Raw genomic sequence first — 57,671 nt, forward strand, 5'->3', positions numbered from 1 at the left:
CCGAGTTCCTCACCCAGAAGGTCAAGCCCGGCGGGAAGGTGCTCGCGCTGCGCATCCTGCCCGGCGTGGACGCCCTGGAGACCCGCTGGTCCGCGGCGAAGATCGCCTTCGACAAGAGCCAACTGAACGTGGTGGGCGTGGAGTTCACCGACGGCGACGCCGCCAGGACCAAGAGCATCGTCTCCAACTACATCCAGCGCCACGGCAAGCTCGACGGGGTCTGGATGGACGCCGGCGCCACCGCCGTCGCCGCCGTCGAGGCGTTCGAGGACGCCGGGCAGCCCGTCCCGCCGATCAACGGCGAGGACCAGCAGGACTTCCTCCAGAAGTGGAAGGACGCGAAGCTGACGGCGGTGGCCCCGACCTACCCGACCTACCAGTGGCGCACCCCGGTGATCGCGGCGCTGAAGATCCTCAACGGCGAGAGCGTGCCCAAGGTCTGGAACCTTCCCCAGCCGACCATCACCCAGGACAGCCTCCCCACCTACCTCAAGCCCGGCATGCCCCCGCTGCACTACGCGCTGTGCGGGTGCGAGACCCTGCCCGGCTACCCGCAGGCATGGGGTGGCAAGTAGATGTACGAGATCGGCGTCAACACCTGGGTCTGGACCTCCCCGCTGACCACCGTGACCCTGGAACGGCTCGTCCCGCACGTCGCCACCCTGGGGTTCGACGTGATCGAACTCCCCGTGGAGCAGCCCGGCGAGTGGGACCCGCGCTACTGCGCCGAGCTGTTGGACACCCACGCACTGGCCGCCTCGGTGGTGCTCGTCATGCCGCCCGGCCGGGAGCTGGTCGCCGCCCCGCCCGGGACCGTCCGTGACACCCAGGACTACCTGCGGCACTGCGTGGACGTGGCCGTCGCCGTCGGAGCCCCGGCGATCAGCGGCCCGGCCTACGCCTCGGTCGGCCGCACCTGGCACCTGGACACCGACGAACGCCACCGCGTGTACGCCGAGTTGAAGGAGAACCTGAAGCCCGTCGTGGACTACGCGGCCCAGCGGTCGGTGCGGATCGGCGTCGAACCGCTCAACCGCTACGAGACCAGCCTGATCAACACCGTCGATCAGGCCCTGGAGGCCCTTCCCGAAGGATGCGGCCTCGCGCTCGACGCCTACCACCTCAACATCGAAGAGAGGAGCCCGGCCCAGGCCGTCCGGACGGCCGCCGAACGGCTCGTCCACCTCCAGGTCTGCGGCACCGACCGCGGCGCCCCGGGCGCCGACCACTTCGACTGGCCCGCGTTCACCGAGGCCGTCGGCCTCGCCGGCTACGCCGGCCCGCTGGTCATCGAGTCCTTCACCCCCGACAACACGACGATCGCCACCGCGGCATCCATCTGGCGTCCTCTGGCCCCCAGCCCGGACGCTCTGGCCGCGGACGGCCTGGCGTTCCTGCGCACCCTCTGAGCACTGACCAACCCCCACGTTCCTCCACTCACCACTGGAGAAGCACAGTGCAACGATCGAGACTGAAGCGCGGCCTCGCCGCGCTCGGCGCCTCCGTCCTCGGAGCCGCGCTCCTGCAGATACCCGCCGCCCACGCGGCGGAGCCGGCGTTCAAGGTGCTGCTGTTTACCAAGACCGCCGCCGGCTCCTACCGGCACGACTCCATCGACGCCGGTGTGCAGATGTTCAAGCAGCTCGGCGCCGACAACAACTTCCAGGTCGACCGGAGCGAGGACGCCAACGTCTTCAACTCGGCGAGCCTGAACACCTACAGCGCCGTCGTCATGTTCCAGACCTCCGGGATGGTCTGGGACACCGACGCCCAGCGCCAGGCCGTCCAGGACTACGTGCACAGCGGTCACGGCATCGTCGCGGTGCACAACGCCACGGACATGAGGATCAAGGATCAGTTCCCGTGGTGGGACCAGGTCCTGATGGGCGGCGCCCACATGACCGAGCACTCCGACGGCGTGTTGAACGGCACCGCCAAGGTCGCGGACAAGGTCCACCCGTCCACCCAGGGATTGCCGGACCGCTGGAACCGCGCCGAGGAGTGGTACAACTTCGACAAGGACCAGCGCGGCGACGTGCACGTCCTGGTCACCGCGGACGAGACGACCTACGACGCCGGGCCGAAGAAGATGGGCCCCGACCACCCGATCTCCTGGTGCCGCAGCACCGAGGGCGGCAAGGTCTGGGCCACCGCCATGGGCCACGAGTCCTCCGCCTACTCCGAGCCGCTGTTCAAGCAGCACCTGCTGGGCGGCATCAAGTGGGCCGCGGGCAGCGCGGCCGGCGACTGCGGCGGCACCGTCACCAAGAGCTTCCAGAAGGTCACCCTCGACGGGCGCCCCACCCAGCCGATGGCGCTGGACGTCGCCCCGGACGGCAAGGTCTTCTACGTCTCCCGCTCCGGTGAGCTCAACGTCATCCACACGCACGACGGCGTGCCGGAGACCCACCGCGCGGGCAAGCTGGACGTCTACGACGGCGGCGAGGCCGGCCTGGTCGGCGTGGCGCTCGACCCGGACTTCGCCAACAACCGGTGGATCTACCTCTACTACGCGCCGAAGAGCCCCCAGGTGAACCGGCTCTCCCGCTTCACCGTCAACGCGGACGACACCCTCGACACGGCCAGCGAGAAGCAGCTGCTGAACGTCCCGGTCGGCCGTGACAACGAGCCCGGCCACACCGGCGGCTACCTCGCGTTCGGCCCCGGCGGCAACCTCTACATCGGGACCGGTGACGACACCAACCCGTTCGAGTCCGACCTCTACACCCCCATCGACGAGCGGCCCGGCCGGCAGAGGTTCGACGCGCAGGGCTCCGCCGCCAACACCAACGACCTGCGCGGCAAGATCCTGCGCATCCACCCCGAGGCCGACGGAAGCTACTCGATCCCCGCGGGCAACCTGTTCGCGCCCGGCACCGCGAAGACCCGGCCCGAGGTCTACGTGATGGGTATGCGCAACTCCTTCCGGTTCTCCGTGGACAAGGACACGGGGTGGATCTCGGCCGCCGACTACGGGCCCGACGCCTCGGTGCCGAACGCGAACCGCGGCCCCGAGGGGCACGTCACCTGGGACCTGATCAAGGAACCCGGCAACTACGGCTGGCCGTACTGCGTGGCGAACAAGATCCCGTACAACAAGTACGACTTCGCGACCCGCACCTCGGGCGCGAAGTTCGACTGCGACAAGCCGGTCAACAACTCGCCCAACAACACCGGGCTGACCGACCTGCCGCCGACCAAGGCAGCGACGGTCTGGTACACCTACGATCCCTCCAAGCAGTTCCCCGAGATCGACCACGGGCAGGGCGCGGCCCCGATGGGCGGCCCGTTCTACCACTACGACCCGGCGAACCCCTCGGACCGCAAGTTCCCCGAGTACTACGACAAGACGCCGTTCTTCTACGAGTGGAGCCGCAACTTCGTCAAGGAGTTCAAGCTCGACTCCTCCGGTGAGCTCCTCAAGATCAACCCGTTCCCCGCGGACCTGAAGCCGCGCGGGCCGATCGACATGAAGTTCGGCCCGGACGGCGCGATGTACATGGCCGAGTGGGGCAACGGCTTCGGCCACGACAACAAGGACGCCGGGATCTTTCGGATCGACTACGTCTCCGGCAAGCAGGCCCCACTCGCGAAGGCGAGCGCCACGCCCGACTCCGGACAGCCGCCGCTGGCCGTCGCGTTCTCCTCGGCGGGCACCGTCGACCCCGGTGGTGAAGCGCTCACCTACCTGTGGGACTTCGGGGACGGCTCGACGTCCACCGACGCGAACCCCACCCACACGTACACCGACAAGGGAACGTTCAAGGCCCGGCTGACGGTCACCAACGCCAGCGGGAAGTCGGCCGCCGTCACCGTGCCGGTCGCCGTCGGCGTGGTCCGCCCGACGGTCCGCTTCACCAACCCGCCGGACGGAGGCTTCTTCGGCTGGGGCGACAGCGTCAGCTACACGGTCGAGGTGACCGATCCCGACGGCGGCCCCGTCGACTGCTCCAAGGTGAAGGTGTCCCCGGCGCTCGGCCACGACCACACCCACACCCACGAGACCGGTCAGATCAACGGCTGCTCCGGGACGTTCACGACCAATGCGTCCGGGCACGGCGAGTTCGCCGACATCTACATGGTCCTCACCGCCGACTACACCAGCTCGAACGGACTCGCCGGCACGACCAGCATCACCCTGCAGCCCAAGCGCAAGCAGGCCCCGCACTACACCGGCCACTCCGGCACCGAGATCCTGCCGTCGGCCGGAGCCGAGGGCGGCCGGGTCGTCGGCACGATCGGCGACGGCGACTGGATCTCGTTCGACCCGACGAACCTGTCCGGGATCGACAGCGTCTTCGCGCGGGTGTCCTCGCCCTCCGACGGCGGCGGCACGATCGAGCTGCGCGCCGACTCGCCGACCGGAACGCTCGTCTCCACCATCGCCGTCCCGGCCACCGGCGGATGGGAGACCTTCGCCGCCACGGCGCCCGTCCCGGTCGCCGACCCCGGCGGCAGCCACACCCTGTACGCGGTGTTCCGGGCCACGGGGGCGTCCTCGTTCAACGTGAACTCCTTCACCTTCGGCGGCAAGGGCGTCTCCGTGACGACCGGCCCGCAGGCCGGTGGCAGGTACGTGGTGACGAACGCGGGCAACGGCAAGGCCGTCGACGTGCGGGCGGCGTCCACGGACGAGGGCGCCGCGGTCGTCCAGACCCCGAACACCGGTGGGACCTCCCAGCAGTGGACGCTGAACGACGCCGGGAACGGGGCGTTCACGCTGAAGCCGCTGAACAGCGGCAAGTGCCTGGACCTGCCGGGCGACAAGGTCTCCACGGAGGGCGCCTTGGTCCAGCAGTGGACCTGCTGGGGCGGTGACAACCAGAAGTGGAAGGTGGAGCCCGTAGGCGCCGACGCCTTCCGGATCGTGTCGGCGGCCAGCGGCAAGTGCCTGGACGTGCCGGGCGCCACCGGCGCCGACGGGGTCCAGCTGGAGCAGTACACCTGCAACGGCACCCCCGCCCAGCAGTGGAAGTTGAGCAAGGTCAACTGACCGGTGACCCGGCGCCCACCCGCGGTGGGCGCCGGGTCCTTCCCCCAGCCCTCTCCCGGCCCCTCCTGCTCCCCTCCCTAGGAGTTCGCATGCTCCCCCTCGGAAGGCTCCTGCCCGCGCTGGGCCTCGGCCTCGCACTCACCCTCACCGTCCCCGCAGCCTCCTCCGCGGCCGATGCCGCCCCGCCCACCTTCAAGGTGCTCGTCTTCTCCAAGACCAGCGGTTGGCGGCACGACTCGATCCCCACCGCCGTCCAGACCCTCAAGGACCTCGGCGCCGCGAACGGCTTCACGGTCGACGCCACCGAGGACGACACCGTGTTCACCCCCGCCAACCTCGCCAACTACCAGGCGGTCGTCTTCGCCCTCACCACGGGCGACGTCCTCAACACCACCGAGAAAGCCGCCTTCGAGGGCTACATCCGCGCCGGCGGCGGCTACGCGGGCATCCACTCCGCCTCCGACACCGAGTACCAGTGGCCCTTCTACGGCCAGGTCGTCGGCGCGTACTTCAAGAGCCACCCCGAGGAGCAGCAGGCCACGGTGGTCGTCGAGGACCGGACCAACCCCAGCACCGCCCACCTGCCCGCCACCTGGAGCCGATGGGACGAGTGGTACAACTTCCGCACGAACCCCCGGGGCTCCGTCCACGTCCTCGCCTCCGTCGACGAGTCCACCTACGACCCGGGGGACCGGATGGGCGACCACCCCATCACCTGGTGCCAGAACGTCCAGGGCGGCCGGTCCTGGTACACCGGGATGGGCCACACGGTGGAGTCCTACAAGGACCCCGCCTTCCGGGCCATGCTCCTCGGCGGCATCCGCCTGGCGGCGGGTGCGGTCCAGGCCGACTGCAGTCCGCCGGGACCGGTGGGCCCGGTGGGCGCCGGTACGTTCACCGTGACGAACGCGGCCAGCGGCAAGGCCGTTGACGCGCTGTCCGCACCGGTGGAGGATGGCGCTGCGGTCGTCCAGAACCCGTCCAACGGCAGCGCCTCCCAGCGGTGGCGCCTGAGCGACGCCGGGAACGGCGCGTTCACGCTGACGGCGGCCGGCGGCCGGTGCCTCGACGTGCCCGGCGACAGCACCACGGCGGACGGCGCCCTTCTCCAGCAGTGGACCTGCTGGGGCGGTCCCAACCAGAGCTGGCGGGTGGAGCCCTCCGGCTCGGGCGTGTACCGCCTCGTGTCGGTGGCCGGCGGCAAGTGCCTGGACGTGCCCGGCGCCACCACCGCCGACGGCATCCAGCTGAACCAGTACACCTGCAACGGCACCCCCGCCCAGCAGTGGAAGCTCACCCGGGTCGACTGACCCGCCCGATCCCCCGGCGTCCGACCTCCCCCCGGCGGGCGCCGGGCCCCCACCACCAGCACAGCGGAAAGGGATGAGATGAGGTACGTGCCAGGGCAGGGCGCCGGGCCGGTCGGCGTCTGGTTCATCGGGGCGCGGGGGTCCGTCGCCACCACGGCCGTCGTGGGGGCGGCCGCGATCGGTCTGGGCCTGGTGCCGCCGACCGGCATGGTCGGCGAACTCCCCGAGTTCGCCGACGCGGGCCTGACGCCCGTCGGCCGACTGGTCTTCGGAGGCCACGACGTGGTCACCACCCCCCTGCCCAAGCGGGCCGAGCAGCTCGCCGACGGCGGCGTGTTCTCCCCGGCGCTTCTGGGCCCCGTCGCCCACGCGCTCCGCTGCGCCGACCAGGAGATCCGGGCGGGAGCCCCCGGAACACCGGGTGACGAGCCCCAGGCGACCGTGGCGGCCGCGCTGACCGAGGACATGGTGTCCTTCCGGGAACGGAACCGGCTGGGTCAGGTCGTGGTCGTCAACGTCTCCTCGACGGAACCACCGATGCCCATCCTGTCCGTGCACCACAGCGCCGCCGAGCTGGAACGGGCCCTGGCCGGTGCCCCCGACGTCCTGCCGCCGAGTTCGCTGTACGCCTACGCGGCGCTGAAGTCCGGCTGCGGCTACGTGGACTTCACCCCGTCGCCGGGCATCCGGGTCCCGGCGCTGCGCCGGCTCGCCCACGAGCTGCGGCTGCCGTACGCGGGCAGCGACGGCAAGACGGGGGAGACGCTGGTGCGGGCCGCGCTGGGCCCGATGTTCGCCCACCGGGCGCTGCGGGTGCGGTCCTGGTCCGGGACGAACCTGCTGGGCGGGGGAGACGGTGCGACGCTGGCGGAGCCGGAAGCGGCCGCCAGCAAGAACGCCTCCAAGAGCAGCGGCCTGACCGCCATGCTGGGAGCCCGGGTCGAGGGCCGGACCCACATCGACTACGTGCCCAGCATGGGCGAGCGCAAGACGGCCTGGGACCACATCGCCTTCCAAGGGTTCCTCGGCACCCCGATGACGATGCAGTTCACCTGGCAGGGCGTCGACTCCGCGCTGGCCGCACCACTCGTCCTGGACCTGGCCCGGTTCCTCGCCCGCGCCCGGGAACTGGGCGCCACCGGGCCGCAGGAACAGCTCGCCTTCTTCTTCAAGGACCCCGTACGGGCCGAGAGGACGGACGGCGAGCACCGGCTCGTCACCCAGTTCGAGACGCTGCGCGCCTGGTACCGGGACGCACGGTCGTGACCGGCCTGCGCGTGCTCGCGGAGCTTGTCCGGGCCCCGGCGGCGCTCACCGTCCTGGGCGACACCCTCACCGGCGCCGCCGCCGCGGGCCGCGGCCACGGCCTGCGCGCGGTGCGCCTCGCGGCGGCCTCCACCTGCCTCTACTGGGCGGGAATGGCACTGAACGACTACGCCGACCGCCACGTCGACGCCGAGGAGCGGCCCGAGCGCCCCATCCCCTCCGGCCGGACCAGCCCCGGCACGGCCCTCGCCACCGCCTCCGCCCTCACCGGAGCGGGCCTGGCCCTGGCCACCGGCAGCACCACCCTGCCGATCGCCCTGCCGCTCGCGGCGACCGTCTGGGCCTACGACCTGAAGCTGAAGAACACCCCCTACGGACCGGCGGCCATGGCCGCCGCCCGGGCACTCGACGTGCTCCTGGGGGCGGGAACGGCCCGGTGGCGCGACGCGGCCCCCGCCGCCACCGTGATCGCCGGCCACACGTACGCGATCACCATGGTGAGCCGCCGCGAGGTGCACGGTGCGACCGCCTCCCTCCCCGCCGCAGCGCTGGCCGCCACCGCGACCCTGAGCCTGGGAGCCGCCGGCCTGTGCCCGCCCGGCGCGGCCCCCGCGCACCGCGCGACGTCCACGGCCCTGCTCGGCGGCTACCTACTGGCGGCCGGGTCCGCGCAGCTGGCCGCCACCGTCCGCCCCGACGCCGCGCACCTGAGACGGGCCGTCGGCGCCGGGATCCACGCCATGATCCCGCTGCAGGCGGCCCTGATCGCGCGCACCGGCCGCCTGCGCGCCGCGCTCCCGCTGCTGGCCGCCTACCCGCTGGCCAGGGGCCTGGCCCGAAGGGTCTCCCCGACCTGAGCGCGCCGTGACCGCCGTCGACCCCCACCCCCACGGGAGAACCCCTTGCGCATCTTCGACCCCCACATCCACATGACCTCCCGCACCACCGACGACTACCGGGCGATGCACGCCGCCGGCGTCCGCGCCCTCGTCGAACCCGCCTTCTGGCTCGGCCAGCCGCGCACCTCGCCCGCGAGCTTCCGCGACTACTTCGACGCCCTGATCGGATGGGAGCCCTACCGGGCCGCCCAGTACGGGATCCAGCACTTCTGCACCATCGCGCTCAACCCCAAGGAGGCCAACGACCCCCGCTGCACACCGGTCCTCGACGACCTGCCCCGCTACCTGGCCAAGGACCGCGTCGTCGCCGTCGGCGAGATCGGCTTCGACTCGATGACCGGCGCCGAGGAAAGCGCCTTCACCGCGCAGCTCGCCCTCGCCCGCGAGCACGCCCTTCCCGCCCTGGTCCACACCCCGCACCGGGACAAGGCCGTCGGCACCGTCCGCACCCTCGAACTCGTGCACGCCGACGGCATCGACCCCGCCATGGTGGCCGTCGACCACCTCAACGAGGTCACCGCGCCCCTGGTCGCCGACTCCGGCTGCTGGATGGGATTCTCCATCTACCCCGACACCAAGATGGACCCGGACCGCATGGTGCGCATCCTCCAGGAACACGGCACCGATCGCGTCCTCGTCAACTCCGCCGCCGACTGGGGCCACAGCGACCCGCTGCTCACCCGGGCCACCGCGGACGCGATGCTCGCCGCGGGCTTCACCGAGGACGATGTCGAGCAGGTGCTGTGGCGCAACCCGGTCGCGTTCTACGGGCAGAGCGGCCGCCTCACCCTGGAGCCCGAGCCAGACCGGTCGGCCGCCGACCTGGTGTTCGCCGGGAACTCCGTGCGCAGGGGCGGCAGCTGATGCGCCTGAAGCACCGCAGCGGCGAGACCGTGCACCTCGGCTACTGCACCAACGTGCACCCGGCCGAGGACCTGGCCGGCATCCTCGGACAGCTCGACACCTTCGCCGTCCCCGTGCGCGAGCGCCTGGGGGAGCCCACGCTCGGCGTCGGGCTCTGGCTCGCCCACCGCGTCGCCGCCGAGCTCGCCGCCGACCCGCACGCCGTGCTGCGGCTGCGCGCCGAACTCGCCGCCCGCGGGCTGGAGGTCGTCACCCTCAACGGCTTCCCCTACCAGGGGTTCCACCAGCCGGTGGTCAAGCACGCGGTGTACCGGCCCGACTGGTCCTCGCCCCAGCGACTCCACTACACCTGGGACCTGGCCCGGATCCTGGCGTGGCTCCTGCCCGACGACGTGACCGAGGGCACCATCTCCACCCTCCCGCTCGGCTGGAGCGATGGCTGGACCAGGGAGCACCAGGCCCTGGCGCACCGCCACCTCGACCTCCTCGGCGCGGAGCTCACCGGCATCCTCCTGCGGACCGGATGCACCATCCGGGTCGCCCTGGAACCGGAACCCGGCTGCCTGATCGAGACGACCGGCCAGGCCGTCCACCACCTCTCCGCCCTCGACCCGGACCACTTCGGCCTCTGCCTCGACGTCTGCCACCTGGCCGTCGCCTTCGAGGACCCCGAGGCGGCCGTGGCCGAACTGGACCGGGCCGGCATCACCGTCCTGAAAGCCCAGGTCTCCTGCGCCCTCCACGCGTCCTCCCCAGCGGACCCCGCCACCCGCAGCGCTCTGACGGCCTTCGACGAGCCCAGGTTCCTGCACCAGACCCGACAGGCCGACCGGCCGCAGGACGGGACGGACGACCTGGCGCAGGCCCTGGCCGGCCCCACGGCGCTGAGCGGCGGCAGCCCGTGGCGCACCCACTTCCACATCCCCGTGCACGCGGACCCCGCACCCCCATTGGCCACCACCCGCCCGGTGCTCCAACAGGCGCTCGCCGCCCTGCTCGGCGGCGAACGGGCCCGGACCCGCCACCTCGACGTCGAGACCTACACCTGGTCCGTGCTCCCCGAGCCGCCACGGAGCAGCGCCGACCTCGTCGACGGGATCGCCGCCGAACTCGACTGGACCCGCCGGGAACTGGCCCGGCTCGGGCTGACCGCATCCCCGTCGACGCAGAGCAGGAGGACGTGATGGCCGTCGTGGTCCTGGACGTCGTCGGCCTCACCCCGCGCGCGCTCGCCGACATGCCGCGCCTGCGGGCCGTGGCCGAGGGCGGATTCCTCGCCGAGCTGGACACCGTGCTGCCGGCGGTCACGTGCTCGGTCCAGTCCACCTTCCTGACCGGGGAACTGCCCGCCGGGCACGGCATCGTCGGCAACGGCTGGTACGACCGCGAGATGGGCGAGATCGCGTTCTGGCGCCAGCACCACCGGCTCGTCCGGGGAGAGAAGGTCTGGCAGGCGGCGCGGCGCACCCACCCCGGCCTGAAGGTCGCCAACATCTGCTGGTGGTACGCCATGGGCGCCGACGTCGACATCACCGTCACCCCGCGACCGGTCTACCACTACGACGGCCGCAAGTCCCCCGACTGCTACACCGATCCGCCCGCACTGCGCGAGGAGCTGACCGCGGAACTCGGCCGCTTCCCGCTCTTCGACTACTGGGGCCCGAAGGCGGGCATCGCCTCCTCCCGCTGGATCATCGCGGCCGCCCGGCGGGTCGTCGACCGGCACAACCCCGACCTGACCTTCGTCTACGTCCCCCACCTCGACTACGACCTCCAGCGCCACGGCCCGAACTCGCCGCAGGCCCGCACCGCCGCGCGTGAACTCGACACGCTCCTGGGCCCGTTCATCGACGAGCTGCGCGCCCGGGGAACGACGGTCGTGGCGCTGAGCGAGTACGGCATCACCGAGGTGCGGCGCCCCGTCGACGTCAACCGGGTGCTGCGCCGGGCGGGCCTGCTGAACGTCCACACCCAGCAGGGCATGGAGTACCTCGACCCGTGGACGTCCCGCGCCTTCGCCACACCTGACCACCAGGTGGCGCACGTGTACGTGGCCGATCCCGCCGATCTGGAGCGGGTACGGGAGGTGCTGCTGAAGACCGAAGGCGTGGACCAGGTCCTGGACCGCGACGGACAGGCGAAGGCCGGCGTCGACCACGACCGCGGCGGTGACCTGCTGGCGATCGCCTCCGCCGACAGCTGGTTCACCTACTACTACTGGCTGGACGACGAGCGCGCACCGGACTTCGCCCACGGCGTGGAGATCCACCGCAAACCGGGCTACGACCCGGCCGAGCTCTTCTTCGACCCGGCCGACCCGCTGGTCATGGCCCGCGCCGCGATGGCACTGGCCAAGCTGAAGCTGGGCATCCGCGGCACCATGTCGGTGGTGCCCATCGACCCGACCTGCGTCCGCGGCAGCCACGGCCGCCTCCCGGACGACCCGCAGGACGCCCCCGTCCTGCTCTGCTCCAGCCGCGAGCACGCGCGCGACCGCTTCCACGCCACCGACGTGAAGCGGTTCCTGCTCTCGTGCCTGGACGTCGAGCAGTGAGGCCCGTCGCGCGACACAACGGGGGAGGGAGAGGGGGAGAGAGGCCGGTCGGTTGGCCGGGTCATCGGTCATCGGGGCGTCGGCAGGCGGCCGAGCCCGGGGACGCGTCGGCCCGGCAGAGGCGGTCCCGGTCGGCCTCATCGGTGCTGAGGTAGCGGCCGGCGCAGTGCTCGGTCCCGTGTTCGGCGCAGAAGGCGGCGGCCTCGTGACCGCTGGCGAAGCCGCCGGGGGCGCGGACGATCCACTGTCCCGGGGTCAGCGAGGCCCAGGCGTCGCCGTCGACGAGGGTGGCACCGGGCACCTGCCGCTGGATGGCGGCGAGTTCCTCGTCCCTTTCGTCGGCGTCGGTCGTGTTCGGGATCTCGGCCAACTGGGCGATCCAGCCGCCCTTCTGACCCGCTGTGGGGGACGGTTCGGGGTCGGTGGCGCGGTTCCCGCTGCCCAACAGGGTGAACGCGGTGGTCGCGACCGCTGCGGTGCCCGTGAGGACGGCGAGCATGAGCAGCAGGCGGCGGCGCTCACCGCGAGGGGTGGCAGCGCCGTCGGAGGAGGGCGAATCGGCGGGGGGACGCCCGACCGGCCGGGCCACCAGGGTCGGCGACTCCACCAGCGTGTCCGGGGATGTGCGGGCGGGCGCCAGAGGGAGCACGACGGTGTTCGCCTCGCTCGGGCCCGCCCACCTCCCGCCTTCGGCGGCGGCGTCGAGTAGCTCGGCGAGCCTGGCCGGGGAAGGACGCTCATCGGGCTGTCGTGAGAGCAGCGCGTCGATCACCGCCGAGAGCGGGCCGGCCTTGGACGGGGGAGGAACCGGCTTCTCGCAGACCGCCAGCAGCGTCTGCCACACCGTGTCGTGCCTCAAGGGGTGCTCGCCCTCGACGCACACGTAGAGCAGCATGCCGAGCGACCACAGGTCCGACGCGGGGCCGACCTCGCCGCCACTGATGCGTTCGGGGGCCATGTACTCGGGTGAGCCCACGATGTCGCCGGGCTCGGTGAGGGTCTGCGAACCCGCGAACGACGCGATGCCGAAGTCGGTCAGCACGGCGGAGCCGTCCGGCCGGATCAGCACGTTCCCCGGCTTGACGTCCCGGTGCAGGACGCCGGCCGCGTGGGCGGCCCGCAGGGCACCGAGCACGTCCAGGCCGATGCGCGCGGCCCGGACGGGGCTGAGCGGGCCGTCCTGGAGGACCTCGTGCAGGGACCGTCCCTCCACCGCCTCCATCACCATCCAGAGGTCGGGCCACCGGTCCAGGACCTCGTGGACGGCGACGACCTTCCCGTGGTCGATCCTGGCGAGGGCCCGGGCCTCCCGCAGCACCCGCTCCCGCACGTCGGTGGACCGGTGCACGTCGTCGGTGGCCGAGCGGATCTGCTTCAGCGCGACCTCGCGTTCCAGGACGAGGTCCCGCGCCAGCCACACCGTACCCGTGCCGCCCGCGCCGAGTCGTTCCAGCAGCTCGAAGCGCTCGGCCACGAGGTCGCCGAGGGAGTACTGCGGTAGGGGGGTCATGACCTGTTTCCTTGCCGTGTGCCGTCCCCGATGGGAGATCCGGCGGCGCACGGTTCGCGCTCCTCGTGTGCCGATCCGGGGACCGGAGCATTCTGGCTGAGGGAACCTGAGGATTCGGTGAGCCTGCGCCACGCGCGGGCGGCGGCCCGGGGCCGTCAGCTCCTCTGGACCGGGACCCGCAGGAGGAACCTGGCCCCGCCCCGGTCGCTGGTGGCGACGGTGAGCGAACCCCCGTGGGCGTGGGCGACCCACGCGGCGATCGACAGCCCGAGGCCGCTGGAGCCCTTTCCGCTGCGGAACCGCTCGAAGAGGGACCCGGCCTGCTCGGGAGGGACACCGGGACCGGCGTCGTCCACCGTGACGGTGCCGTCCGACGTGACGGTGATCTCGATGTCGGCCGGTCGTCCCGGGTCGTGGCCGTGGGCGAGAGCGTTGCCCAGGAGGTTGGCGACGGCGCGGCGCAGCAGCCCCGCGTCCGCGAGGACGACCACCTCCTCGGTCCGGACGGTCACCCGGTGTCCGTCCGTCGGGGTGTCGGCGACGACGGCGTCGACGAGCTGGTCGAGCCGCAGCGGCTCCAGGCCCAGCCGTACGGCACCGGCCCGCAGCCGGGCGCGGGTGAGCAGGTCGTCGACCAGCTCGCTCATCCGGGTGGACTGGCGCAGCGTGCGGCGCATGACCTCGGTGCTGTCGGCCTCCCCGCGCAGCCCTGTCTCGGCGAGCACGCGCAGCGAGGCGACGGGGGTGCGCAGATCGTGGGCGGCGTCCGCGAAGAACGCCTCCTGCTGCTCGAGCGCCGCGAGGGCCGGCCGAACCGCCCGCCCGGCGAGCCAGTGGCCCGCCGCGGCCGAGACGGTCACCAGGACCGCGCAGGCGATGCTGAGGAGCAGGGTCAGCCGTTCGTTGTCGGCCAGGTCGGACGAGATGTCGACCGCGGCGACCGCGACGGCCCCGGAGGCGTTGGCGCCCGAACCGGCGAACGGCTGGGCGTACAGGCGAAGGCGGTGGCCGTCGGGAGTGGTCGCGGTGCTCGTGGCGATCTCCCTGTCGCGTCCGGCCTCGGCGGCGACAACCTGCAGGGCGGCGGCGGGGACGGCCAGGCAGGGCCGGTGCGGCGTGGCGACCGGGGAGAGCCGACTGCCGGAGCCTTCGAACAGGGTCACCGGCGGGCAGTCGTACGCGCCCTCCTTCGGGTCGGGGTAGTCGAGGTCGCCCTCCTCGTCGTACGTCAGATCGGCGATGACCCGGGCAGTGCGGAGCCTGAGATCGGTGTCGACCTGGGCGCGCCAGGACGAGTTGTCCCCCTGCACGGCGATGATCGCCATTCCGACCAGACCGAGCGCACTGACGAGGCCGAAGAGCAGGGCGATGCGGCGCCTCAGCCGTCGGATGCGGCCCTTGGGCGTCGGCGGGGCCCCTCGGCGGGAGCGGCGGAGCCGGTCGACCGGGGCCGGGCGTCTCACTCCTGCGACTCCAGTCGGTAGCCGACCCCGCGCACGGTGTGGATCAGCGGCGGATCCCCCAGCTTGCGGCGGAGCTGGGAGACCAGGACCTCGATCACGTTCGAGTTGGGCTCGGTCAGCTCGTCCCAGCAGCGCTCGATGAGTTCGCCGCGGCGGACCACCTCGCCGCGGCGCGCGGCGAGCGTCTCCAGGAGGGCGAACTCCTTGATCGTGAGACTCAGGCGGACACCGTCGCGGTGCACCGTGCGGCCGGCCGTGTCGATCTCCACGCCCCCGCAGCGGATCACCGGCGGGCGCGGGACGGCGGTGCGCCGGCACAGGTTGCGCACCCGTGCCACCAGCTCCGGCACCGCGAAGGGCTTGGCCAGGTAGTCGTCACCGCCGGTGGTCAGGCCCTCCACCCGGTCGGCGACGGTGTCGCGCGCGGTGAGGAAGAGCACGGGCACGGTCTGCCCCTCCGACCTCATCCGGCGCACGTAGTCCGCCGAATCCCCGGCCGGCAGCATCCGGTCGAAGACGACGCAGTCGTAGGCGGTGACGAACAACGCCTCGTCGGCCTCGGGGAGGTCGGCGGCCTCGTCCACGGCCAGGCTGCTGCCGCGCAGTGCGGCAGCCACCGCAAACCGCAGGTCATCGTCGTCCTCGACCACCAGTACTCGCATGTCGGCCAGGATAGTGACGTCCGAGGTGTTCCGCGGGACCCAGGGGGGCAGAGATCCGACCTTTTCCGAGGAGGGCCGTGCACCTCCCGCCGAGATCCGGCGGATATCCGGGAGGCGCACAGCCGACCGCCGGTTCGCGGCCGCCGCTACGGCAACGGGCCGGCGTCGTCGACGGGTGGCTTTCCTACCGTGGGACGGGAGAGGGAGGCACCGTCGACGTGGAGGATCATCGCAGCACGAACCTGAGGATTCGATGAGCCCCGGTACGACCTCTGGCCGCCGCCGGTTCGGGCATCGCCGTTCGGGCGGGGCGAGGTTCCCCGGCAGTGGTGCGCCGCGATCCGGTGGTGCGCGATGACCCCGGCCTGTCGGCACACGGGCTTCAGGGTCTCGGCGCTCGGGCTCACGATCGGCATGACCGCGGCCGAGGTCGCCAGGAGCACCGCCAGCATCACGACGAGCAGGGCGCCCCGTTGGAGAAACGATCCGGCGCGCGCCGGTATCCGTACGGACTCGTGCATGGCCCTGCTCCGTCCTGCGTCCACCGTCGGTGTCCGGTGAGAGCCTGACCGGACGTGGCTGAGGATTCGGTGAGGCCGACCGCGCTGGGCAGCCGTGGGCTCGCTCCCTCACGGGGCGTTCAGGACGAGAGGCGCGACGCGCTTGCGGCCGACACGCCCGGCGGAGAGGTGGAGTGCGTCCTCGACCAGCCTGACCTGCCCGCGGACGGCCTTCGCCCATGCCTGCTCGCGGAGGAACGCGTCGATGGTCTCGGCGTCGTCGGGGTGCCGCGGTGCGCCGATCAGGGCGATGCGCAGGGCTTTCAGCCCCGCCTGCACGGCGAGGATCTCGGCATCGAGGTGGAGCCGGACCATGAGGGCCAGGTCCAGGGGATTGCGGTGGAACACCTGCTCGTGACTCCATCGCGCCGGGGCCAGGTCGAACAGCCACTGCGCCGCGGAACGTTCGAAGTCCGCCGATCCGGGCCGACGGACCGAACCGGGCCATCGGACCGCCGGCGCACGCGTCCGTCGTGGCGCGGGATTCGCGCCGGGAGCCGGGATGGTGGTCATGATTCATCACCCTGACTTCCATGGGGGGCACGGAGACACTGGCCCGACCGGCGGACGCAAGCAGGAGGACTGCCGCTCGTTCGCAGGTCTCGGGGTACCGCGTGGCCGGAACGCTTCGGGTGCGACGAGTCTCAGGTCCGCCATCGGCCCTGTCAAGGCTTGCCTGACAGCCCCGACGGAGGGCCCCGGCGTAGGGGCGCGGGCGTGGAACGGGGTAGCGGCCCCGCTCCGGTCCATGGCTCGGCTCAGTCCAGGCCGAGTACCGACAGGGCGGTGGTCCAGTCGGTGGCGATGGCGCGCTGGGCGGGGCGCAGGTCCACCCGGTGGTTGCAGACCGCGCGGTAGAGCTTGTACTCGACCTTGTCCTTGTCGGCGGCGGTGAGGTCGTCCGGGCCGGTGCCGTAGCGCGGCTGGGGCCAGAGGTTGCGCGGGTCGGTCGGGTGGCCGCCCAGGGAGAGCGGTATGTGGTGGTCCTCCTCGTAGTCCGCGGTGTCGGTGTTCTCGTAGCCGTACTCGCCGATCTGCTTGACCTTCAGTCGGTTCGTGTAACTCGTGGGCGGGCGGATCGACTTGCTGTAGCCGGCGACGCAGATGGTGTCGTCGACGGTGTCCTCGGTGACGTCCGGGTTGGTGACGCCCGGCGTGCAGGACGGGTCGGGCAGGGGCAGGAACGCCTGCGAACACGTGGCGGCGGCGGTGCCCGCCGCCGGGGCGGCCTGAGCGGTGCCGCCGGCCGCGAGCACGGCGACGGCGAGTGCGAGCGCGGCCGCCGAGGCGGCGAGACGCTGGGGGTGAGGCATGGGCAAGGGCTCCTTGACGAGGGCTCGGTCCGGATCGCCGAGTGGTGGCCCCATGACACCACCGGTGGGATCCGGGTGATCAGAGAATCCGGAGTGAACAATGACCGAAGCGTCAACTGGCCCCGGGCGACGGATCTTTACCCGATGTTCCTCCAACGCGCGAGCCGGGATACGGCTACGGCGTGCCGAAGCCATCGAGGGTGCTGGTCTGGCCGGAGAGCTTGGTGACGGTGACGGTGTGGGACCCGGAGCCGAGGCCCGTGGCGGTGTGGACGGGGACGTTGGAGTGTCGGGTCCCGTCGGCGGGTGTGGTGTTGACGACCTGTTGGGTGCCGCCGTCGATGGTGATGCCGATGGTGCCCTGGTCGGTGTTCTGTTCGCCGTAAACCTGGATGGAGGTGCCGGTGAAGTTGTAGGTGGCAGTGGAGTCGTCGGCGGCGGCGTAGTGCACGTCGTCACCGTGGTCGCCGAAGCCACGGTTGCCGGAGACGGAGAAACCGCTGTGGCTGATCGCCGGATCGGTGTCGTTGACCCGGTTGAGCACCCAGACCTGGTCGGCGGTCGTTCCGGCGGGGAGCGTGGCGATCAGGAAATGGCTGCTGAGCAGTTGGACGCCGTCAGCACTGACTTGGGTAGCGCCCGCAAAGACCTGGGTGGTGGCGCCGAACCCCTCGCCGGCGATCAGGACCTGGTTGGTGCTCGAGGCCGGTGAGATGTAGAAGGACCCGGACGCCGCCGCGCCGGCCGGCACGGCGGTGCCGGAGGTCACACCCGCCTTGCTCAGCAGGGCGGACGGAATGTCGTTCGGCCGGGGGTTCGCGAAGATCACCGTGTTGTCGCTCGCGTGAAGATCCACCGTCCCCGGATTGCACCCCACGACGTCGATGTCGGCGTTGAAGTAGTTCCCGGTGGTCCAGATGTGCCCGGTCGGGTTACAGCCGCCGGTGGCGTGCTCGCCCGCGCTGAACGCGGCATTGCCCTTCCAGTGGATCCACTCGGAGCCGGCGTCGGAGTAGAAGGTCTGGTTGGTGTGGCCCCCGTTGTAGGCGACGTTGCCGGTCACCTGGAGACCGTGCGCGAGGGTCTGCGTCGGATCGGCCTTGTCGTAGCTGGTGGGGTTGCCGGAAGCGTCGTAGTACTGCGCCTGGTGGCCCTCCACGTAGACCGCGCCACCGTCCTCGAGCACGGACATGTAGTCGTGCAGGACGTTGTAGCTGATGGTGTTGTCCTGGTTGATGTTGATCGCGTTCTGCGAACTGTCGGCCTGGTCGACGTGGCCCTGGATGACGCCGGCGCTGATGCCGGTGTAGGGCAGATCGTAGAGGGTGTTGTGAGTGATCGTGGTGCCCTGGGAGAAGAGCAGGATGATGCCGGGGGCGGAGCGGTATTCGGTGCCGACGTGGTGGATTGTGTTGTCGGACACGGTGGTGCCGGTGAGGATCTCGTTGGTGCCGATGGTGTCCCCGCTGACGGCTGAGGCGTCAGGCGTGCAACCCTGCTTGATCGCCTCCGGGGTGTCCGGATCGGTGGCGGGATTGGGGTTGGTGGGGTTCGGGTCGGCGGTGCAGCCGAGCAGGATACCGGTGGAGGCGATGTCGGTGAATTCGTTGCCCCGGACGAGGGTGTTGTGCGAGCCGTACCTGACGCTCAGTCCGGCGCCGCCGAGTTCGGAGAAGCGGTTGCCGGTGAGGGTGATGTTGTCCGCAGCGGTGAAGGCGACGTTGGCCAGCGGCTGGGCCAGAGCTCCCCAGGGGCAGGAGCCGGCCGGGTCGGACCACAGGCACAGGCCCTGGTCGGGCGTCGTGCCGGTCATCCGCAGGTTGCTCTGCACGTCGGCGAAGCCCACCGAGGTGGACGGGTCGTTCCAGGTGGCGTAGGAGAACTGCAGGCCCTGGAACGTCAGGTCGTGCAGCGGGGCGGCCAGCGTGCCGGCCCCCTGCACCAGGGCCTCCAGACGGGGAAGCTCGATGTCCAGAGCCGTCATCCGCTGTCCGGCGAGCGGTTGGTAGTAGAGCGTGTTCGCCGAGGAGTCCAGGTACCACTGTCCGGGACGCAGCAGCGCCTGGGTGTTCGTCACGGCTGCGGGCATCGTGTTCGGCTTCATGGACGGCAGCTCGCCGCTACGCGGGTTGAAGCTCGACCGGTTGGTGACGTTGTTCCAACAGGGCTGAGCCATGGTCAGCTTGCCGTCGGCATAGGAGGCCACGCGGCAGCGGGACTCCGTCCAAGGCCCGTTGCCGCCCGGGTAGTCGAACTCGACTCCGGCGACCTGCGCCGGGGTCAGGCCGGCAAACCAGGACACGGCGGTGCTGTCGTTGCTGATGTCGTAGCCGGTGGCGGAGCCGGACCAGGAGCCGGTGAAGCCGAGGTCCTTGGGACTGGCCTGGGCGATGGGCGCCTGGTGTCCGTCGACGTACAGCTGGCGGCTCGCGCTGCCGTTCGGGACCGGGGCGGACCAGATGCCGGCGGTGCCGGTCTGCGTCCAGCCGGTGATCTGGGTGGCGCCGGAGATGACGGGGTGGGCGCCAGGGGCGGCCTTCCAGATGACGGGGTGGCCCGAGCTGCCCGAGTCGTCGGCGGTGAACTTCCAGGTGCTGGACGGGCGGTAGGTACCGTCGAGCAGGTTGACGGTGACGTCCGCACCGCTGCCGGCCGGGTTGAGCGCGCGCACGGCGCTCTGGGCGCCGTCGAGCGAGCACGGTGCACTCTGCGAGCAGGCGGAGCCGCTGCCGGTGGGGGAGGCGTACAGGGTGACGGGAGTGGCCGCCGCCGCGGTGAACGCGCTCAGGACGGCGCTCACCACCGCGGCGGCGGTCGTCGCTGCGAGTACGCGTATCTGACGGTGTCTCATGAAAGGTGCCTTTCCGCAGTCGGCCGAGGTGGGGCCGGCTGCCGCGTCGAGCCGGGGAGCTGACCCGGGTTGGCCGGTGCCTGCTGGTGGCGGGAGGGTGTGGTGACCGTGACGGGCAGAGTGACCGAGGCGCAGGTCTTGCCGGAGGCCGACGGAACGGTCAGGGTGAGGAGGCTGGCGGCTACGGCCCTCGCCGTGTTGCCGGGGGCGACGAGCGCCAGGGCGGTGGGAGCGGCGACCGCCTTCGCACTCCTGGGGAATCGGTCCGTGAAGTGGCTCCCGTGGAGTGGGGTTGGGGTAGCCGGTTGCCGAACTCGAGGACTGTGCTGACGTGCTGTCGCGGGTGTGGTGCCGCGTTCGGCCCACGGCAAAGCCTGCGCCTGCGAGCTGACAGGGCATCGAGGAGCGCCGTGCCGACGGCAGCTTCGTACGGTGGGGCCGTTGAGGACGCCAGCGGGTGGGGCCTGAGGGTGGGGCCAACTGGCTTGGGGACAATATACATCCGATGTCAAGAGTCCAACTCGCCGGCCGACTGACGACGTTGGACCAGCGAAACTCTCGCTCTGACCTGCCAGGAGTGAAAACTTGTCGGAATTGCCCCGTTTGCATCGAAGAGGCAGTGATCGGATGAATGGGAGAAAGGGCAGCCAGCGCGGTCCACCGGCGAGGGCTTGGACCGTCAGCGGGCGGCGGCCGACCGCTCCGCCCTCGCCAGTGCATCTCGGACACGAGCCAGGCGGGCCTCACCCAGGGCAGCAGATCGGCCGGTGAAGTGATCCACGGCGTGATCAAGGAGGCGTCGACCGGACGGAAGCCGCGAAGGAGGACTGCGGCAGTGGTCGCCCAGGCGTTCCAGGCTGGCATCCAGGCTTCGCCGGACCCCGTTGACGCGCCCTGAGGGCCCGGTCCTCCCGGATCCGGTGGACCGTCGCATCCCCTGAACTGGGGGTGTTGCAGCCACCACTGGCCCTAATACCGCCCGGAGGAGGGGTCACACTGCTGAATCAAGCCGTCGAATCGGGCTCCGACAGCGGCCACCTGGCCCGTCGTCGACTGCTCGACACCGCGCCGACCGAGTTTCTCCACCGCCCTTCGTGCACCGCAGACGCGCTCGCCGACCGCACGCTCGCCGCGACGGCCCTGCCCCGGGACAGCCTGGTCGCCAGCCTCGCCCTGCTGCACCTGAGTGCGTTCGCGGCGGCGGCAGGACGAGCGGTCGACTCGGCCAACCCCTCGACCGCGCATTGGCCGGGCTGCGCCGATCGGCCTCGAGTCCGGAGAACGGCGCATCGTCGATCGAGCGCAGGTCATGCGCAGGGAAACGATCCTGCACGAAACTCCGGTCAGGGCCGGATGCAGATGCCTCACTAACAGTTGAACCCAGTAGTTGACCCCGCTCCGGCGGCGAACGAAGCGCGACCCCGATTCCGCCCCTCCGTTGAGTGTCCGCGCGCTACCACGCGCCCTCCCACCGAGACGTCGATCCCTCGCCGTACGACCATGACCGCCCGGCCCGTCGGGCGACGGGGGTCCCGCCCCGCCGACTGGATGGTGTTGCGCCTACCGGTAAGTAATGCTCAAGTGTCAATCAAATGAGGTTGGTTGACGTCTTGGCAACGACATACCTTCTGACCGCCTGATGCCGGGTGCACGGGGCAGGCCAAGGCAAACCCCGTCGGCGGCAGGGGCGCCGTTCGAAACTCGGGTGGACATCGACAGAAATGAGGACCTCTTCCATGCGCTCCAGGATTCTCAAGTCCAGTGCCATTGCCATGATCTGCGCTTCCGCAGTCGGCGTCTCCGGGGTCGGTACCGCCCAGGCGGCCGCTGCCGCCCGATATCGTGTCGCGGCCGACGAGATGGTCCTGCCCGAAGGAGTCACCTCGGCAGACCTGCAGCGAGTCGAGGAGGCGATGAAGGTCCTCGAGGAGATGCCCGACGACATCGCCGAGGCCGGCGACCAGGCCGTCCGGGCATACCTCCAGCAGTGCTACCCGGAGCCCGCGGGTGACGCACAGGCCGTACCGCAGGCCGTCCAGCCCTTCGGCTGGTGGCACGCGGCAATGTGTGTCACTGCCATCGCGGGCGCCCTTGCCTCAGCCGCAGTGCCGGCCGTGAAGGTCCTCAAGCTGAAGGCGTTCATCAAGAAGGTCGGCTCGGTCAAGCAAGCCGCCTACCTGCTGATCCGGGTTGCCACGGGGGCGGAGAAGATCGAGCACCTGGGTGCCGTCCTTGGCTCGCTCGCCGCCGAGGTGATGGGCATCGCCGCGATCCGGAACAACTGCTGATCATGGCCGACGCCGCGGCGAGTGCCGCCACCCTGACGCCGATTCCCGCCCGGGCCCAGGGATTGGCCCTGGCCCTGCATGCTGCGGGGGACGACACAAAGGCCGTTCGCGCGCTGCGCGACGGTACCTTCCTGTCACTGGCCCATGGTCCGACCGCCCTGGCCGCACTGGTCCGAGAAGGCAGCCTGCCCACCACGCCCGCCGAGGCCGCCGCCCGGCTCGCCCAGGACGACGTCGCCCTGCACGCCGAACTGTGCCGCGTACTGGAAACCGGAGACCGCGACGAGGCCACCAGGCGTCTACGGAAGGCCACCGGCCTAGATCTCGCCAATGCGTACCTGCTGGTGGAGCAGCTGGCAGAACCGGAGGACTGAGTTCATGTCGGGCCGGTGCCCTCGACGCACCGAACACCGAGGGCACCCGGCCCCCGCCCGCACTTCGCGCAGTGCGGGCCGAACGATGATCGCGGCGAAGCTACGGAGCGGTGTTCAAGGATCCGCTCATCCGAATTCCGCACGACGTTCAGTGGCTGCGCGATCGGGTGGACGGGCGCATGGGTGTCAGTCCGCCCGCAGCTCCATGACGATGGCCTGCGCTGGGTCGAGCAGCGGTGCGGCCAGGCCGACGGTGGCCAGTGCCGATCCGCGCAGGTGGGCGCTCCCACGGGTGAGCCAGGGGACGGGCCGCGGGGGGAAGGCGTCGGGGAGGCCGATCTCTGGGCAGAGCGTGACGGTGTAGGCCAGGTCGGGGGCGAGGCCGGGGAAGCGGAGCCGGGGCGGGACGGACTCGGTGGTGCGGGTCAGTTGGGCGAGGGTGAAGACGGCGTGGCGGCGGTCCTGGGAGACGACGCCGTGGAGCCAGGCGGACGGGTCCGGGTGGTCGGTGTGGACGGTGGTTCCGGTGTGCAGGAGGGGGCGCAGCCGCTTGTGCAGCCTGATCCAGGCGGCCAGCCGGTCGAGTTCGTCCTCGGTGCAGGTGGTGAGGTCCCATTCGATGCCGGCGTGCCCGAACAGAGCGGTGGCCAGGCGGAACGCGAGGCCCGTGGTGCGCCCTGTGGTGTGGGCGGTGGCGGCGCCGACGTGGCAGCCGAGAAGTTCGGGCGGCAGGAGCAGGCCGGTCCAGCGCTGGATGGCCTGGCGTTCCAGCGGGTCGATGGTGTCGGAGGTCCAGACCCGGTCGGTGCGTTCGAGGATGCCGTAGTCGATCCGGGCGCCGCCGGAGGAGCAGGACTCGATCTCCAGCCCGGGGTGGCGGGAGCGGAGCTCGTCCAGCAGCCGGTAGACGGCCAGGGTCTGGGCGTGCACGCCGGCTGCGCCGTCATGGACGGCCTCCAGCAGGTCCCGGTTGTGGTCCCACTTGAGGAAGTCGAGCCGGTACTCGGTGACCAGTGCGTCGAGCCGGGCAAGGAGGTGGGCGTAGGCGTCGGGGTGGGCTAGGTCTAGCACCTGCTGGTGCCGGTGCGGGGCTGCCGCGCGGCCCGGCGCGGTCAGCAGCCACTGAGGATGGGCGCGGGCGAGGCCGGAGTCCGGGTTGACCATCTCGGGTTCGACCCAGAGTCCGGCCTGCATGCCCAGCGCGCGCACATGGTCGACCAGCGGGTGCAGACCGTCCGGCCACACCTTCTTGTCCACCGTCCAGTCGCCGAGGCCCGCGGTGGAGTCGCGGCGGCCGGTGAACCAGCCGTCGTCCAGGACGAATCGCTCGACCCCGACGCGGGCGGCGAGGTCGGCCAGTTCGGTGAGCTTGTCCGGGCGGTGGTCGAAGTAGACGGCCTCCCAGGTGTTCAGCACGACGGGCCGGGGCGTGCGGGGGTGGTTCGGGCGGCCGCGCAGGAAGCGGTGCAGCTGCTCCGAGAGCCCGTCCAGCCCGCGGGACGACGATGCGAAGTGGACCCATGGGCTGCGGTACGACTCGCCCTCGGCGAGCCGTACTTCGCCGGCCATGAGCAGTTCACCGGCGCCGAGCACGGGCCCGTGGTCCGGCAGCCGCTCGGCGTAGTGGAGGTGGTTGCCGCTCCAGCCGGCGTGGACGGCCCAGACCTCGCCATGGCGGAACCCGAAGCCGGGGGTTCCGGCGATCAGCAACCCGGTCGCGTCGTGTCCGGTGCGGCCTCGGCGCGACTCCCGCAGCGCCAGGCCGTGCTGGAGCGGACGCCGCTGAGGGGTGCGCTCACCGGACCACCGGCCGGTGAAGTCGAGCAGCTCGCCCGCCTGGTCGCCGGTCGGCAGCAGGCAGGCCACCGACTCCAGCCAGAAGATCCCGGGCCCGTCGTTGACCACCTCGTGGCGCATCCGCACCAGGCCCGAGCGCTCCATGCGCAGCTCCGTGCGGACGGTGATCCCCGCCTCGGTGTCGTCCGCCGCGACCTGGACGGTGCCACCGCCCCCCGGATCGGTCTCGATGAAGGACTGCCCGGCCGGGACCAGGCGCAGGTGAGGGGAGCTGCCGGCCCGGTGTCCGGCTATTGCGGGCCGACCGACCCAGCCGTCGGCCTGGGTCGGGATCAGGCGGCACAGCACCGGGACGTCGACCGAGGCCACCGGCGATGGAGGCGACGTGGCGAGCGCCAGGTCCTCGCGGTCGTCGATCGGTCCGGGGTCGGCGCCCCAGTGCAGGACCCGGGGTACGGCTGGGCCGGCCAGGTCCAGGATCAGGGCGGTACCGGCCGCGCGGAGCACGGCGAGGTCGGAGTCGGGTCGGGGCAGGCCGGCGATCGTCATGCGCGCACTCCGATGGCCACAGGGCCGGCGGCGCCCTCGGTGGGCGGTACAACGATCGGCGTCATCTTCTGTCCTTGTCATCGTGGGTCCTGCCTGTCGGCGATGGCGCTCGAAGGCAGGTGGTCGCCGACCCGGACGAGGGACGGTCCTGGTCGGCGACCACGGCGGAGGTGCGGTTCGGCTGTCCGGGTTCAGCCGGTCAGGCCGGCAGGGTCCACTTCTGGGCGGGGGTGTTGTTGCAGTCGTAGATCTGCAGTTGGAGTCCGTTGGCGGTGTTGGCGCCGGGGACGTCCAGGCAGCGGCCGGACTGGGGGTTGAGCAGGGCGCCGCCCGGCTGGGGCTGCCAGACCTGGGCGCCCGTGCCGTTGCACTCGTAGAGTTCGACCTTGGCGCCGTTGCCGGTCGCACCGGCGGTGACGTCCATGCACTTGCCGAGGGCGCGCAGGCTGCCGTCGCCGGCCACGGTCCAGTTCTGGGCGGCGGTGCCGTTGCAGTCGTAGAGGTCGATCGCGGTGCCGTTGATGCTGGAGCCCGCGTTGGCGTCGACGCACTTGGCTGCCGACAGGCCGGAGGTGATCGGGCCGGTGACCGGGCTGGTGGCGGAGTTGATGGTGTAGGTGCGTACGGCGTCGGCGGTCCCCGCGCCGCCCTTGCCGGTGACGGTGAAGGTGGCCGCCGCGCCGGAGGTGGGGGTGCCGGTGATCCCGCCGGTGTCCTGGTTCAGGGACAGGCCCGCGGGAAGCGCACCGGAGGTGACGCTGTACCGGATGGTCTGCGGGGTGTTGGTGGCCACCTTCGCCTCGTACAGGCTGCCCGCTGTCATCGACGGCAGCGAGGCGGTGGTGAACGCCGGCGTCGGCGCGACCACCGACTGCGCGGCGCCGACCGGGGTGCCCGAGCCGTCCAGTTGCTGCAGCGACCACGACGTGCCCTCGGTCACCACCGACAGGTGCCAGTGCGTCGACTGGTCCCGCATCTGCGCCTTCTGGGCGGGAGTGAACGCGCCGAGGTTGCGCGCGCTCTCCCACTGCTTGATGGCCGAGAGGACGGTCGGGGTGTCGGGGTTGGAGGCCAGAGCGGACACCGAGGTCCGGAAGCCGGCGCCGCCGTTGAAGCTCGCGCCGCGGGCGAGGGTGTCCTCCAGGGTCTGGAAGCTGGTCAGCGGGTTGATCCAGCCCATCACACCGGGCAGGTAGTTGTCCTGGTAGTACACGTTGTGCAGGTAGAGCTGGTTCATGCTGGTGGAGCCGACCTCGCCCCAGCTGGCCCGGGAGAGGCCGTCCCAGGTGTTCGAGGTCATCCGGCTGGTCTCGGAGATGAAACCGTCCTTGGCGTTCTGCCGGCGGAAGGTGTCGTTGACGAGCCTGGAGATGCCGTAGGAGCCCCAGCCGGACTGGGAGGCCGACTCCAGGCCGTCGAACGACATGCCGGTGATGCCGGTGGTGTTCCAGATGGAGGCGAAGCGGGTGGCGATGTTGTCGATGATGTTCAGTCCGCCCAGCGCCCCTCCGTAGCTGTTGCCCAGCACCCGGTTGGCCGTCGCGCCGGCCGTGTGGGCCGTCGCCTTCGACCAGAACCAGGCACGGTTGACGCCGGTGATCCGGCATTCGTCGCCGACCTGGCTGTAGCCGGCGTACTGGACGACCTCGTCGTCGATCTTCAGGTAGCTGTTCTGGACGCCCGCGGCTACCGGGGCGCAGCTGGACAGGTAGATCGTGTTGTCGGCCACGGCGATGCTCCGGGTCGCGGTGGCGCTCTGCCCGTAGGCCAGGTCCGGGCTGGCCACCGGGGTCCCCCACGCATCGTGCTGACTGACGAAGTCCGACAGCGTGTGGGCGCCCACCTGGATGCCGTTGGCCTTCGCCTCGTTCACCATGGTGGTCGCGGCGCTGTCGCTGCCGCCGAATCTCCAGTCGAACTGGTAGTGGCCGTCGCTCTGCCACGGCCCGTCGGTGCTGCCCAGCGCGTAGACCATGTCCATGCCGCCGGCTTTCGTGAATTCTGCGGCCTGGGCGACGTTGCCGGTGTAGAGGTCGGACAGGACCAGGATGGACTTGGAGGTCGCCTGGGCCGCTTTCTGCCACTGGCCGTTGATCGTCGGGTAGGGCAGGTTCTGGTCGACGGCGACGTTCGACAGGACGGTGGGCGCCAGGTCCGGGGTGGTGCCGAACAGGGCGATCTTCGAGCCGACGACGCTGCCCTGTCCGTTGGCCAGCGGACCGACCGGGACCGGGTAGAGCGTGCCGCCGTCCACGCCGGTCTGGCGGTCGCGCTTCGTGGTGTAGTCGAAGGTGAAGGCGCGCAGCAGGGTCCCCCACGGGGTACGGGCCCCGACGCTCCACTCCTCCAGCGGGGAGACCTGCACCTGGGAGGGGTTGGCCGCGACCTGGTTCTGCCAGCCGATGGCGGTGTTCACCTCCTCGCGCGGCCAGCCGCCCTCGGTACGGTCGGTGAGCGGCTTCATCCCGACAGCGAAGGCGCTGTCGCGTACGATGCCGACGCTCTCGCCGAGGGTCTGGGTGATGTTCGTAGCCAGCGGGCCCCACAGCAGGGTCTGCACGTCCGCGTCCGGCGGTGCGACGATGTTGGTGACCTCGAGGGTCGTGTAGGTCGCCTTCTCCTGGAGCGCCACGTCGATCTCGACGCCGGCACCGGAGTTGGTGAACACCAGCGTGTTGTCCTGGCCCAGCGTCACCGCCGAGGGCATCACCTGCTGACCACCGACCATGAGGCTGACCAGCGGCGCGGTGCCCTGCCCGGTCGCGACGTAGTTCCTTCCGGAACGCCGGTCGACGAGGGAGGTGACCTGGCCGCCGGCGTTCATGCCCAGGCGCAGGTAGCCGGCGTCGACCAGGACGCCGCCGGACCCGTCCGGGCCGACGGCCGCCGCGGCGACCTGGGCGCTCACTCCGGTGAGCGCGGCGACCACCAGGGCGGTGGCCGTGGCGAGCGCGGTGACCCGCGCTCTGGTGGGGGATGGACTCATGTGTTGCGTACCTTTCACTGGGGGTGGGGGAGAAAGGTGGAGCGGTGAGGGCCTAACCCTTGGTGGCGCCTCCGGTCAGCCCCTTCACGAAGTGGCGTTGGAAGGCGAGGAAGAGGACGAGGATCGGAAGTGAGGCGAGCGACATGAAGGCGAAGAGCTGTCCGTAGTCGGCGGAGTGCATGCCGACCGCGCGGTAGACGCCGACGGTGACGGTCGTGCCGTTCTCCGGGCCGAGGATGATCAGGGGGGTGAGGAAGTCGCTCCACAGGTAGACGCCCAGGAAGATCAACACACTGGCGGTGGCGGGGCGCAGCAGCGGGAAGACCACGGACCAGAAGATGCGGAAGCGGCCGGCGCCGTCGATCGCGGCGGCTTCCTCCAGTTCGACCGGGACGGTGCGTACGAAGCCGGCGAACAGGAAGACGCCGAAGGGAACGTAGTAGCCCATGCTGACCAGGACGAGTCCGGGCAGGGTGTTCATCAGGCCGAGGTCGCGCAGGATCTGGACCAGCGGGTTGAGGATGACGACACCGGGGACCATGAGGCCGGCCAGCAGGAAGACCAGCAGTGCGCGGGCGGCGATGTGCCGGGAGCGGGCGATGGCGTAGCCGAGCATGGCGGAGGTGACGGTGACGGCGACCATCGAGATGACGGTGATCTGGAGGCTGTTGAGCAGGCCGCTCCAGAACAGGTGGTCCGGGCCGCTGAGCACCTTTCGCAGGTTCTCGAAGGTCGGGTGTGTCGGCGGGGTCCAGGGCGTGGCGGTGATGTCGGCGCTGGGCTTGAGGACGTTGGCGACGACGAGGTACAGCGGTGTGGCGTAGACCGTCGCGCACAGGAGGGAGAGGACCGGGCGCAGCCACGGGAGCCGGTCGTCGTTCCAGCGGCGCTGCTTGCGCCGGGCGGGCGTGGGTGGGGTGCTGCTCGGCACGGGGCCGGTGGTGACGGGAGCCTTCGGTGGTGCGGTGCGGAGGTTCACAGGTTCTGCTCCCGCCGTTGCAGGAATCGCAGGGTCACGGTGGACACCACGGCGGTCAGGACGAGCATGACCACGGCGTAGGTCGAGGCGTAGCCGACGCGGTTCTCGTTGAAGCCGATGGTGACGACGTTGTAGGCCAGCGTGGTGGTGGCGTCCGTCCCCGGGCCGCCGTTGGTGATCACCTGGACCTGGTCGTAGGTCTTGAAGGCGTTGATCAGCAGCATGACGGTGTTGATGGTCACGGCCGGGGCCAGTAGCGGCCACGTGACGGCGCGGAAGCGCTGCCAGGGGGTTGCGCCGTCGATGGCGGCGGCCTCGTTGAGCTCGTGCGGCACGGTCTGCAGGCCGGCCAGGTAGACCACGACGCAGAAGCCGAGGCTCTGCCAGATGGCGACCGTCCCCACGCTGTACAGGGCAAGGCTGCGGTCGGTGAGCCAGCCGGGCGGGTTGTGCACCCCTAGCTGCCCCAGCACGGTGTCCAGGATGCCGCCCTGGGCCAGGATCGACTGCCAGATGACGCTGACCACGACCCCGCTGAGGATCACCGGCACGAAGAACACGCTGCGCAGCGCCCGGTACAGGCGGGTGGACCGGTCGATCAGCATCGCCACGGCAAGGCCGAGGACATTGGGGACGACGATGGTCAGGACCGCGAGGATGAGCGTGTTGACCAGCGCGTGCTGGAAGGCCGGATCGGCGAGGAGGTCCTGGTAGTTCTTGAGGCCGATCCAGCGGGTCGGCGGGTTGAACACGTTCTTGTTGGTGAAGCTCTGCCACAGTGCCATGACGGTGGGCACGGTGACGAAGGCGAGGTAGAGGAGGACGCCCGGGCCGGCGAAGCCGAGCCAGAACGTTCCGGTGCGCAGCCGCCTTCCTCGTGGCGCCGTCCTGGGTGCGGTTGACACTGTTCTTCCTCCTGATCGGCGGGCGGGGTGGTGTGGCGCCCCGACCGGGTACGCCGCACCAGCTCTCTGGTGTTGACCGGCCGTCAGCCGCCGTTGGTGTTCTTCTTGTAGGAGTCCTGGAGCGCTTGGGCGAACTGCTCCGCACTCTTGCCGCCGTTGATCAGGTCGACGACGGCCTTCTGCATGTCGGAGACGGTCCCGGGCGGCAGGGACCCGTCGCCCTGTTCGCCGGCGAAGGAGTTGACTGTCTGGTTGGCCGCTGATGCCTTCTGGAACAGCTGGAAGCTGGCGTTGTAGGCGGCGCCGGCGTCGGCGGGCGGGGTGTAGCCCTTGATCGCCATGAACAGGCCGTCGGCCTTCACCTGGGCGTCCAGGTTGGTCTTGCCGGTGCTGAACGCCAGCGCCCACTTCTGAGCGAGGGCGACATTGGGCGCCTTGGCGCTCACCGTCATCCCACCGCCGGTGAAGACCGGCACCACGGGCTGTCCGCTCTCGGTGGGCCAGGTGAACACCCCGGTCTGGAAGGACGGGGGCTTGGTGTCGGCGGAGGCCGGGAACCAGCTGCCCATCGGGTACATCGCGGCCTTGCCGTCGCGGAACGCCTGCTCGGTGTTGGCGTAGCTGCGGCTGAGCCCTGCCTTGTCCAGGTATCCGGCCGAGGCCAGCTTGGCGACCTTGTCGGCGGCGGCCACGAACCGCGGGTCGGTGAAGGACGCCTTGCCGGAGGCCAGGTCCGTCAGGAAGGTCGGGTCCTGCGGGTACAGGTCGGCGCTGACTGCGGCGACCAGCGGGTACTGGTCGGCCCAGGTGTCGGTGCCGCCGCCGCCGATCTCGATCGGGGTGATCCCGGCGTCCTTGAGCTTGGCGCAGTCGGCCAGGAAGTCCGACCGGGTGGTCGGCGGGCTGCTGATGCCGGCCTTGGTGAACGCGTCCTTGTTGTAGTAGACGAACGGGACGGTCTGGGTCGCCCAGGGCAGCTGGTAGGTCTTGCCGCCGATCGCGCCGGCGTTCGGGTACATGAACTGGTTCAGCTGGTCGGCGGAGAACGGCGCCAGCGCGCCGGCCTTGACGAAGTCGGTCGGCGAGACGGCGATCATGATGTCCGGCAGCTGGCCGGAGGCCAGCAGTTGCTTGGCGTAGGTTGCCCGGTCGGTGGTCGGCGAGACCAGCTTCTTGATCTTGACCCCGGGGACCTGGGCGTTGACCCGGGCGATCGCGTCGTCCCAGGACTTCGCGGTCAGGTTCGGGGTCTCGAAGGTGAGCAGGGTCAGCGTGGCCTCCCCGCCCGCGGACGAGCCGCTCGAGTCGGAGCCGCCGCCGGCCGCACAGCCGGCGGTCAGGCCGAGGGCGGTGGCGGCCGCCAGGGCGAGGAATGCTGGTCTGTGCGAGCGTCTGAACATGATGGGGATCCTTCGGGGGGCGGCCTGAGTGGGGCGGCGGGCGAGCGTCCGATAGCTTCGCCTGAGCTATGAACGCGCGTTCATTACTGAGTGTCGGCGATGTTACGTGGATCACCAGGGGGCGTCAACGGTCCGAAACATGCTGGTTGTCTGGCGAGTTGACCTTGCACACCCCGCAATCGGATACTGAACCCAAGGTCACGTACGCGCGTTCATTCAGATTGACCGCGCAGTGTCCGGCGCCGCCTTCGCGGGGCAGTCGGCGATCCGATTCGGAAGGTGGAAGATGGCAACGAGCGAGGAAGTCGCGCGGCTGGCCGGGGTATCGCGGGCCACGGTGTCGCGGGTCCTCTCGGGCACGGTACGGGTCAGCGAGGCGACCCGGCACCGTGTCGAGGAGGCCGCGGCGCAGCTGGGCTACGAGCCCGACGTGGCCGCGCAGAGCCTGTCCGGCGCCCGCTCGAAGACCATCGCCCTGGGTTTCTTCGCCAACGACGTGTGGGCCCTGTCCCAGCTGACCCGCCCGCAGTACCACTTCCACCTCGACGTGCTGCGCAGCATCGAGACCGCCGCCGCCAAGGCCGGCTTCGACCTACTGCTGCCCTCACGCCCCAACAGCACGGCCAGTGACAGCTACGTACGGCTGCTGCGCTCGCGCCGGGTGGCGGGCGCGATCATGGTCGCCTGCCCGCCCGGCGACGTCCGCACCCAGGCCCTGATCGAGTCCGAACTGCCGACCGTCTTCATCGACTCGATCGGCGTCGGCTCGCACGCGACCTACGTGACCAGCGACAACATCGAGGGCGCCCGGCGGATCACTGAACACCTGCTGGATCTGGGCCACCGCCGCATCGCCCGGATCACCGGCACCGAGACCGACCCCTCGGGCCAGGACCGGATCACCGGGATCCGCCAGGCCCTGGCCGCCCGCGGCATACCGGAGGACCCAACTCTGACCGGCCGCTCGGACTGGTCCATCGAGGGCGCCTACCACGCCACGCTCGAACTCCTGGAACGGCAGGCGGATTTCACCGCCGTGATAGCGGAGAGCGACATGATGGCCATCGGTATCCTGCGCGCGCTGCACGAGCACGGCCTGCGGGTGCCCGAGGACGTTTCGGTCACGGGGTTCGACGACATCGACCTGTGCGAGTTCACCGCCCCGCCACTGACCACCGTGCGCCAGGACGCCGACGCGATGGGCACCGGCGCCGTCCACGCGTTGCTGAGCCTGGTGGACGGCACCGGCGTGGAACCGATCGTGCTCCCCACCGAGATCGTCGTACGGCGCTCGACCGCCGCTCCACGCAATCCGGGCGCTCGGTGAGGCCGCCCACCCCACGACGTCGCAGCGGGTCCTCCGTGGGCTGGTCGGGCCCGCTGTCCGTGCCGGTGACGACCTGCACGTTCGCGGAGAACCGGTGATTGCGGACGCCCCGACACCTCGGTCACAGCCCGGGATCAGGGCGCCGTCCACGCTGTCCGACCAAAACTGCACCCGACCGGCACGGGGCCCGGAGTTCCGCCGACTGCCGCACCGTCATCCGACCCGACGGCACGGGCCGGATGGACCACCAAGGCCGTGCGACCCGTTGACATCGGATGTATCGGTCTCTAGGTTCCCATTCATCCGCGAACCCTGCCCGCGACCATCCTCGCCGCTTACCTCCGGTGGGGCACGCGTCCTGTCGCTGGTCAGCTTCTGACGGCACGTCAACTGATGCCACGCGATGGCCCACAGATTGCATGCTTCCAGGTTCGCGAACTTCCTCGTGCCCGGCCGGGGGACGGGTACCAGACGCTGGTCGCCCATGCGCTCGGATCGCGCGTGGCAGGGTGCGGAGGACACCACGAACGGTCTCCCTGCTGGCGAACTCGGCCAGCGCGGCGGCGGTCGCGCAGCTCCTGCCCGGAGCGTGGTTTGAGCCAGGCTGATGTGACAACGAGAACTAACTCGCTGGAACGCCGGCAGGATCAGGCCGATGCCAGCCGAAGGTACGACCGTGGATGCCATGGCTGTTCGACGGTCGTGAACCCGGGGAGTTGGGCGGGTGGTTGCGGATTGACGCAGATCGCGGTCAGGGGCGGACTGGCTGAGGAAGTTTCAGATCTCCTCGTGGCGTCGGTTGACTGACCAGCAGGACTCCGTGTTACACCGGGTTCGGTTCGTCCTCGACCTGGACGACTTTTCTTCGACGCAGAGCAACACGCAGGTGGTTCGTTTCGTGGGAGATGCAGAATGCGCACACTGGGCCCGTCCGAGCACGAGGACTTTGCGCTGGGAGCTCCTCCGGTGGCTGACTTGAACCCCTGGGACGAGCTGGCCGAGGCGGACGCCGCCGGCATGGAGTTGCCGCCCAGGGAGGGGGGGAGCACGGTCCTTGCGCGAGGCGGAGCGACGCAGGTGGACGAGTTGCCCCTGTGGACGGAAGAAGGGAACTCCGAGCCGACCACCGATCGGTCGGCGACGGAGAACACCAGCCTTCCCGACCTCAAGGCGCAGCTCGGCGAAGTGGCAGCAGCGTGGCAGGAGATCGTGCCCGCGGAGCGAGGGACGGCCGAGGATCTGCGTGCGGTTCTGGAGGCCGATGTGCAGGCTCTCCAGGTGCGGTGGCAGTCCGTTGCCGCGGCCCCGCGTGGGGGAGGGGTGGTTGTCGCGAACGGCGATGCCGATCGGCGCGCGGATGCCGTCAACGCGGCCCTCCGCGATGCGGACCGACAAGCCCCGGCCCTCCATGGCGTACCCGAGTGGCAGGAGCTCCGGGCCGTTCGCGGGGAGGTCGGCCGCCTGTGGCGCAGCCTGGCGGCGCAGGCGGGCGAATTCGCTGAGCGGCTCTTCCGTGACCGTCGCGTCTCCGAGTTCCTCCGCAACGTCTCGATCCGCGCGTGCGAGACGATCGCATCGCTGGCCCAGTCGGCGGCCGACCGCCTCCGACGGGGCCGGACGGCATTGCCCAGCGCTGAGGTTCTCCTCGCGCTCGGCAACTCGGCCAACTCCTACGCCACCTCTGCGTGGAGCCACGGGCGCCTCCCCACGGCAGAGGCGTTGCTCGCCTCGGGAATCAGCCGCCAGGACCGCTCTCCGGCGAGGACGGACACCGAGGTCGACATCCCGGGCCTGGTGGCACTGGGCCGCGCCCTTCGGAAGCCAGGACCGGGCTCCGGGGTATCGGCTGTGGCGGCCCGCCTGCGCTCCGGCGGCGACCAGGTACGACCGGGCGCTCCTGCGGGAGATGAGGCGAAGAGTCAGGGACCGGGTGTGACGGCCCAGGCATGTCGTAGGCCGCGCCAGCGTTGACCTCCGTCTCCTTCAAGCACCGAACAACCTACAGGGAAGGCGAGATTGTGAATTCGAACCCCATGACGTCCGATGACGTCGAGCAGGTCGCAGCGGAGAGCCTGAGGGTTGCGAGCATCGTGGCCCTGTCGCTCGCAGATCTGGCCGCGACCGACGACCGGTACGACCAACTCGGCGCTTTGGCCGCCGCTTCCTCCGCCACCGAGGCGACCTGCTACCTGCCCCTGCCCCTCATGCCCGCGGTGGAGGGCTCTGATCGGCTGGATCACCAGGGGGTCATCCGCCTGGCAGGGCACTTGGAGGAACTCGCCGACGAACTCGACGAGCTTGGACGTCGTTCCACGGATCTTCGGCAGATCCGGGATCGCCATATGGCCGCCCTCCACAGCCGCGATGCGGCGATCGCCCTTCGGAGTTCCCTTCCCGTCGAGGAGTCGTCCGTATGACATCGGAGCCGACCTGGGGCGATTTCACCGGATCGGCAGCCGCGAGGCTCCAATTCGCTCTTGCCGTTCTGTCGGAGTCGTCGATCCGAAGCACTCCCGGACAGCATGCGGCGCGGACGGAAGCCCTGGCGGGTACGTGCAGCCTGTTGCACAACTACGCCCGGCGCTTTGGTCCACTGGCACATGCTCCACTTGGCATCGACGAAGGTGATGTCGCCCGCCTGGAGGACAACCTGGAAACGCTCGGGCGCGTGCTTCAGATCGAATCGTGCTACGCCAGCCCCGAACCCGACCCGGTCTCTCTTGACCTCGGCCTTGCCTCTCGGATGCTGGCGATCGGAAGTGACCTGCTCAACAGTCATCATGGTCCCGACGGGCAACATCGAAGCCCTTATGGGGCCTATCTGGACACTCCCGTCGTGGCCCGTCACGTCATGGCGGAGACGGCTGATCTCGCCAACACGGCCGGATGGGTCGCCACTTACCTCGGCGTGCGGTGTCCACCCGACCTTCGAGAGACCAGAGGGTTCGAGCTCGAGCGTCAACTGGTCGGTACGGCCGACCTGATCGAACGGGCGGCGATCGGGATCCGACGTCAGCTCAGTTCTCCGCGTCCTACATCACCAGCCCCTGGGCTCGCCAACCTCACCACAGCGGTGATCACCCCTCCCTCCCCGGTGCGGCCGGGTGAACCACAGCAGGAAGCCCTGGAGGCCGTCACCGCCGGGACCGCGTGGCTCGGGGCGCACATCACACGACAGGCGACGCTCCGTGTCCCGGACGTCACTGTCGCCAACCTTGTCCTGATCGCCAACCACACCGCGTACGCGCACCTTCTGTCGGCACGTTTGCTCGAGCACACAGGTGAGCACCTGGCCTCGGCCCTCGGCGTCCAAGACGCTCTCACGTCGGCTGCCGATTCCCTTCGTGTGGCCGCCAGGGCGTGGCAGCAGGTGGCCTTCGGCTGGGGGCAGCACTTCAAGTCCGCAGCGACCACTCGGAACCGGCAGCCTGTCCAGGAGGCCGAGTTCGCCGTCGTCAGGCTCGGCCGCACGCTCTTCTCCGCCGGCTGGACCCATCGCGACCGCGGGCGGCGTCCGACCCGAGCGCCGGGCGACATCATCGCCGCACCGTCCGACGCACCGCTCCTCCTCGCGGCCGTCCACGCCGTCCCGGCTGCCGCGCAGGTCCTCGCCGAGCACACCCCGTGGATCGCCGGCACCATGGTGGAGCGCGGCATCCTGCTCAGCTCCGATCCTGTGCACAATCCGCGCGGCAGCACGCCGGCCGATCAGTTCGAGAACGGCTGGACCCGCTGGTACCCGGCGTCCCCGGATCAGATCGCGCCGATCACCGGAGCCTACGACCAAGCCCGCAGGGCCTCTGCAACTGCGCAGTCCGCAACGGCTTCAGCAGCCGCAGCCGCCGGCCATCCTCTGGCCCGGGCGCTCCTCGAAGCCGACCGCCGCCGCACGCTCGGCTTCACGGGCAGCCCTGAGCGAGACCTTCAACGGGTGAACGCGGCAGCGGCCCGCGCCCGCAGCGTGACGGCATCACCTGCCATCACGCAGGAGCCCGAAGGGCTGGCCAAGCTCCGAGCGGCGGAGTTGTCCCGGGAACTCGCCGCGCATCACCGCAAGCGGAACGCGAGGTAGGCGACCGGGTGTCTAAGGGTGGCCACCCGCATTGCTTGAAGCTCGCCGGTGCTGATGGCTCTCAACCGGATCGGCTCTGCCGGACGGGCTCAGGTGTCGGGGTGCCGGCAGGGCCGATGGCACGTGCCAGAGTCGCAGTTGTGCGAAATCGGGCACTCGCTTGGCCGGTCGTCCCGCAATATCACTTGCACCTTGGATTTCCTAACAGCCCCGAAGGGAAATGGCGTTCGCGATACCGTGGAGGCTGACCGGAGCCGGACAGTTCGGCCGGAAGGCAGGGTGGCGGTGGAAGCGCCGAGGATCAAGCAACTGGCGCGGCGGCGGAACTGGGGCACCTACAACACCTTTGCCGCGGCATACCGGACCGTCGCGAGGGAACTCGGCAGGGCAACCAGCGACCGGCGACTTTCTGACTTGGAACTCCAGCCCCGCACCTACAGCCGCTGGATGAGCGGAGACAACGTTCCCCGCGGAGCGGCCGCACAGGTCATTGAGCAGATGTTCGATCTGCCGTTGGATGTGCTGTTCGCCCCGACGAGCCTCGACGAGCCGTCCGGCATCCCCTCATCGGCAGGCACGATCCTGCTGGACGACCCGCTCGCGATCGAGAACAGTCTGCTGAGGCTCGCCGGCTACTCGTTGCCGGACGAAGTCGTCACAGGCTTCCGCCAGTCGGTGGCGAGCATCGTCGACCGTTACGAGACCCAGGGCCCGCAGCGCCTGGTCGGCGAGGCCCGCGTGGTGCGGTCGACACTGCACTCCCTACTGTCCGGCCAGCAACTGCCCGCACAGCGAACCGAGCTGATGCGTCTCGTCGGCCGCGCCTCGGGCTTGCTGGCCTACATGGCCGTCAACGCCGGAAAGCCCGACGCCTCCAGGGCATACTGCACAGAGGCACGGACCCTGGCCCAGTGGACCGGCGATGTCGAGCTGGAGATGTGGGTCTTGGGGACCCTGTCACTATGTCTGTACTACCAGGGCCGCTACGAGGATGCCTTCGCGGCCGCGGCGGAGGGCGTGGACCTGGCGCCGGACAGTCCACAGGCGATCCGGCTGCTGTCCAACGGCCAGGGCAGGGCCCTGGCCCGTCTTGGGCGTCGCCAGGAGGCGCACGCCGTACTCGAGCGCGCCTACGTGCTGTCGGAGCGGCACGACGTGCCCGGCGGGCTCACTCCCTGCATCGCCTTCCAGTCGTACTCGCTCGCCCGGACTCTGGCCAACGCGATGACCGTGCACCTCTCGCTGGGCGAGACGGAGCGGGTCTTCGGGTACGGCGAGGAGATCTACGGCACCGTCCAGCGGTCCGGATCGGAGTGGAGCCGAGCGCTCGTCACCCTGGACGTGGCTACGGCCCATCTGCGGGACGGACAGCCCGACGTCGAGCAGGCGATGGCACTCGGCGCGCGGGCTCTGGAATCGGCCCGCACCGCACCCATCAGCTCGGTCTGGGACCGCGCGGGCGAACTCTACGAGGCCGCCAAGTACGATTGGCCTGCAAGCCGCCACGTGCGCGAGTACGCGGAGCGCCTGCGTCGCTGGAGCACCTTGCCTCCGGTGATACAGCTCGCCACCAGAGCACTGACCGTGTAAGGATCTGGCCGTGCTGCGCCCTTCCGCCCGGTCGTTCCCGCCGGCCCCGCCACTGGTGGACACGATGGACGCGATCGCGGCCAACGACTGGGACGCGTTCGCCGGCCTCACGTGCGTGACCCGCCACTGGGATCGTCCAGGGTGGACCCCGGACAGGCGGGTCTACTACTGGATGATCACCTTCCCCGCACACGGCGCCCCGCACGACCTCGCCCAGCAGTGCCAGGCTGCGCTCACCGGCCTCGGGCTCGACCCCATCCCCACCGGCGGACTGCACATCACCGTGCTACGCGTCGGAGACCGCAAACTGGTCCAGCCCGACCTGCTCCGCCGGCTCACCGCCGACGCTCGTGCGCTGCGCCTTCGACCGTTCTCCCTGGAACTGCGCCCCCTGGCCGGCTCCCCCGGCGCCGTCCGGCTCTCGGTCGGCCCGTGGGGCCCGCTGATCGGCCTGCACCATGCCCTGACCCGGCTCGGCCAGAGCCTCGGCATCCCCGGCGGACGGCCAACCGACGAGTACCGCCCCCACCTCGGGATCGGATACAACCCCATCGAACGGCCCGCCGCCGCCGTGGTGGAGGCGGTAGCCGCCCTGCGGACCCTGCCCGCCGTACACACCGTCGTCGACACCGTGGCGCTCGTCGAGCTGCGCCGCGAGCCCGGCCGCTACGCCTGGGACACCATCGCCCGCGTCCCCCTGTGTCCCTAACCGCTGGCTGGGCGCCGGTTTCCTGTCCCGGGTTCCGCGTCCTGCGACGGTCTCTGTCCAATCCGTGGCACAGCTCGGACATTCGGCGCCAGGACCTCGGACAAGGGAACACCGACAGCCACTGATTCCGGTGCAGCTGAGGGCTTCGCCGGGCCCCGGCGTCTCCTGGGGTGTCGGAATGTGGCGGTGGCGATGCCGTGAGTGCCGGTCCACGGTGGTGGTCGCTGCTGTGGGGCGCGCGTCGTCATCCGGGTCTTCGCAGCGGCCACCACCACGCCACCCACCCGGTGGCGGAGCACCTGGAGGCACGGCATGAACGCACCGACCCGGCTCTCGTGCGGCAGAAGAACACCGCAGAACGGCGCGGAAGCCGGTCCCTGTCCGGTCCCGGTCGCGCTCTACCCGTCGAGCCTGCCGGCCTCGCCCCACGCGGCGGGTCCCGAGGAAGAGCGCCGCCTGTCGACCTGGGCAGGAGTACCGGTGGGACCGGCGCTGCTGTACGCCCAGGCCCACGAACGGGGAGGGCCGCGGTGCCGAGGCTGATGCGGTTCGCCGCTGTGCGGGAGACCGTCGGCGACGTCCGCCGCTGGGCGCGCAAGGCGCTGCCGGAACTCGGCCTGCACCTGGACGAGGACCCGCTGTCTGATGTGCTTCTGGCGCTGTCCGAGCTGGTGGGCAACGCCGTGGTGCACGGCTGCGGGGGAGACTGCCCGGAGGTGCTGCTGACGGTTGCTCTGGTGCCGTTGCCCGGCGGCGGACTGCGGGTGGAGGTCTCGGACCCGTCCACGATTCGGCCCGAGCTCCGGGACGCGGACGACGAGGCGACCAGCGGGCGGGGCCTTGCCCTCGTGGCTGCCGTCGCCGCCCGTTTCGGGGCCGACGGCCTCGGAGAGGGCAAGCGAGTGTGGGCGGAGTTCGACTTCGACGGCGAGCCCCACTCGAGTACGGCGACTTCGGGCACCGCCGTCGTACCCGTACCCGTACCCGTACCCGTACCCGTAGCCGCGACCGTGCACGCCGACGCAGTACGGGTCCTGATGCCCCGCCCGGTGGACGGATCACCGCCAAGTCGCCGTACCGTCACCTACAGGCGGCATGAACACCTCGACCCCGGTGGTGGACCGGATACCCGGGCGGGCCACCACCGGACACCAAGCACCCACCCCGACCGGGGCGGGAAGGCGGAAGAGCAGCGCCTCCTCCTGGCGTACGGCTCGCCGCCCGCTGGGCCGCGCCGGGCAAGCAGCGCCGGCCCGCGCCCCTGCCGGACGTCCGTGTGGTGGACGGGGCCGGCACCCCTTTTGGGCAGTCCGTGTTGGCGGAACCTGGACTGCCCAAGGGGAGGGCCCGGCCGCCCCACAAGGCCGCCAACCCCCTAATGGGGATCGAAGCCGGCGGATCGCTGTTGCGCTCCCGGTCCTTTGAGACCTCGATGTAGAGCGCGGCTTCCGGCTTCACCGCTGCAGGCGCCGCGCGCTACCTGCTGGACGACGGCGACCCGGGCCGCTGGGAGCAGTCGCTGGCCGACACCCCTTCGCCCCGAGGTGACCGATGAGACTGCAACGGATACGCCTGCCCCGCTTCTTCCGTCGACGCCCCTACGTCCTCACCGCCCCGCCCGAAGCCCTGCGCCTCACTCCCGAGGAGATGGCCCGGCCCGGCCCCGAACAGCCCCGAACCTCATGAACGCCCCCGCACCGACGACCGGTGACCAGGCCATCGCGGCCCTCGGCTCCTCCTACCTGGGCGCCAGCGTCACCGAATTGTGCGAGTGGCTCGCGATCCCCGGCCCCACCGCCTTCACCGGACTGCGGCTGCAGCCCGTCGCTCGCGGGGGTCCGGGGGTGCGCTGGGCGGTGGGGGGCAGGTGGCCTGTTCATCTATACGTGCAGTGACCGAGTTCCCGTGGGAGCCTTGGATTCATGTCGACGGTCCATGTGGTGCCCAGCGATCCGGCGGGCGGGTCACTGTCTGTCGCTCTCCAGTCGGGTGAAGGTCCTGGTGCCCGGGTGCTGGTGTTTCCGGACGATCTCAGCTGGGGGCCGATCGCTCCTGCCGAACAGGCGGTCCGGGTGCGGTGGTGGGATGCGTTTCCCCCCATGGCGGGGGCCGCCGCCAACCGTATTGGACGCCAACTCACGGAGTTCGGGCGCGCGCTGGACGCCACCGGCGACCGTGTCGTGGTGTGGTTCGACCGGCGCTCGGCCAGTGAGATGGCCTTCTTCCTGGCCATGACCGAGCGGCTGGGCACGCGCTCCTTCGATGTCATCGAGGTCACCGGCCCGTTGGGGCCGGCGGTCGCCGCTCTCGATCCCGACGAGTTGAAGAACCTGCTGGGAGCCGCACGGCCGCTCACCGAGGAGCAGCGGACGAGCGGCAAGCAGCACTGGCGGCGGCTGACGGACGAGAACGCGACCTTCCGTGTCATCTCGGCCACCGGCCTGACCTCGGCGCCCGCCGAACACTTCGATGCCCAGCTGCTGGCGGCGAGCACGCCCGAGTGGCTGGCCGTCCACCGCATCGTCGGTCAGGTGATGGGCGACAACCATGTCGCCGACATGCCCTTGTTCTGGCGCGTCGCGACCCTGGTCGAAACCGGGAGACTGATCGCGGACGGCGATCCGTGGGCCGTACGGGTCACCAAGGTCCGCTTGCCGCAGTAGCGGGCGTGGCCCCCCGATCGAGAGCGTCCGCTGGCACGCGGTGAATTCAGGTCAGGAAAGTGATCGTTCCCGCGGCCTTGGAGATCAGTTCTTGCGGACCGAGGAGGTCTCGGTGGGCGCTTTCGAGGTGTGCACGATCCGGTCGCAGACGCGGCACGCGGTGGAACCGCTCTGCTGCCACCAGCGGCAGCTGGAACGGACGGCGCACGGGGGAAGCGGAGCGCCCGGATCGTCCGCGCCCACCTCCTGCGCGGCGTGCGCCACCGCGTCACCAAGCGAGCACCGATCCCCCTCCCACTGACCGCAGGCCGCTTCGACGCAGGGCCCGGCGAAGCGGAACCGCGCCTCCGGCGGGCGCAGGCCGGGCGCGGAGGCGCGGGCCGCGAAGTCGGCGTCCACCGTCAGCGGCCGGCGCAGCGCGGTGACCGTCCCGTCCGGCCGGACGATGCCGAGCAGCAGGTGGCCCGGGGCGCACAGGCTGCTCGGGCACGTCGTCCCGGCTCCGGCCGCACCGGCCTCGACCGGGCCCATCTACTTCTCCGGCGCCATGACGATCCCGATCGGGCCCGGCCGGTGGATCAGGGCGTCCACCGCGTCGCGGGCGGAGCCGGCGTTGCCGGACGGCACCTCGCGCAGCGGCGGCGCGAGGTCGAGTTCCGCGACCTCGTCGAGGACGGCTCTGCGCACCGAGTCCCCGATCCGCTCCAGCACGTTGTGGGGCAGGTCGCCCTCGACGGTGACGCGCAGTCCTTGTCTGGTCATGGCCTTTCCTTTCCTGGGGCAGTGGGCCGGCCGCCGACGGTGCGCCGGCCCACCCCGACGCTGTCACTGGAGCCGGGACCGGGCGACCGTTGCTGGCCGATTGGAGTGAGGCGGACCGCCCCCGGCCCGCCGCCTGGTCGGTTCGGGCGTACTTCGGCGCGCCGCCCCCCGAAGGTTCGCGCACGCTGGACCGGGGTCCGGAAGCCGCGAGCGGCGTCGACCGCGACGGTCTGCCGACCCCGACCCACCACCGCACCGACGGGAGCACAGCATGACCCGGACCCCCGAACCCTTCGACGACACCGCAGGGACGCCACCCCTGCCCGGCTGCGCCGAGAACGCGGCCGGCGCACTGAAGCAGATGTTCGTGGACATGACCCAGGGTGTCCGGATGGCCCGCGGCCAGGACCCCGTCAAGCGGCCGGTGTTCCTCAAGCCGCACGGCGTCGCCCGGGGCACGCTCACGGTCGCCGACGACCTGCCGGCCGACCTGCGCGTCGGGTTCCTGGAGAGCGCCCGCACCCAGGCCGGCGGCCTGACCGCGTGGGTGCGGTTCTCCAGCGACACCGTGCCGGGCCTTCCCGACCTGAAGACCACCCTCGGCATCGGCATCAAGCTGTTCGGTGTGCCCGGCCCGAAGCTGCTGGAGGGCTACACCGAGGCCGGCACCCAGGACCTGCTCCTGCAGAACTTCGACGTCTTCTTCGTCGACACCGCCCAGGACATGTGCGAGTTCACCAAGGCCGGTGTCATCGACGGCAGTTACGACAAGTACCTGGAAGCCCATCCGGTCACCCGCGAGATCCTCGACGCCATGGCCAAGTTCGAGCCGAGCGTGCTGACCGCCACCTACTGGGGTGTGCTCCCCTACGCCTTCGGACCGGATCGTTTCGTCAAGTACAAGCTGGTGCCCGCCGGTTGCGAGCCGGGCGACTCGGCGGCGACCCCGCCCGACGAGGACCCCACCTACCTCGGTGCCGACCTGGCCCACCGGCTCAAGGCCGGTCCGGCGGCCTTCGACCTGATGCTCCAGTTCCGCACCGACGACGAGAAGATGCCGCTGGACCGGGCGACCGTGCGGTGGGAGGAGTCCGAGAGCGCCCCCGTGAAGGTGGCCCGGCTGACCCTCCAGCAGCAAGGCGTCACGGCCCGCGGCCAGGCCGCGTACGGTGAGAACCTCGCCTTCAACCCGTGGCACGGTCTCGCCGACCACACTCCGGTGGGCAGCATCGCCGAGGTGCGCAGGACGGTGTACCTGGCCTCGGCCGAACAGCGCCGCGACGTGAACGGCGTCCCGACGGCCGAGCCAGGCCCCGCCCGTCCGCAGATCACCCCGCCGGCAGCCCGCGACACCCGGATCGTCCGGGCCGCCGTGCACCCGGCCATCGGCGTGGCCCGGGTCGGCGACAGCACGATGGACGACTTCGTCCTCGCCCCCGAGGTCGACGATCCCGCCCCGCTGCCCGCCGGGAGCTACAAGGACGCCACCGGCGCCCTGAAGCGCCAGGCCGTCCGGTTCCGGGTCTACGGCTACAACGCCGCCGGCGAGCCGGTCGCCGAACTGACCGCCGACAACGCCGACCTGCGCTGGACCGTGCACGTCGCCAACTCGAAGGCGGCCTGGTACCAGTTCCAGATCGCCCTCGACATTCCGGAGGCGAACCAGGCCGACGCCAGCAACCTGCGCAACCCCAAGATCCAGGCCGACCAGCGCAAGGACCTCCTGGTCATCGACCCCGGCCCCCGCTCGGTGCGCGGCCGCAACCGCTCCGACAAGCCCGAGTACCGCTTCGACACCGGCACCTTCATGGGCAAACCCGTCTACCTCGGGGAGCTGCGCACCGACGACAGCGGCCGGCTGATCTTCCTCGGCGGCCACGGCGTCTCGGCCTCGTCGACCGGCACTCCCGCCGACACCTTCGCCAACAACGACGGCTGGTACGACGACACCTCCGACGGCCCGGTCACCGCCGAGGTGAGCATCGACGGACGGCCCGTCCCGGTCGAGCCGGGCTGGGTGGTGACCGCGCCGCCCAACTACGCGCCCGAACTCGTCTCGGTACGCACGATGTACGACCTGGTGCGCGACTCCTTCTTCAGCGCCGGGCAACTCCCCGAACCGCCGCGGGTCTCGTTCACCCGTGACGTGCTGCCCGTGCTGCGCCGGCTGTCCGGCCTGCAGTGGGTCAACAAGGGCCTGGCCACCCAGTTCGGCTTCGGCGGACGCGAGTTCCTCCTCGACCCCGCCCGGGTCGCCGCGCTGGCCGACCCCTCACCCGTCCAGCGGGAGCTGCGCCGGCAGATCTGGCTCGCCGTCCGCAACTACGACCGCGACGGCATGTCACCGGTGCCCTGGCCGGCGGTCTACGGCGACGCGATGAACCTGCCGCCCCAGTCGGTGCGCCAGCACATGACGCTCTCCGCGTTGCAGTACCGCCTCCTGCAGCGCTGGGCCCGCGGAGACTTCGTCGACGACTACGACCCGACGGCCACGCCGCCCGCCGCCCTCGACGACGTCCCGTTCGCCGAACAGCCCGGGACCCTCGACCGGGCGGCCCTGTCGTTCTGCCTCGCCGACGCCTTCCACCCCGGCTGCGAGCTGACCTGGCCGATGCGCCACATCACCCTGTACACCGGCCCGTTCCGAGTGCGGCACCGCGACCCGCTGGCGCCTCCCCCTCCCGACTACGGCCAGACGCTGACGCCGGAGCTCGCGCTCTCCCTCGACGGCCCGCTGCACGCCCAGGGCCCGGGCGACCTGACCCGGTGGATGGCGGTGCCGTGGCAGACCGACACGGCGAGCTGCCGGTCGGGCTATGAGTACGGCGCCTCGCTCGGCTTCGGCCCGTACGACCCGTACCTGCCCACCTTCTGGCCGGCCCGGGTGCCCAACCACGTGCTCGCCGAGGAGGACTACCACGTGGTGATGGACACCTCCCGCCCGATGGCCGACCGCCTGGCCGCGTTCCAGAACCGGCGGACCTGGCTCCGCTGGCTGCCCCGCGACTACACGGCCGCCATCAACGCGATGGTGCAGGACTTCGGAAGGCTCGGGGTGGTCGAGCGTCGGCCCGGCCCCACCGACGATCCCCGCCTCCCGGCCGAGCTCCTGGTGGAGTCCGAGGTGAGCTTCCCGCCCGAGCTCGCCCCGCCGGCCGGGCGCAACCTGGTCACCGTGCACGTGGACCGCGGCGCGGACCCCGTCGTGGGCGCGGCCGCGCTGGCCACCGCGGCCACCATGGCGGACGCTCCCGACGAGGAGGTCTCGGTCGGGTTCATCCACAAGGTCAAGCGCTTGCGGCCCAGCCGGTGAGCCCTCGCCCACCGGTTCGCGTGCGCCCGTCCGGACCCGTCGACGCCGTTGTGGCGGGCGGCGGTCCGGCGGGCGCCGTGGCGGCGCTCGTCCTGGCCCGGGCCGGCCACCGCGTCGCGCTCCTGGACGACGGCGGCCAGTCCCCGCCGCCGGACGGCCCCGTGTTCAAGATCGGCGAGTTCCTGCCGCCCGCCGCCCGGCCGCTGCTGAACGACCTCGGCCTGCTGGACGGCTTCCTGGCCGCCGGCCACCCCTCCTCCACCGGCACGTACGCCGCCTGGGGATCGGCGGCGCTGCACGGCCGCAGCCACCTCTTCGACCCGTACGGGCACGGCTGGCACCTCGACCGGCTCCGCTTCGACGCCTTTCTACGGGACGCGGCCGTCGCGGCGGGCGCCGAACTGCGGCGGGCCACCGTCCTGGAGAGGCTCGACGACCGCCTGATCGTCCGCGACCGGGTCACCGGCGCTGTGGCGCCGCTGTCCGCCCCCTGGACGGTCGACGCGACCGGCCGACGCTGCGTCATCGGCCGCCGCCACGGCCACCGCCGACGGCAGGACCGGCTCGTCGCCGCGTACGCGGTGTTCCCGGACCGGCCCCGGTCGCAGCCGGAGGACCTCGAGGCCCGCACCCTGGTGGAGGCGGCGCCGCACGGCTGGTGGTACACCACCCGGGTCCCGGCCGGGCGCCTGGTCGCCCACCTGACCGACGCCGACCTCGCCACGCCCTCCCTGCGCACCCCTCAGGGCTTCTGGTCCGCGCTCAGCCACACCGTCCACGTCCGGCGCCGCCTGGCCGGACACGGTCCGGCCGCAACTCCCGTGCCACGCTGGGCTCCTGCCCACGGCCTGCGGCTCACCCCGGCGGCCGGGCCCGGCTGGGTGGCAGCCGGGGACGCCGCCCTCGCCTTCGACCCGCTCTCCTCGCAGGGCATCCTCACCGCACTGCACACCGGCGCCCGAGCGGGACGGGCCGTGGCCGACTGCCTCGCCGACGGAGGACGGTCGAGGGCGTCGCTCGCCGACTACACGGCGTTCCTGGACGGAATCGCGGCGGCCTACCGAAGAAATCATGCGTACGCATACGACCAGGAGCAGCGTTGGCCCCTGAGCCCCTTCTGGGGTCGCCGCCGAACAGCGAACAGCCCCGCAGCGGCATAACCTGAAAGAGCCGGAACGCTCGTCCAAGGGGTCAGTCATGACTACTCAGCTGCTCGCCGTGCTGGACGCCGCGGAGGTCACCCAGGCCATTCAGGACCTCCAGCACAGCGTTACCCTGATCGCCGGCAAGGTCACCGTGATCCGCGCCTACGTGAGCGGCGCGAGCGGCCCCGCCACCGGCGTGAACGGCACCGTGACCCTCCTCCGGTCGCCCACCGATCCCCCGATCACCGTTTCCTCGGCCAATACCGTTTCCCTCGATCCAGCCACCCCCAAGGACGTGCCCACCCGTCGAGCCGACGCAAGCCTGAGCCTCAACTTCGTCGTGCCGCGCGCACTGACGGCCGAAGGGGCACTCAGCGTGAGTTCGATCTCCCTGACCGACACCCTGACGGGTGCGGACGTCCCGCTCCAAGGGTCGTCCGGCGGCCCGACCGTGTGGTTCCACACGTCCCCGCCGCTTCGCGTACGGGTCCTGGGGCTGCGCTACACCATGGCGACCGCGGGGAACCCCCCGGTCACCTACACCCCTCGGGACGTGGATCACACCTTCCTGATCAGCTGGCTCAAGCGCGCCTACCCGGTGGCAGACGTCATCGAAGCGCCACACGCCGTCATCGACGTCATGGCCACCCCGCCGTTCCAATGCACCGACACCAACGCCCAGCTCGCCGCCATCCGCGCGCTCGACATCAGCGCCGGCGGTGACCGGCGCACCCACTACATCGGCCAGGCAGCCGACGGCGGGTTCTTCATGCGCGGATGCGCCTCCGGGGTACCCGACACACCCGACCCGACCACCGTCGCCTCGTCGCCGTGCGGTGCGGCCACCTGGGGCTGGGACTTCGACGGCACGTACGCCGACTGGTACGGCGGGCACGAACTCGGCCACACCTACGGCCGCAAGCACCCGGGATTCTGCGGTGAATCGAAGGACGACCTGCAGAACTACCCGTTCCAGAACGGACAGCTGGCCGATGACGCGAACAGCTTCGCCGGATTCGACGTGGGCGACCCCCAGCTGAATCTGCCCATGGCCGCCAAGCCGGGGGTGCCGTGGCACGACGTCATGACCTACTGCAACCTCCAGTGGCCTTGCAGCTACACCTACGAGGGCATCCGCCAGCGCCTGCTGGCCGAGGACTCCCTCGCAGCCGGCGCCCCGGCGCCCACCCCAGTGGCTCCGCTCCGCGAGGCCGCCCCCGAACTGAGAGTCACCACGCCGAGCGGCGGCCGCCCCGACGACCGGTTCCCGCGACTCTCGGTCACCACCGCGCCGGCCCCGACACCGGCGGCCGACGAAGCGGCACGGGGAGCGGGACCCGACGCCGGGCAACTCGTCAGCGTGATCGGGACGGTCGACCTGACCCAACGTGTCGGTGCCATTCGCTTCGTCAACCCGGTGTCGGCGGCGGCCCAACAGCCGGCCCAGCCGGCCCCGGCCGGACAGCCGGACGGCGCCGGCCCGGACGGGGGAGTCCCGGTGGTCCTCCGGATCCAGCAGGCCGGCGGCGCACCGCCGCAGGACTTCCCGGTCACGGTCAAACTGTCGTCCGACCCGGACCCGGGGCAGGACCGCACCGGCCTGATCGACGCGGTCCTCCCGGTGGGGACCAACCCGGCGTCCGTTGAACTGCTCGTCGGCGGACAGGTCGTGGACACCTTTCGCCCCGGAGCCCCGCCCCCGATCCTGCGCGGCGCCCGTCCGACGACGGCGCAGGACGGGAACGTCGGGCTGGATCTGGACTTCGGCCCGGTTCCGCAGGACGGTCAGACCTTCGCCACCCAGGTCAGCACTGATGGGGGACGGACCTGGCAGACCGTCGGGGTCGGCCTGAAGAACCCGATGATCACGATCGACCGAAGCCAGTTCCCTCCGGGGACACCGCTTCAGGTGAGGGTTATCTCGACCAACGGCTTCACGAGCACGACATCGGACATCCAGGGCTTCCAGGTGTGAAGTGAAGCGTCGACGTTGTCGACCAGGCTGGTGACGATGGTGCCGATGTGCCTGCCGCCGTCGACATTCACCAACATCAGAACGGCCGGTCAACCCGACACACTGTCGAGTTGACCGGCCATCGTCGCGTCCGCCTCCCCACTGGGAGCGGCCGCCAGGAATTCCCCATGGATGGCCGGCTACATGTGTGGCTGGGGGTGACCGCTGTGGGCTCGGCAGACTTGGTCCGGACGGGGCCTTGTCCTCCGCTACTGTCGCGCCAGCCAGGTCGCGATCTCGTCGACCACCGCCGGGGCGACGTGTCCTGGCCTGGCGTACTCGGCTGGGGTGGCTTGGCCACTGCCGGTGAAGAAGAGGTGGTTGGCGTCCTGGTGGATCCGGATCGCCACTTCGGGCCGGTTCGCCAGGGCGCGCTGCCAGAGTTCCAGGTCGTCGGTGACGGTCACCTGGTAGTCCCGCCCGCCCTGCAGGATCAGCATCGGGCAGGCCAGTGCGGCCGCCGTGGCCACCGGGTCGTAGGCTCGCAGGTCGAGCCAGTAGGCGGCGAAGAACCCCAGGGGCAGAAGGTTGGGCGGTGTGTCGGGCGTGAGTTCGGGGCTCGCCGCCAGCGCGGCCTGCCGGGTGAGCGCGGCGACCGCCTCGTCGGCGCTGGGGCCGGGGGTGAGGGTCGCGAGGTAGTGAGCGACCCGGACGGCCGCCTCGTGCATCGGCTGCGCGTCCGCGGCGAGCAGGACCAGGCCCGCGATCGTTGGGTCGGCGGCGGCGATCCGGGGTGCCGCCTTGCCGCCCATGCTGTGGCCGAGCAGATGGATTCGGTCCGGGGCCACCTCCGGTTGCCGGCGGAGCAGTCGGACGGCGGCGAGGGCGGGCGGCAGGTACTCGTCGGCCATGGTGAAGTCGGAGGGCAGGCGGTCCGGGTGCGCGAAGGTCGGCTTGTCGAAGCGCAGCACGGCCACCTGGCGGGAGGCGAGTCCCCAGGCGATGTCCTTCAGCGGCTTGTTGGGGCCGCTGGTCCCGTCCCGGTCGAACGGCCCTCCACCGGCGAGCAGGACCGCGGCGGGCCACGGTCCTGGGCCGTCGGGCAGGGTGAGTGTGCCGGGTACGGCGAGTGGCCCGGTGTCGAGCAGGACTTCCCGCTCGGTGAACCGGTCCTCCTGTGCGTAGTGCGGTGGTTGCCACACGGCGCCGTCGTGCGGATCGAGGCGCAGCCCGTGCAGCAGGCCGTCGCCGCCGACCGAGGTGACCACGGTGAAGCCTGCGTCGGCGCAGGTGACCGCGATGCGCACGCGGATCGGGTCGGTTTCGCCGGCCTCGATCACCGGTTCCCGGACCGCCCGGATCCCGCCGTGGCCGGCGGCCTCGGTGGCCCAGGCCAGTTGCAGCGCCTCGGCGGAGACCATGGCCCGCAGCGGGGGCGCGAAAAGCTCCGCGATCTTGTCGAAATGCTCTGCCCGCAGCAGCGCGGCGAAGCCTCGCGCCACCTCCAGTGCCCCATCCTCATCCATTCGCATAATTGAGAATGGTAGCAGTTGTGAGAAGGTTTGGGTATGGACTCCCTGAAACTGCTCGCCCACCCCATCCGGCTACGGATCGTGCACGCGATGGGCGGAGGAAGGCTGCTGACCACCGCACAGCTGTGCGCGCGCATCCCGGAAGCCTCCAAGGCCACCGTCTACCGCCACATCGATCTACTGGTGAGCGGCGGGATCCTGGAGGTGGCCGAGGAGCACAGGGTGCGTGGGGCGGTGGAGCGGCACTACCGGCTGCGACCGGACCGGGCCGTCGTCGGGCCCGAGGCCGTCCGCGCGCTCACCCCGGAGGACCATCGGCAGGCGTTCACCACGGCGATGACCGCCCTGCTGGCCGAGTTCAATGCCTACCTCGACCGTGAGGAGGCGGACCCCGTGGCCGACCAGGTGGGCTACCGGCAGCACGCCCTCTGGCTCAGCCCCACGGAACTGACGGAGCTGATCGGCGAGCTGCGCGCGGCCATCGTGCCAAGGCTGGCCAACTCGCCCGGCCCCGAACGGGCGCAGTACCTGCTCAGCCCGATCCACTTCCCGGTGGAAGCCCCGAAGGAAACCGGGCAGCCGACGACCGAAACCGGGCAACCACCTCGTTGACGACTACGCGTTGTGACATCCGTGGCCAGATGACTCCCCGCCAACTCGGCGGGAGATCGAGCCGAGGCTCGGCCTGCCGGATGTCGATCCCGCCGCGAGGCAAAGGGCGGGCAGGCTGCCGGTCGCCGCGCAGTACATGGCGGGCAGGCAGGAGCAGAAGCTGCCAGGGTGTAGGCCAGTCGTCAGCCACTTGTCGGCCCGTGTCGGCCAAGGGGAGGGGCGCCGTGTCAGCGGATACCGCACCGACCGGGACGTTGATCAGAGCTGCCAGGAAGCAAAGGGGCTGGTCACAGCCCCGGCTCGGCCGCGAACTCGGCATCGCCGAAGGCAAGGGAGCCGCCGGTCCGGGGCGTGACCAGGTGTCACGTTGGAGACTCGGTGGCCGAGTCCCCACGTACTGGCTGCCGTACCTGATCGAGGTCCTGGAACTGCGGCTACCGGAGTCGGGCGGCAGTTCGCCAACCGATCCGGACGATCCGGCCTCGGGCGATACCGTGGATTCCGTCATCGAGCTGAGCCGGAGGGACGTGGTGGATCGCCGGGGATTCGTGGCCGCCTCCAGCGCGTACGCGCTCGCGGCCCTGGGGCTGCCTGACCCGGACAGCCTGCTGCGGCGTGTCCGCCTGAAGGCCGGCGGGAAGGTCCAGGTCGGCCGGGGCGAAGTTGCAGCCGTCCGCCAGATGACCAAGTCCCTCGGCGACGCGGCGGCCGAACTCGGAGGCGGACACGCCCGGCACCTTGCCGTCCGCTACCTCCACGAGGACGTCTCCAAGTGGCTGGACGGCACCTGGACCGAGGCCGTCGGCCGCGAACTGTTCGCCGCGACCGCCCAACTCGTTCACCTGGCAGGTTGGATGGCCCAGGACGAGGGCAACCAGGACGCCGCCCAGCAGTACTACGCGCACTCCTGCCGGCTGGCCTCCGAGGCTGGCGACGCCGAACTCGCCGCAACAGCCCTGCGCGGCCTGGCAGTCCAGGCCATCGACCTCGGCTTCCGCGCGACCGCCGTCCGGATAGCCGAGGACTGCGTCAACCAGGCCAAGAACTTGGACGACCCCCGCGCGGTGGGCCTACTACCAGGCCACCTTGGCCAACGCCGCTGCCCTGGACGGCGACCGGCCCACCGCCACCCGCTCACTCGCCAGCTCGCAGACATCCATCGAACGCGCCACCGGCGCCCCCGGCGACTCGTGGGCCTCGCACTACAGCATCGGCCGCTGGGCGCACGAAGCCGGCATGATCCTGGCTCAGCTCGGCGATTACGCGAGCGCACAGGACCACCTGCACCACGCGCTCGAAATCCACGGCCTCGACCGCCGACGAACCCGCGCCATCGTCCTGGCCGACCTCGGAACCGTCCGGCTCCGCCAGGACGACGTGGACGGCGCCCTCGCCTCCTGGAGCGACTTCCTCGACTGCGCGGACGGCGTCCGCTCCATCAAGGTCCGGGATGCCGTCCACGACATGCGAGCCCGCCTGTACCGGCTGCGGGACGTACCAGGAGTCGGAGAGTTGGACGAACGAGCGTCAGCTCTCGGACAGGCGGCCCCGATCCTGTGGACCATTGCTGGCGACGGCCGGATCGGGCTACCGCTGGGGGCTTCCGCATGAGCCGACCCTTCGAGCGAATGTGAAGACCCCGGTACGGCGCTGAGGGAATGACAGGTGTCTGCAGCAACACGCCGGGACTTGCGTCGGAGCAGTACCTCTTCGGCGAGTGGGAGCCGAACTTGAGCGCCTTCCTGCGCGACCGCCTGTTTGGCCCGGGGACACCTTCGTCGACCTCGGATCCCACCGCGGCGCGTTCAGCCTCCTGGCCTCCCATGCCGTCGGACCGACCGGCCGAGTCGTCGCCATCGAGCCCACCTCGCAGTTCCACGCGTCATCGGCACCAACGAGGCCCTCCAGCGCGAACTCTCGACTTCGGAGAGGCATCGTGCTGCGCTACCACACCAGCGGGGGAGTGGACGGCTTCATCAGATCCTCAGGCTCTGCGTGGCACTGTGGGCGGCTGGCCGGGGTGCGGAGGCAAGCCCCCGGCGACATCCGAGTGCGAGGAGAGGCGCGTGTCATCGCCCGTAGTGCTGGGCTTCGACATCGGCGGGACCCGGATCGCGGTCGCCGCAACCGACACGGGCGGCACCAGGCTCGGCTCGGATGTCGTGTCGACGCACGCCGAGCGGAGCGCCGAGGGCTGCCTGACCAGGGCGGTGAAGGCCGCGAGGGTCCTGATGGAACGGGTGGCGCCGGGGCGTCGGCCGATCGCGGTAGGAGTCTCGATGCGCGGAGTCCTGGGCAGTCGTGGCGGTGCCCTCTCGCCGAACAATCAAGGCTGGAGCGGTCCGGCGGTACGCAGCAGGCTCGAGTCGGCGTTCCTGGGCGCCCGGGTCCGGGTGGCCACCGACGTCATGGCGGCCGCCCGCGTCGAGGCCGAGTACGGTTCCCTGGTCGGCGCCGACCCGGCGATCTACCTCAACCTGGGCAGCGGGCTGGCCGTCGCGATCGTGGTCGGCGGAGAGGTCATCATTGGCCACAACGGCCTGGCCGGCGAGGTCGGGCGCAATCTGCGACACGTGTCCGATGTCGGCAGGTCGGCCGGTGACCGGATCCTGCTGGAGGAGGCGGTCGGCGGCAAGGCCCTCATGGATCAGGCCCTGAGAGTGCTCCCCGGTCTGGACGGCGCCCGTCAACTCCTTTCCGGCACCGCGCGCCATCCACAGCTGTCGCGGCTTCTGGAGGAGTTCACCGGCGAGCTCGCCTTCCACCTGGTGAATCTGACTGTCGCCGTCGACCCGGAGCGCATTGCAGTCGGCGGCGGTATGGTGCGGGCCTGGGACATCCTGCATCAACCACTGCGCCGGGCCCTCGGCGCCGCCGTCCCGGACCCGCCGGACCTGGTAGCGGCAGACTTCCCGCTCAACACCCCGCTCCTGGGCGCGCTTGCCCTCGGACAGGCGGCGGCGCGCGACGCGCCGACGAGCGGCGCCGTTGCATGAGCCGGGCGGCGACGCCTCCTACACCACCGGCCAGGTCGGCTTCGGGGCCCTCGACCACCACACCGACAAGTTCAGCAAATTCTCCGTCACTCCCGCCAACTGGAGCGTCAGGACGACAGAGTCGGCCGACGCTCGCCAGGGGCGCCGGCCGACCTGCTCTGCTGCATTCTCGAGGAGGACTATGCGATCGCCGGCCTCCAACTGCTCCTCGGAAAGCAAGGAGGAGGCGATTCACATTCAGCGACCAACGGTGTTAGCTGCGTGAGGCTCGATGCCGGGCCATCGGCGCCCGGACCGCCGGCGGGGAAGCCGTGGTCCGCCGCGCTCCACCGCCACCCGCGAGCAGGCTCGGGCGTCGGCGTGCCGCAAGGTCCTCGACCCATCCGAACAGCACCACGGCCGCAGCCGTCCAGACGAGGGTGCCGAGAATCAACAGGACAGCGCCACCGGCGGTGGAGCTGTCCAGCTCGAACTGCGCCAGCAGCAGGGCGATGAAGAAGATTCCGGGGTTGTGCCAGAGGTAGATCGTGACCGCCCGGGCGTTGAGCAGCGAGACCAGCCGGTCCAGTGCCGGCACGCGGGCCGGCCAGGACATCTTCGGCTGCCACCGCAGCAGCAGCAGGACGAACGCGAACGACCAGTAGCAGTTGGCCATGGAATCCACGGTCAGGTCGAAGTTGGATTCCTCCCGGTGGGCCCAGGCCAGCCAGCCGCCGACGGCGAACGCGGCCAGCGTAATCGGCAGCACCACCCGCCACTTCAGCTCGCGAAGCATGCCGTCCCGGTGGGCGAAACCCAGCAGCCAGCAGGCCAGGTAAGTGCAGAAATCGGTGATCGATCCCGTGATCGCGTCGCTCATTCCGAAGGAATTCTGGCTGAAAACGTAGACCAGCAGGAATGGAAGGCCGAGCATCACCGCCGGGAGGCGGCGAAACAGCGGCAGCAGTACCGGGGACAGCAGGACGAACCACAGGTAGGTGCTGATGTACCAGAGCACCCCGACGAACTCCTGGCCCCAGTTGCTGGCAGGTGGAGAATTCAGCGGAAGAATCCAGAACAGCATTTTCGGGTCGGTCGGCGATGTCCCGTCCCCGGCCGTCCAACCGTGGATCAGCATGACCGCAATGGCCACCGTGCCGAGCGTCCAGAGGGACGGCAGCAGTCGGCGGAGGCGGTGGCCGACCGTGACCAGGCCGGACTTGTTCATCGACGCGGCCATCAGGGAGCCGGCGAGGGCGAACATGACGCCCATCGACGGAAAGAGGACCGTGAGCCAGCCGAGCCCGAGCGCGTGGTAGACGATCACTCGGACGATGGCGAGCGCGCGGATCGTATCGATGTAGCGATCCCGAATTGCTGTCACGGGGTGGCTCTCTCCGAGTTCGAACGGTCGAGGTGGTCGGGCATGAGAAACGTCACAGTCCCGCATGCCGCGAGCGGTGGGACTGAAGGCAAAGGACGACGTCCCCGCGGCGCCGGTCCTCCGAATCCTGCGGCGCGTCGTCCCGGTCGGTACGGGAGCCGGGGGTGGGAAGTCCGGTGCGGTCGGGAGCGTCGCGGGCCACTTTAGACACGGGTTCCACCCCTGCCGAAGAGGTCGCTTCCGCCGCTGCGGGATGCGGGACGGACCTCATCAGAACCTCAGGATCGCTCTGGGATGATCCGGTCCCATGACCCGAATCCGGGAGCATTCCGTGGGCGATGTCGTGGCCGAGCGCTTCGAGCTGATGGCACGGCTGGGCAGCAGCACGGGGACGGTGTGGCAGGCGCGCGACCTCTTGCTGGAACGCGACGTGGCGCTCAAGGAGTTGCGCGTCCGCACGGCGGACGACCCGGCCGAATCGGTCCGCCTACGGCAGCAGGCGCTGGAAGAGGCCCGGGCGGCGGCTCTGATCCGCCACGTGAACGCGGTCACCGTCCAGGAGGTGCTCGTCCAGCAGTCCCACCCCTGGCTCGTCATGGAACTGGTCACGGGCCGCAGCCTGCGTGAGCTGCTGTGGACTGACGGTCCGTTGGCCCCGGCCCGGGCCGCCCGCGTCGGCCTGGACGTGCTCGGCGCCCTGGACGCGGCGCACACGGCGGGCGTTCTGCACGGGGGCGTCGAACCGGGCAACGTGCTCATCCGTGCGGACGGGTCCGCCGTGCTGACGGGCTTCGGAGCCGCTGGCGGTGCTCCACCCTTCGGCGTCACGGGTGACGTCCTCGGATCGCCGGAATTCGTGGCGCCCGAGCGGCTTCGCGGTGAGGGGGTGGGACCGGCATCCGACCTGTGGGCGCTGGGCATGCTGCTGTACGTGTGTGTCGAGGGCCGCACGCCGGTGCTCGGCCACTCGATCCGCCAGACCGTCCGCGCGGTGTGCGAGGAGCCGATGCCCCTGGCGTCACAGGGCGGGGCACTGACGAAGGTGATCGGGGAACTGCTGGCGCGCGACCCGGGCGGTCGGCCGTCGGCCTCCCGACTCGCAGGGCTGCTCGGCGAGGTCGTCAGGAGCGAGACGGAGACCGTCGTGTTCGGCCGGCCTTCGGCGCGGGCGGAGCCCACCGTCGGCGTGGTCCGGTCGCCGGTGGAGCAGGCGCCGGGCCGTCGTCGTCGACGCCGCCTCATCGTGGTGCTCGACGCGGTCGTGGGCTCGGCCGTGATCGCCACGGCCACCGCCCTGATACTCCTCCACCAGGGTGTCCACATCGGCCCGGCTTCGGCGAGCAGCCGGTCCGCAACAGGAACCTGGATTGCCGACCTCGCCGAGATTCCCCATACGACGGCCCCGGATGAACGGGACCAGCGACTTGCCGACCTCCGGGAGCAGGTCCCCGGCGCCGTGCTCGTGGACAGTGACAGCTGGGAGTCTCTGCCTCCGGGCACCTGGGTCGTCCGCGCGCCCGAGGAGTTTGCGGACGGTTTCTCGGCCCTCGCCCACTGCCGCAAGCTCGGCTCCGAGGAGTGCACTGCCCGTTACCTCAGCCACGAGCAGGACGAACGGGACCTCACGTGCGAGGCCGCGCCAACGCCCGACCCCGAGACTTGCCGCCACCCCGCAATGCGTAACAGGTCCTCATCCCGGCAGGACGGCTAGCTCGACGAGGAAGCAGGCGCCGGCTTCCTGCGGCGTGTGGCCGTGAACCACGGTGCCGCCGTGGCGGTGGGCGATCTTACGGGTGATCGCCAGACCCAGTCCGGTCCGTCCGGTGGATCGGTCACGCGAGGCGTCGAGCCGGTTGAGGCATTCGAAGATCCTCTCGCGTTGCTCCACGGGTATCCCGGGCCGTCGTCACGCACCTCCACGCGGGCGGTGGAGCCGCCGGCGCTGACGGCGACGGCGGCCCGGGTGCGGGCGTGCCGCACCGCGTTGTCGAGGAGGTCGCGCAGGCGCCGTTCCAACGGCCGGGGATCGCCCTTCACGAGGGTGCCTCGGGCAGAGAGGCGGCAGTCGACCTCCACAGGTGCCGGGCGACGAGTTCGTCGAGCAAGTGCC

44 protein-coding genes and 1 pseudogene (1 of these 45 only partly in view) are annotated in these 57,671 nt (G+C 70.9%); 27 read left to right on the plus strand and 18 right to left on the minus strand.

Annotation, left to right across the window (positions count from 1 at the left end; genetic code table 11):
- The 9 genes from IH61_RS0106300 to IH61_RS0106340 all read left to right on the plus strand — a co-directional run.
- On the plus strand, positions 1-575 hold the 3' end of the coding sequence (locus IH61_RS0106300) for a substrate-binding domain-containing protein (RefSeq protein WP_031066190.1). Its footprint begins 619 nt before the window's first position; 575 of the gene's 1,194 nt are visible here — the last part of the coding sequence; the start codon falls outside the window, past its left edge; it ends in the stop codon at positions 573-575.
- Positions 576-1,409, plus strand: coding sequence for a sugar phosphate isomerase/epimerase family protein (locus IH61_RS0106305; RefSeq protein WP_031066192.1), 834 nt, complete (start codon positions 576-578; stop codon positions 1,407-1,409). It begins immediately after the preceding gene.
- 47 nt (positions 1,410-1,456) lie between these two features.
- Positions 1,457-4,993 carry a ThuA domain-containing protein gene (locus tag IH61_RS0106310; RefSeq protein WP_107057061.1) on the plus strand — a complete coding sequence of 1,179 codons (3,537 nt, stop codon included), beginning with the start codon at positions 1,457-1,459 and terminating at the stop codon, positions 4,991-4,993.
- Between the two features lie 89 nt (positions 4,994-5,082).
- Positions 5,083-6,303, plus strand: a complete 1,221-nt coding sequence (locus tag IH61_RS42595; RefSeq protein WP_051836379.1) for a ThuA domain-containing protein — start codon at positions 5,083-5,085, stop codon at positions 6,301-6,303.
- A 78-nt stretch (positions 6,304-6,381) separates the two neighbouring features.
- Entirely contained in the window at positions 6,382-7,569 is a 1,188-nt protein-coding gene (locus tag IH61_RS0106320; protein ID WP_037971765.1) for an inositol-3-phosphate synthase, read from the plus strand.
- The gene (locus IH61_RS0106325) at positions 7,566-8,426 is read left to right on the plus strand and encodes an SCO3242 family prenyltransferase (protein ID WP_031066201.1); all 861 of its coding nucleotides are present in this window, start codon (positions 7,566-7,568) and stop codon (positions 8,424-8,426) included. Before IH61_RS0106320 ends, IH61_RS0106325 begins: the two co-directional genes overlap by 4 nt.
- A 45-nt stretch (positions 8,427-8,471) precedes the next feature.
- Positions 8,472-9,332 (plus strand): TatD family hydrolase, encoded by an 861-nt coding sequence (locus IH61_RS0106330; RefSeq protein WP_031066204.1) that lies wholly within the window; start codon positions 8,472-8,474, stop codon positions 9,330-9,332.
- Positions 9,332-10,516 carry a metabolite traffic protein EboE gene (gene eboE, locus IH61_RS0106335; protein ID WP_031066207.1) on the plus strand — a complete coding sequence of 395 codons (1,185 nt, stop codon included), beginning with the start codon at positions 9,332-9,334 and terminating at the stop codon, positions 10,514-10,516. Before IH61_RS0106330 ends, eboE begins: the two co-directional genes overlap by 1 nt.
- Positions 10,516-11,886, plus strand: a complete 1,371-nt coding sequence (locus IH61_RS0106340) for an alkaline phosphatase family protein (RefSeq protein ID WP_031066209.1) — start codon at positions 10,516-10,518, stop codon at positions 11,884-11,886. Before eboE ends, IH61_RS0106340 begins: the two co-directional genes overlap by 1 nt.
- A gap of 61 nt (positions 11,887-11,947) precedes the next feature.
- Here IH61_RS0106340 and IH61_RS0106345 read toward each other — a convergent pair whose 3' ends face one another.
- The 7 genes from IH61_RS0106345 to IH61_RS42605 all read right to left on the minus strand — a co-directional run bounded on the left by IH61_RS0106345 (position 11,948) and on the right by IH61_RS42605 (position 20,245).
- Entirely contained in the window at positions 11,948-13,396 is a 1,449-nt protein-coding gene (locus IH61_RS0106345) for a serine/threonine-protein kinase (RefSeq protein WP_051836380.1), read from the minus strand.
- A gap of 155 nt (positions 13,397-13,551) precedes the next feature.
- Complete coding sequence (locus IH61_RS0106350; RefSeq protein WP_031066214.1) at positions 13,552-14,859, minus strand: sensor histidine kinase; 1,308 nt, start codon at positions 14,857-14,859, stop codon at positions 13,552-13,554.
- Positions 14,856-15,521, minus strand: coding sequence for a response regulator transcription factor (locus tag IH61_RS0106355; RefSeq protein ID WP_031066216.1), 666 nt, complete (start codon positions 15,519-15,521; stop codon positions 14,856-14,858). Before IH61_RS0106355 ends, IH61_RS0106350 begins: the two co-directional genes overlap by 4 nt.
- Positions 15,522-15,667: 146 nt before the next feature.
- Complete coding sequence (locus IH61_RS47635; protein ID WP_031066219.1) at positions 15,668-16,042, minus strand: hypothetical protein; 375 nt, start codon at positions 16,040-16,042, stop codon at positions 15,668-15,670.
- A gap of 108 nt (positions 16,043-16,150) precedes the next feature.
- Entirely contained in the window at positions 16,151-16,594 is a 444-nt protein-coding gene (locus IH61_RS40435) for a hypothetical protein (protein WP_199823277.1), read from the minus strand.
- Between the two features lie 245 nt (positions 16,595-16,839).
- Positions 16,840-17,394, minus strand: coding sequence for a hypothetical protein (locus IH61_RS0106370; protein ID WP_031066225.1), 555 nt, complete (start codon positions 17,392-17,394; stop codon positions 16,840-16,842).
- A 175-nt stretch (positions 17,395-17,569) separates the two neighbouring features.
- Positions 17,570-20,245, minus strand: coding sequence for a hypothetical protein (locus tag IH61_RS42605; RefSeq protein WP_158844693.1), 2,676 nt, complete (start codon positions 20,243-20,245; stop codon positions 17,570-17,572).
- 1,736 nt (positions 20,246-21,981) lie between these two features.
- On the opposite strand from IH61_RS42605, the gene IH61_RS0106380 reads away from it, so the two are divergent.
- Together IH61_RS0106380 and IH61_RS0106385 are read left to right on the plus strand one after the other, a co-directional pair.
- Positions 21,982-22,533, plus strand: coding sequence for a hypothetical protein (locus IH61_RS0106380; protein ID WP_031066230.1), 552 nt, complete (start codon positions 21,982-21,984; stop codon positions 22,531-22,533).
- A 2-nt stretch (positions 22,534-22,535) separates the two neighbouring features.
- On the plus strand, positions 22,536-22,907 hold the full coding sequence (locus IH61_RS0106385) for a hypothetical protein (RefSeq protein WP_031066233.1): 372 nt from the start codon (positions 22,536-22,538) through the stop codon (positions 22,905-22,907).
- A gap of 186 nt (positions 22,908-23,093) precedes the next feature.
- Here IH61_RS0106385 and IH61_RS0106390 read toward each other — a convergent pair whose 3' ends face one another.
- From IH61_RS0106390 to IH61_RS0106410, 5 genes are all read right to left on the minus strand, one after another.
- A complete protein-coding gene (locus IH61_RS0106390; protein ID WP_051836384.1) occupies positions 23,094-25,253 on the minus strand; it encodes an alpha-galactosidase in 2,160 nt (719 codons plus the stop codon).
- Between the two features lie 199 nt (positions 25,254-25,452).
- Positions 25,453-28,239, minus strand: coding sequence for an Ig domain-containing protein (locus tag IH61_RS48245; RefSeq protein ID WP_051836386.1), 2,787 nt, complete (start codon positions 28,237-28,239; stop codon positions 25,453-25,455).
- Positions 28,240-28,291: 52 nt separating this feature from the next.
- Positions 28,292-29,218, minus strand: coding sequence for a carbohydrate ABC transporter permease (locus IH61_RS0106400; RefSeq protein WP_324607582.1), 927 nt, complete (start codon positions 29,216-29,218; stop codon positions 28,292-28,294).
- The gene (locus IH61_RS0106405; RefSeq protein WP_234327055.1) at positions 29,215-30,123 is read right to left on the minus strand and encodes a carbohydrate ABC transporter permease; all 909 of its coding nucleotides are present in this window, start codon (positions 30,121-30,123) and stop codon (positions 29,215-29,217) included. The genes IH61_RS0106400 and IH61_RS0106405 overlap by 4 nt, the downstream gene beginning before the upstream one ends.
- An 83-nt stretch (positions 30,124-30,206) precedes the next feature.
- Entirely contained in the window at positions 30,207-31,523 is a 1,317-nt protein-coding gene (locus IH61_RS0106410; RefSeq protein WP_037971768.1) for an ABC transporter substrate-binding protein, read from the minus strand.
- Between the two features lie 286 nt (positions 31,524-31,809).
- On the opposite strand from IH61_RS0106410, the gene IH61_RS0106415 reads away from it, so the two are divergent.
- The 9 genes from IH61_RS0106415 to IH61_RS0106455 all read left to right on the plus strand — a co-directional run bounded on the left by IH61_RS0106415 (position 31,810) and on the right by IH61_RS0106455 (position 41,884).
- Positions 31,810-32,850: a LacI family DNA-binding transcriptional regulator gene (locus IH61_RS0106415; RefSeq protein ID WP_031066247.1), complete on the plus strand. Its 1,041-nt coding sequence runs from the start codon at positions 31,810-31,812 to the stop codon at positions 32,848-32,850.
- Positions 32,851-33,816: 966 nt separating this feature from the next.
- Positions 33,817-34,821 carry a hypothetical protein gene (locus IH61_RS45640; RefSeq protein WP_158844696.1) on the plus strand — a complete coding sequence of 335 codons (1,005 nt, stop codon included), beginning with the start codon at positions 33,817-33,819 and terminating at the stop codon, positions 34,819-34,821.
- Between the two features lie 62 nt (positions 34,822-34,883).
- A complete protein-coding gene (locus IH61_RS0106425) occupies positions 34,884-35,267 on the plus strand; it encodes a hypothetical protein (protein WP_031066252.1) in 384 nt (127 codons plus the stop codon).
- The gene (locus IH61_RS46765) at positions 35,264-36,922 is read left to right on the plus strand and encodes a hypothetical protein (RefSeq protein WP_158844701.1); all 1,659 of its coding nucleotides are present in this window, start codon (positions 35,264-35,266) and stop codon (positions 36,920-36,922) included. The genes IH61_RS0106425 and IH61_RS46765 overlap by 4 nt, the downstream gene beginning before the upstream one ends.
- A 279-nt stretch (positions 36,923-37,201) precedes the next feature.
- Positions 37,202-38,512, plus strand: a complete 1,311-nt coding sequence (locus IH61_RS0106435) for a tetratricopeptide repeat protein (protein WP_051836387.1) — start codon at positions 37,202-37,204, stop codon at positions 38,510-38,512.
- Between the two features lie 10 nt (positions 38,513-38,522).
- Positions 38,523-39,221 (plus strand): 2'-5' RNA ligase family protein, encoded by a 699-nt coding sequence (locus tag IH61_RS0106440; protein ID WP_031066261.1) that lies wholly within the window; start codon positions 38,523-38,525, stop codon positions 39,219-39,221.
- 542 nt (positions 39,222-39,763) lie between these two features.
- Complete coding sequence (locus IH61_RS50180) at positions 39,764-40,600, plus strand: ATP-binding protein (RefSeq protein WP_420713851.1); 837 nt, start codon at positions 39,764-39,766, stop codon at positions 40,598-40,600.
- Between the two features lie 172 nt (positions 40,601-40,772).
- On the plus strand, positions 40,773-40,907 hold the full coding sequence (locus tag IH61_RS49500; RefSeq protein ID WP_267883991.1) for a hypothetical protein: 135 nt from the start codon (positions 40,773-40,775) through the stop codon (positions 40,905-40,907).
- Positions 40,908-41,143: 236 nt separating this feature from the next.
- Positions 41,144-41,884, plus strand: a complete 741-nt coding sequence (locus IH61_RS0106455) for a DUF3658 domain-containing protein (protein WP_078910883.1) — start codon at positions 41,144-41,146, stop codon at positions 41,882-41,884.
- A gap of 84 nt (positions 41,885-41,968) precedes the next feature.
- Here the strand turns inward: IH61_RS0106455 and IH61_RS42615 are convergent, their stop codons facing one another.
- Together IH61_RS42615 and IH61_RS0106465 are read right to left on the minus strand one after the other, a co-directional pair.
- Complete coding sequence (locus tag IH61_RS42615; RefSeq protein ID WP_051836389.1) at positions 41,969-42,415, minus strand: hypothetical protein; 447 nt, start codon at positions 42,413-42,415, stop codon at positions 41,969-41,971.
- On the minus strand, positions 42,416-42,646 hold the full coding sequence (locus tag IH61_RS0106465) for a hypothetical protein (RefSeq protein ID WP_031066274.1): 231 nt from the start codon (positions 42,644-42,646) through the stop codon (positions 42,416-42,418).
- A gap of 271 nt (positions 42,647-42,917) precedes the next feature.
- Here IH61_RS0106465 and IH61_RS46770 point away from each other — a divergent pair, with 271 nt between their 5' ends.
- From IH61_RS46770 to IH61_RS42620, 3 genes are read left to right on the plus strand one after another with little or no spacing between them, the layout of a single operon-like run.
- Positions 42,918-45,959, plus strand: a complete 3,042-nt coding sequence (locus IH61_RS46770; RefSeq protein ID WP_051836391.1) for a LodA/GoxA family CTQ-dependent oxidase — start codon at positions 42,918-42,920, stop codon at positions 45,957-45,959.
- A 20-nt stretch (positions 45,960-45,979) separates the two neighbouring features.
- Entirely contained in the window at positions 45,980-47,119 is a 1,140-nt protein-coding gene (locus tag IH61_RS0106475; protein WP_037971776.1) for a tryptophan 7-halogenase, read from the plus strand.
- Between the two features lie 37 nt (positions 47,120-47,156).
- The gene (locus IH61_RS42620; RefSeq protein WP_051836393.1) at positions 47,157-49,079 is read left to right on the plus strand and encodes a hypothetical protein; all 1,923 of its coding nucleotides are present in this window, start codon (positions 47,157-47,159) and stop codon (positions 49,077-49,079) included.
- Positions 49,080-49,327: 248 nt separating this feature from the next.
- On the opposite strand, the gene IH61_RS0106485 is transcribed toward IH61_RS42620, so the two are convergent.
- Positions 49,328-50,590 carry an alpha/beta hydrolase family protein gene (locus tag IH61_RS0106485; protein WP_037971777.1) on the minus strand — a complete coding sequence of 421 codons (1,263 nt, stop codon included), beginning with the start codon at positions 50,588-50,590 and terminating at the stop codon, positions 49,328-49,330.
- A gap of 36 nt (positions 50,591-50,626) precedes the next feature.
- Between IH61_RS0106485 and IH61_RS0106490 the strand changes: the two genes are divergently transcribed.
- Positions 50,627-51,202, plus strand: a complete 576-nt coding sequence (locus IH61_RS0106490) for a helix-turn-helix domain-containing protein (protein WP_037971779.1) — start codon at positions 50,627-50,629, stop codon at positions 51,200-51,202.
- A gap of 434 nt (positions 51,203-51,636) precedes the next feature.
- On the opposite strand, the gene IH61_RS49890 is transcribed toward IH61_RS0106490, so the two are convergent.
- Positions 51,637-52,107, minus strand: coding sequence for a hypothetical protein (locus tag IH61_RS49890; protein ID WP_063763147.1), 471 nt, complete (start codon positions 52,105-52,107; stop codon positions 51,637-51,639).
- Positions 52,108-52,288: 181 nt separating this feature from the next.
- Between IH61_RS49890 and IH61_RS49895 the strand changes: the two genes are divergently transcribed.
- Both IH61_RS49895 and IH61_RS0106500 read left to right on the plus strand, forming a co-directional pair.
- Positions 52,289-52,813 carry a tetratricopeptide repeat protein gene (locus IH61_RS49895; RefSeq protein WP_063763148.1) on the plus strand — a complete coding sequence of 175 codons (525 nt, stop codon included), beginning with the start codon at positions 52,289-52,291 and terminating at the stop codon, positions 52,811-52,813.
- A gap of 455 nt (positions 52,814-53,268) precedes the next feature.
- The gene (locus tag IH61_RS0106500) at positions 53,269-54,198 is read left to right on the plus strand and encodes an ROK family protein (RefSeq protein ID WP_037971781.1); all 930 of its coding nucleotides are present in this window, start codon (positions 53,269-53,271) and stop codon (positions 54,196-54,198) included.
- A gap of 253 nt (positions 54,199-54,451) precedes the next feature.
- On the opposite strand, the gene IH61_RS0106510 is transcribed toward IH61_RS0106500, so the two are convergent.
- Positions 54,452-55,561: an acyltransferase family protein gene (locus tag IH61_RS0106510; RefSeq protein WP_158844704.1), complete on the minus strand. Its 1,110-nt coding sequence runs from the start codon at positions 55,559-55,561 to the stop codon at positions 54,452-54,454.
- A gap of 331 nt (positions 55,562-55,892) precedes the next feature.
- Here IH61_RS0106510 and IH61_RS40455 point away from each other — a divergent pair, with 331 nt between their 5' ends.
- Positions 55,893-57,272 carry a serine/threonine-protein kinase gene (locus IH61_RS40455; protein ID WP_158844706.1) on the plus strand — a complete coding sequence of 460 codons (1,380 nt, stop codon included), beginning with the start codon at positions 55,893-55,895 and terminating at the stop codon, positions 57,270-57,272.
- Here IH61_RS40455 and IH61_RS50185 read toward each other — a convergent pair.
- Positions 57,252-57,637, minus strand: a pseudogene (locus tag IH61_RS50185) (ATP-binding protein). The gene IH61_RS40455 and the pseudogene IH61_RS50185 sit on opposite strands and share 21 nt — an antisense overlap.
- Positions 57,638-57,671 lie beyond the last annotated feature (34 nt).

Origin of the sequence: Streptomyces sp. NRRL WC-3742 (genome assembly GCF_000720635.1) — a bacterium.
Lineage (GTDB): Bacteria > Actinomycetota > Actinomycetes > Streptomycetales > Streptomycetaceae > Kitasatospora.

Excerpts from the sequence above, each read along its gene's own strand:
- IH61_RS0106380 (WP_031066230.1), top strand. The coding sequence starts at position 21,982 with ATGCGCTCCAGGATTCTCAAGTCCAGTGCCATTGCCATGATCTGCGCT.
- IH61_RS0106455 (WP_078910883.1), top strand. The coding sequence starts at position 41,144 with ATGTCGACGGTCCATGTGGTGCCCAGCGATCCGGCGGGCGGGTCACTG.
- IH61_RS0106345 (WP_051836380.1), bottom strand. The coding sequence starts at position 13,396 with ATGACCCCCCTACCGCAGTACTCCCTCGGCGACCTCGTGGCCGAGCGC.
- IH61_RS0106385 (WP_031066233.1), top strand. The coding sequence starts at position 22,536 with ATGGCCGACGCCGCGGCGAGTGCCGCCACCCTGACGCCGATTCCCGCC.
- IH61_RS42620 (WP_051836393.1), top strand. The coding sequence starts at position 47,157 with ATGACTACTCAGCTGCTCGCCGTGCTGGACGCCGCGGAGGTCACCCAG.
- IH61_RS0106340 (WP_031066209.1), top strand. The coding sequence starts at position 10,516 with ATGGCCGTCGTGGTCCTGGACGTCGTCGGCCTCACCCCGCGCGCGCTC.
- IH61_RS0106390 (WP_051836384.1), bottom strand. The coding sequence starts at position 25,253 with ATGACGATCGCCGGCCTGCCCCGACCCGACTCCGACCTCGCCGTGCTC.
- IH61_RS42595 (WP_051836379.1), top strand. The coding sequence starts at position 5,083 with ATGCTCCCCCTCGGAAGGCTCCTGCCCGCGCTGGGCCTCGGCCTCGCA.
- IH61_RS46770 (WP_051836391.1), top strand. The coding sequence starts at position 42,918 with ATGACCCGGACCCCCGAACCCTTCGACGACACCGCAGGGACGCCACCC.
- IH61_RS0106425 (WP_031066252.1), top strand. The coding sequence starts at position 34,884 with ATGACGTCCGATGACGTCGAGCAGGTCGCAGCGGAGAGCCTGAGGGTT.
- IH61_RS46765 (WP_158844701.1), top strand. The coding sequence starts at position 35,264 with ATGACATCGGAGCCGACCTGGGGCGATTTCACCGGATCGGCAGCCGCG.
- IH61_RS0106320 (WP_037971765.1), top strand. The coding sequence starts at position 6,382 with ATGAGGTACGTGCCAGGGCAGGGCGCCGGGCCGGTCGGCGTCTGGTTC.
- IH61_RS0106370 (WP_031066225.1), bottom strand. The coding sequence starts at position 17,394 with ATGCCTCACCCCCAGCGTCTCGCCGCCTCGGCGGCCGCGCTCGCACTC.
- eboE (WP_031066207.1), top strand. The coding sequence starts at position 9,332 with ATGCGCCTGAAGCACCGCAGCGGCGAGACCGTGCACCTCGGCTACTGC.
- IH61_RS48245 (WP_051836386.1), bottom strand. The coding sequence starts at position 28,239 with ATGAGTCCATCCCCCACCAGAGCGCGGGTCACCGCGCTCGCCACGGCC.
- IH61_RS42615 (WP_051836389.1), bottom strand. The coding sequence starts at position 42,415 with ATGGGCCCGGTCGAGGCCGGTGCGGCCGGAGCCGGGACGACGTGCCCG.
- IH61_RS40435 (WP_199823277.1), bottom strand. The coding sequence starts at position 16,594 with ATGACCACCATCCCGGCTCCCGGCGCGAATCCCGCGCCACGACGGACG.
- IH61_RS0106490 (WP_037971779.1), top strand. The coding sequence starts at position 50,627 with ATGGACTCCCTGAAACTGCTCGCCCACCCCATCCGGCTACGGATCGTG.
- IH61_RS0106305 (WP_031066192.1), top strand. The coding sequence starts at position 576 with ATGTACGAGATCGGCGTCAACACCTGGGTCTGGACCTCCCCGCTGACC.
- IH61_RS0106465 (WP_031066274.1), bottom strand. The coding sequence starts at position 42,646 with ATGACCAGACAAGGACTGCGCGTCACCGTCGAGGGCGACCTGCCCCAC.
- IH61_RS49500 (WP_267883991.1), top strand. The coding sequence starts at position 40,773 with ATGAGACTGCAACGGATACGCCTGCCCCGCTTCTTCCGTCGACGCCCC.
- IH61_RS50180 (WP_420713851.1), top strand. The coding sequence starts at position 39,764 with ATGCGGTTCGCCGCTGTGCGGGAGACCGTCGGCGACGTCCGCCGCTGG.
- IH61_RS0106485 (WP_037971777.1), bottom strand. The coding sequence starts at position 50,590 with ATGCGAATGGATGAGGATGGGGCACTGGAGGTGGCGCGAGGCTTCGCC.
- IH61_RS0106355 (WP_031066216.1), bottom strand. The coding sequence starts at position 15,521 with ATGCGAGTACTGGTGGTCGAGGACGACGATGACCTGCGGTTTGCGGTG.
- IH61_RS42605 (WP_158844693.1), bottom strand. The coding sequence starts at position 20,245 with ATGAGACACCGTCAGATACGCGTACTCGCAGCGACGACCGCCGCCGCG.
- IH61_RS47635 (WP_031066219.1), bottom strand. The coding sequence starts at position 16,042 with ATGCACGAGTCCGTACGGATACCGGCGCGCGCCGGATCGTTTCTCCAA.
- IH61_RS0106410 (WP_037971768.1), bottom strand. The coding sequence starts at position 31,523 with ATGTTCAGACGCTCGCACAGACCAGCATTCCTCGCCCTGGCGGCCGCC.
- IH61_RS0106415 (WP_031066247.1), top strand. The coding sequence starts at position 31,810 with ATGGCAACGAGCGAGGAAGTCGCGCGGCTGGCCGGGGTATCGCGGGCC.